Origin of the sequence: Nocardia wallacei (assembly GCF_029869545.1) — a bacterium.
In the GTDB taxonomy this organism is placed as follows: domain Bacteria; phylum Actinomycetota; class Actinomycetes; order Mycobacteriales; family Mycobacteriaceae; genus Nocardia; species Nocardia wallacei_A.
The window spans coordinates 1-55,881 of sequence record NZ_JARWQD010000116.1 but is presented as its reverse complement, the minus strand read 5'-3'; the positions used below and the strand labels follow the sequence as shown (position 1 = coordinate 55,881).

Annotated in this window: 59 protein-coding genes and 4 pseudogenes; 29 read left to right on the top strand and 34 right to left on the bottom strand. The window is 64.0% G+C overall.

Going from position 1 to position 55,881, the window contains the following annotated elements:
• Window positions 1-97: 97 nt before the first annotated feature.
• The 6 genes from QH290_RS08865 to QH290_RS08840 form a co-directional block, all read right to left on the bottom strand.
• Window positions 98-517 carry a YbaB/EbfC family nucleoid-associated protein gene (locus QH290_RS08865; RefSeq protein WP_280382505.1) on the bottom strand — a complete coding sequence of 140 codons (420 nt, stop codon included), beginning with the start codon at window positions 515-517 and terminating at the stop codon, window positions 98-100.
• Window positions 518-519: 2 nt separating this feature from the next.
• The gene (locus QH290_RS08860) at window positions 520-1,926 is read right to left on the bottom strand and encodes a hypothetical protein (RefSeq protein ID WP_280382504.1); all 1,407 of its coding nucleotides are present in this window, start codon (window positions 1,924-1,926) and stop codon (window positions 520-522) included.
• Window positions 1,923-3,173: an MFS transporter gene (locus QH290_RS08855; protein ID WP_280382503.1), complete on the bottom strand. Its 1,251-nt coding sequence runs from the start codon at window positions 3,171-3,173 to the stop codon at window positions 1,923-1,925. Before QH290_RS08855 ends, QH290_RS08860 begins: the two co-directional genes overlap by 4 nt.
• Window positions 3,170-4,408, bottom strand: a complete 1,239-nt coding sequence (locus tag QH290_RS08850; RefSeq protein WP_280382502.1) for an FxsB family cyclophane-forming radical SAM/SPASM peptide maturase — start codon at window positions 4,406-4,408, stop codon at window positions 3,170-3,172. Before QH290_RS08850 ends, QH290_RS08855 begins: the two co-directional genes overlap by 4 nt.
• A gap of 72 nt (window positions 4,409-4,480) precedes the next feature.
• A complete protein-coding gene (locus tag QH290_RS08845) occupies window positions 4,481-4,711 on the bottom strand; it encodes a hypothetical protein (protein ID WP_280382501.1) in 231 nt (76 codons plus the stop codon).
• A 267-nt stretch (window positions 4,712-4,978) separates the two neighbouring features.
• Complete coding sequence (locus tag QH290_RS08840; RefSeq protein ID WP_280382500.1) at window positions 4,979-7,687, bottom strand: helix-turn-helix transcriptional regulator; 2,709 nt, start codon at window positions 7,685-7,687, stop codon at window positions 4,979-4,981.
• 557 nt (window positions 7,688-8,244) lie between these two features.
• Between QH290_RS08840 and QH290_RS08835 the strand changes: the two genes are divergently transcribed.
• The 9 genes and pseudogenes from QH290_RS08835 to QH290_RS08795 all read left to right on the top strand — a co-directional run bounded on the left by QH290_RS08835 (window position 8,245) and on the right by QH290_RS08795 (window position 11,784).
• The gene (locus QH290_RS08835) at window positions 8,245-8,640 is read left to right on the top strand and encodes a VOC family protein (protein ID WP_280382499.1); all 396 of its coding nucleotides are present in this window, start codon (window positions 8,245-8,247) and stop codon (window positions 8,638-8,640) included.
• A gap of 50 nt (window positions 8,641-8,690) precedes the next feature.
• Entirely contained in the window at window positions 8,691-8,939 is a 249-nt protein-coding gene (locus tag QH290_RS08830) for a hypothetical protein (protein WP_280382498.1), read from the top strand.
• A 13-nt stretch (window positions 8,940-8,952) separates the two neighbouring features.
• Entirely contained in the window at window positions 8,953-9,237 is a 285-nt protein-coding gene (locus tag QH290_RS08825; protein ID WP_280382497.1) for a hypothetical protein, read from the top strand.
• Between the two features lie 7 nt (window positions 9,238-9,244).
• Window positions 9,245-9,331, top strand: a pseudogene (locus QH290_RS08820) (ATP-binding protein); the annotation flags it as partial.
• 96 nt (window positions 9,332-9,427) lie between these two features.
• Window positions 9,428-9,550: pseudogene (locus QH290_RS08815) on the top strand (transposase); the annotation flags it as partial.
• A gap of 821 nt (window positions 9,551-10,371) precedes the next feature.
• Window positions 10,372-10,656 (top strand): annotated as a pseudogene (locus tag QH290_RS08810) (RHS repeat-associated core domain-containing protein); the annotation flags it as partial.
• A gap of 12 nt (window positions 10,657-10,668) precedes the next feature.
• A complete protein-coding gene (locus QH290_RS08805) occupies window positions 10,669-11,037 on the top strand; it encodes a hypothetical protein (protein WP_280382496.1) in 369 nt (122 codons plus the stop codon).
• Window positions 11,028-11,399 carry a hypothetical protein gene (locus QH290_RS08800; protein ID WP_280382495.1) on the top strand — a complete coding sequence of 124 codons (372 nt, stop codon included), beginning with the start codon at window positions 11,028-11,030 and terminating at the stop codon, window positions 11,397-11,399. Before QH290_RS08805 ends, QH290_RS08800 begins: the two co-directional genes overlap by 10 nt.
• Before the next feature lies 1 nt (window position 11,400).
• Window positions 11,401-11,784, top strand: a complete 384-nt coding sequence (locus tag QH290_RS08795) for an ADP-ribosylation/crystallin J1 (RefSeq protein ID WP_280382494.1) — start codon at window positions 11,401-11,403, stop codon at window positions 11,782-11,784.
• Between the two features lie 95 nt (window positions 11,785-11,879).
• Here QH290_RS08795 and QH290_RS08790 read toward each other — a convergent pair whose 3' ends face one another.
• From QH290_RS08790 to QH290_RS08775, 4 genes are all read right to left on the bottom strand, one after another.
• The gene (locus QH290_RS08790) at window positions 11,880-12,716 is read right to left on the bottom strand and encodes a hypothetical protein (RefSeq protein WP_280382493.1); all 837 of its coding nucleotides are present in this window, start codon (window positions 12,714-12,716) and stop codon (window positions 11,880-11,882) included.
• A complete protein-coding gene (locus QH290_RS08785) occupies window positions 12,716-16,933 on the bottom strand; it encodes an AAA domain-containing protein (protein WP_280382492.1) in 4,218 nt (1,405 codons plus the stop codon). Before QH290_RS08785 ends, QH290_RS08790 begins: the two co-directional genes overlap by 1 nt.
• Window positions 16,930-17,193, bottom strand: coding sequence for a hypothetical protein (locus tag QH290_RS08780; RefSeq protein WP_280382491.1), 264 nt, complete (start codon window positions 17,191-17,193; stop codon window positions 16,930-16,932). The genes QH290_RS08785 and QH290_RS08780 overlap by 4 nt, the downstream gene beginning before the upstream one ends.
• Window positions 17,194-18,357: 1,164 nt before the next feature.
• The gene (locus QH290_RS08775) at window positions 18,358-18,945 is read right to left on the bottom strand and encodes a hypothetical protein (RefSeq protein ID WP_280382490.1); all 588 of its coding nucleotides are present in this window, start codon (window positions 18,943-18,945) and stop codon (window positions 18,358-18,360) included.
• Between the two features lie 304 nt (window positions 18,946-19,249).
• Between QH290_RS08775 and QH290_RS38045 the strand changes: the two genes are divergently transcribed.
• The 3 genes from QH290_RS38045 (at window position 19,250) to QH290_RS08765 (ending at window position 20,882) form a co-directional block, all read left to right on the top strand.
• Complete coding sequence (locus QH290_RS38045) at window positions 19,250-19,462, top strand: transposase family protein (protein WP_425301569.1); 213 nt, start codon at window positions 19,250-19,252, stop codon at window positions 19,460-19,462.
• Window positions 19,463-19,984: 522 nt separating this feature from the next.
• The gene (locus tag QH290_RS08770) at window positions 19,985-20,440 is read left to right on the top strand and encodes a MarR family winged helix-turn-helix transcriptional regulator (RefSeq protein ID WP_280263250.1); all 456 of its coding nucleotides are present in this window, start codon (window positions 19,985-19,987) and stop codon (window positions 20,438-20,440) included.
• Window positions 20,433-20,882, top strand: a complete 450-nt coding sequence (locus tag QH290_RS08765) for a hypothetical protein (protein ID WP_280263248.1) — start codon at window positions 20,433-20,435, stop codon at window positions 20,880-20,882. Before QH290_RS08770 ends, QH290_RS08765 begins: the two co-directional genes overlap by 8 nt.
• 624 nt (window positions 20,883-21,506) lie before the next feature.
• On the opposite strand, the gene QH290_RS08760 is transcribed toward QH290_RS08765, so the two are convergent.
• Window positions 21,507-22,529 (bottom strand): helix-turn-helix domain-containing protein, encoded by a 1,023-nt coding sequence (locus QH290_RS08760; protein WP_280263246.1) that lies wholly within the window; start codon window positions 22,527-22,529, stop codon window positions 21,507-21,509.
• Between the two features lie 120 nt (window positions 22,530-22,649).
• Between QH290_RS08760 and QH290_RS08755 the strand changes: the two genes are divergently transcribed.
• From QH290_RS08755 to QH290_RS08735, 5 genes are all read left to right on the top strand, one after another.
• Window positions 22,650-22,970 carry a 2Fe-2S iron-sulfur cluster-binding protein gene (locus QH290_RS08755; protein WP_280263244.1) on the top strand — a complete coding sequence of 107 codons (321 nt, stop codon included), beginning with the start codon at window positions 22,650-22,652 and terminating at the stop codon, window positions 22,968-22,970.
• 25 nt (window positions 22,971-22,995) lie between these two features.
• Complete coding sequence (locus QH290_RS08750; RefSeq protein ID WP_280255456.1) at window positions 22,996-24,384, top strand: cytochrome P450; 1,389 nt, start codon at window positions 22,996-22,998, stop codon at window positions 24,382-24,384.
• Window positions 24,381-25,583, top strand: coding sequence for an NAD(P)/FAD-dependent oxidoreductase (locus tag QH290_RS08745; protein ID WP_280255457.1), 1,203 nt, complete (start codon window positions 24,381-24,383; stop codon window positions 25,581-25,583). Before QH290_RS08750 ends, QH290_RS08745 begins: the two co-directional genes overlap by 4 nt.
• 66 nt (window positions 25,584-25,649) lie before the next feature.
• A complete protein-coding gene (locus QH290_RS08740) occupies window positions 25,650-27,110 on the top strand; it encodes a cytochrome P450 (protein ID WP_280263242.1) in 1,461 nt (486 codons plus the stop codon).
• The gene (locus QH290_RS08735) at window positions 27,107-27,835 is read left to right on the top strand and encodes a transglutaminase-like domain-containing protein (protein ID WP_280255463.1); all 729 of its coding nucleotides are present in this window, start codon (window positions 27,107-27,109) and stop codon (window positions 27,833-27,835) included. Before QH290_RS08740 ends, QH290_RS08735 begins: the two co-directional genes overlap by 4 nt.
• A gap of 53 nt (window positions 27,836-27,888) precedes the next feature.
• Here the strand turns inward: QH290_RS08735 and QH290_RS08730 are convergent, their stop codons facing one another.
• On the bottom strand, window positions 27,889-28,338 hold the full coding sequence (locus QH290_RS08730) for a universal stress protein (protein ID WP_280382489.1): 450 nt from the start codon (window positions 28,336-28,338) through the stop codon (window positions 27,889-27,891).
• The gene (locus QH290_RS08725; protein ID WP_280382488.1) at window positions 28,335-29,918 is read right to left on the bottom strand and encodes an MFS transporter; all 1,584 of its coding nucleotides are present in this window, start codon (window positions 29,916-29,918) and stop codon (window positions 28,335-28,337) included. The genes QH290_RS08730 and QH290_RS08725 overlap by 4 nt, the downstream gene beginning before the upstream one ends.
• A 127-nt stretch (window positions 29,919-30,045) precedes the next feature.
• Here QH290_RS08725 and QH290_RS08720 point away from each other — a divergent pair, with 127 nt between their 5' ends.
• Both QH290_RS08720 and QH290_RS08715 read left to right on the top strand, forming a co-directional pair.
• Entirely contained in the window at window positions 30,046-30,741 is a 696-nt protein-coding gene (locus QH290_RS08720) for a TetR/AcrR family transcriptional regulator (protein ID WP_280265186.1), read from the top strand.
• 176 nt (window positions 30,742-30,917) lie between these two features.
• The gene (locus tag QH290_RS08715) at window positions 30,918-31,715 is read left to right on the top strand and encodes an SAM-dependent methyltransferase (protein WP_280265185.1); all 798 of its coding nucleotides are present in this window, start codon (window positions 30,918-30,920) and stop codon (window positions 31,713-31,715) included.
• A gap of 183 nt (window positions 31,716-31,898) precedes the next feature.
• Here QH290_RS08715 and QH290_RS08710 read toward each other — a convergent pair whose 3' ends face one another.
• The 6 genes from QH290_RS08710 to QH290_RS08685 form a co-directional block, all read right to left on the bottom strand.
• A complete protein-coding gene (locus tag QH290_RS08710; protein WP_280265184.1) occupies window positions 31,899-32,264 on the bottom strand; it encodes a DUF6968 family protein in 366 nt (121 codons plus the stop codon).
• 22 nt (window positions 32,265-32,286) lie between these two features.
• A complete protein-coding gene (locus QH290_RS08705) occupies window positions 32,287-32,496 on the bottom strand; it encodes a hypothetical protein (protein WP_280265183.1) in 210 nt (69 codons plus the stop codon).
• A 273-nt stretch (window positions 32,497-32,769) separates the two neighbouring features.
• The gene (locus QH290_RS08700) at window positions 32,770-33,021 is read right to left on the bottom strand and encodes a hypothetical protein (protein WP_280265182.1); all 252 of its coding nucleotides are present in this window, start codon (window positions 33,019-33,021) and stop codon (window positions 32,770-32,772) included.
• Window positions 32,996-33,397 carry a hypothetical protein gene (locus tag QH290_RS08695; RefSeq protein ID WP_280265181.1) on the bottom strand — a complete coding sequence of 134 codons (402 nt, stop codon included), beginning with the start codon at window positions 33,395-33,397 and terminating at the stop codon, window positions 32,996-32,998. Before QH290_RS08695 ends, QH290_RS08700 begins: the two co-directional genes overlap by 26 nt.
• A complete protein-coding gene (locus tag QH290_RS08690; protein WP_280265180.1) occupies window positions 33,394-33,657 on the bottom strand; it encodes a hypothetical protein in 264 nt (87 codons plus the stop codon). Before QH290_RS08690 ends, QH290_RS08695 begins: the two co-directional genes overlap by 4 nt.
• Window positions 33,654-34,016 carry a hypothetical protein gene (locus QH290_RS08685; RefSeq protein WP_280265179.1) on the bottom strand — a complete coding sequence of 121 codons (363 nt, stop codon included), beginning with the start codon at window positions 34,014-34,016 and terminating at the stop codon, window positions 33,654-33,656. Before QH290_RS08685 ends, QH290_RS08690 begins: the two co-directional genes overlap by 4 nt.
• A 220-nt stretch (window positions 34,017-34,236) precedes the next feature.
• Here QH290_RS08685 and QH290_RS08680 point away from each other — a divergent pair, with 220 nt between their 5' ends.
• Window positions 34,237-35,475: a helix-turn-helix transcriptional regulator gene (locus QH290_RS08680; RefSeq protein WP_280265178.1), complete on the top strand. Its 1,239-nt coding sequence runs from the start codon at window positions 34,237-34,239 to the stop codon at window positions 35,473-35,475.
• Here QH290_RS08680 and cutA read toward each other — a convergent pair.
• The 3 genes from cutA to QH290_RS08670 form a co-directional block, all read right to left on the bottom strand.
• Window positions 35,456-35,788, bottom strand: coding sequence for a divalent-cation tolerance protein CutA (cutA, locus tag QH290_RS38040; protein WP_425301642.1), 333 nt, complete (start codon window positions 35,786-35,788; stop codon window positions 35,456-35,458). The genes QH290_RS08680 and cutA overlap by 20 nt on opposite strands.
• A 392-nt stretch (window positions 35,789-36,180) precedes the next feature.
• Window positions 36,181-36,576 (bottom strand): hypothetical protein, encoded by a 396-nt coding sequence (locus tag QH290_RS08675; protein ID WP_280265177.1) that lies wholly within the window; start codon window positions 36,574-36,576, stop codon window positions 36,181-36,183.
• 248 nt (window positions 36,577-36,824) lie between these two features.
• Window positions 36,825-37,406 carry a TetR/AcrR family transcriptional regulator gene (locus tag QH290_RS08670; RefSeq protein ID WP_280265176.1) on the bottom strand — a complete coding sequence of 194 codons (582 nt, stop codon included), beginning with the start codon at window positions 37,404-37,406 and terminating at the stop codon, window positions 36,825-36,827.
• A 74-nt stretch (window positions 37,407-37,480) separates the two neighbouring features.
• Here QH290_RS08670 and QH290_RS08665 point away from each other — a divergent pair, with 74 nt between their 5' ends.
• On the top strand, window positions 37,481-37,696 hold the full coding sequence (locus QH290_RS08665) for a hypothetical protein (RefSeq protein WP_280265175.1): 216 nt from the start codon (window positions 37,481-37,483) through the stop codon (window positions 37,694-37,696).
• 132 nt (window positions 37,697-37,828) lie between these two features.
• Window positions 37,829-37,991, top strand: a pseudogene (locus tag QH290_RS08660) (IS256 family transposase); the annotation flags it as partial.
• 19 nt (window positions 37,992-38,010) lie between these two features.
• Here the strand turns inward: QH290_RS08660 and QH290_RS08655 are convergent.
• From QH290_RS08655 to QH290_RS08600, 12 genes are all read right to left on the bottom strand, one after another.
• Window positions 38,011-39,003 carry a lytic transglycosylase domain-containing protein gene (locus QH290_RS08655; protein WP_280265174.1) on the bottom strand — a complete coding sequence of 331 codons (993 nt, stop codon included), beginning with the start codon at window positions 39,001-39,003 and terminating at the stop codon, window positions 38,011-38,013.
• Between the two features lie 115 nt (window positions 39,004-39,118).
• Complete coding sequence (locus QH290_RS08650) at window positions 39,119-40,144, bottom strand: ABC transporter ATP-binding protein (protein WP_280265173.1); 1,026 nt, start codon at window positions 40,142-40,144, stop codon at window positions 39,119-39,121.
• 59 nt (window positions 40,145-40,203) lie between these two features.
• The gene (locus QH290_RS08645; RefSeq protein WP_280265172.1) at window positions 40,204-40,659 is read right to left on the bottom strand and encodes a hypothetical protein; all 456 of its coding nucleotides are present in this window, start codon (window positions 40,657-40,659) and stop codon (window positions 40,204-40,206) included.
• A gap of 65 nt (window positions 40,660-40,724) precedes the next feature.
• Complete coding sequence (locus QH290_RS08640; protein ID WP_280265171.1) at window positions 40,725-41,360, bottom strand: hypothetical protein; 636 nt, start codon at window positions 41,358-41,360, stop codon at window positions 40,725-40,727.
• A complete protein-coding gene (locus QH290_RS08635) occupies window positions 41,336-42,754 on the bottom strand; it encodes an MCE family protein (RefSeq protein ID WP_280265170.1) in 1,419 nt (472 codons plus the stop codon). The genes QH290_RS08640 and QH290_RS08635 overlap by 25 nt, the downstream gene beginning before the upstream one ends.
• Window positions 42,751-43,905 carry an MCE family protein gene (locus QH290_RS08630; protein WP_280265169.1) on the bottom strand — a complete coding sequence of 385 codons (1,155 nt, stop codon included), beginning with the start codon at window positions 43,903-43,905 and terminating at the stop codon, window positions 42,751-42,753. Before QH290_RS08630 ends, QH290_RS08635 begins: the two co-directional genes overlap by 4 nt.
• Window positions 43,902-45,011, bottom strand: a complete 1,110-nt coding sequence (locus tag QH290_RS08625; RefSeq protein WP_280265168.1) for an MCE family protein — start codon at window positions 45,009-45,011, stop codon at window positions 43,902-43,904. The genes QH290_RS08630 and QH290_RS08625 overlap by 4 nt, the downstream gene beginning before the upstream one ends.
• The gene (locus tag QH290_RS08620) at window positions 45,008-46,009 is read right to left on the bottom strand and encodes an MCE family protein (protein WP_280265167.1); all 1,002 of its coding nucleotides are present in this window, start codon (window positions 46,007-46,009) and stop codon (window positions 45,008-45,010) included. The genes QH290_RS08625 and QH290_RS08620 overlap by 4 nt, the downstream gene beginning before the upstream one ends.
• Window positions 46,010-47,014, bottom strand: coding sequence for an MCE family protein (locus QH290_RS08615; RefSeq protein WP_280265166.1), 1,005 nt, complete (start codon window positions 47,012-47,014; stop codon window positions 46,010-46,012). It abuts the gene before it with no gap.
• Window positions 47,011-48,282 carry an MCE family protein gene (locus tag QH290_RS08610; protein ID WP_280382487.1) on the bottom strand — a complete coding sequence of 424 codons (1,272 nt, stop codon included), beginning with the start codon at window positions 48,280-48,282 and terminating at the stop codon, window positions 47,011-47,013. Before QH290_RS08610 ends, QH290_RS08615 begins: the two co-directional genes overlap by 4 nt.
• Before the next feature lie 11 nt (window positions 48,283-48,293).
• Window positions 48,294-49,115, bottom strand: coding sequence for an MlaE family ABC transporter permease (locus QH290_RS08605; protein ID WP_280261203.1), 822 nt, complete (start codon window positions 49,113-49,115; stop codon window positions 48,294-48,296).
• A gap of 67 nt (window positions 49,116-49,182) precedes the next feature.
• A complete protein-coding gene (locus QH290_RS08600; RefSeq protein ID WP_280261201.1) occupies window positions 49,183-49,914 on the bottom strand; it encodes an MlaE family ABC transporter permease in 732 nt (243 codons plus the stop codon).
• Between the two features lie 524 nt (window positions 49,915-50,438).
• On the opposite strand from QH290_RS08600, the gene QH290_RS08595 reads away from it, so the two are divergent.
• The 7 genes from QH290_RS08595 to QH290_RS08565 all read left to right on the top strand — a co-directional run.
• Complete coding sequence (locus tag QH290_RS08595) at window positions 50,439-51,110, top strand: response regulator (RefSeq protein WP_280261199.1); 672 nt, start codon at window positions 50,439-50,441, stop codon at window positions 51,108-51,110.
• Window positions 51,111-51,248: 138 nt separating this feature from the next.
• Entirely contained in the window at window positions 51,249-52,748 is a 1,500-nt protein-coding gene (locus tag QH290_RS08590) for an aldehyde dehydrogenase family protein (RefSeq protein ID WP_280267277.1), read from the top strand.
• A gap of 108 nt (window positions 52,749-52,856) precedes the next feature.
• A complete protein-coding gene (gene mftA, locus QH290_RS08585; RefSeq protein WP_280267278.1) occupies window positions 52,857-52,967 on the top strand; it encodes a mycofactocin precursor MftA in 111 nt (36 codons plus the stop codon).
• Window positions 52,957-53,247 carry a mycofactocin biosynthesis chaperone MftB gene (gene mftB, locus QH290_RS08580; RefSeq protein ID WP_280267279.1) on the top strand — a complete coding sequence of 97 codons (291 nt, stop codon included), beginning with the start codon at window positions 52,957-52,959 and terminating at the stop codon, window positions 53,245-53,247. Before mftA ends, mftB begins: the two co-directional genes overlap by 11 nt.
• A gap of 16 nt (window positions 53,248-53,263) precedes the next feature.
• Window positions 53,264-54,466 carry a mycofactocin radical SAM maturase gene (gene mftC, locus QH290_RS08575; protein WP_280267280.1) on the top strand — a complete coding sequence of 401 codons (1,203 nt, stop codon included), beginning with the start codon at window positions 53,264-53,266 and terminating at the stop codon, window positions 54,464-54,466.
• 30 nt (window positions 54,467-54,496) lie between these two features.
• A complete protein-coding gene (gene mftD, locus QH290_RS08570) occupies window positions 54,497-55,669 on the top strand; it encodes a pre-mycofactocin synthase MftD (RefSeq protein ID WP_280267281.1) in 1,173 nt (390 codons plus the stop codon).
• Window positions 55,669-55,881: SDR family NAD(P)-dependent oxidoreductase (locus QH290_RS08565; protein ID WP_280382486.1), on the top strand; the 213-nt coding region annotated here is incomplete at its 3' end. The genes mftD and QH290_RS08565, both read left to right, overlap by 1 nt.

Sequence of the window (55,881 nt, the reverse complement as noted above, 5' to 3'; positions counted from 1 at the left end):
TACGGCTGCTCCCACTCGGGTGGAATCGATCTAGGCAGTGTTGTAGGGTTTCGCGTTGTTGAGCAGCAGTGCTGGCCGACGCGACCCGTGCCTGCTGCTACTGAACGCGATTCAGGAAGCCGAGCGCGGCCCGCAAACTGGGCGTGTCATCCGTCAGATCCGCCAGCTCGGGCATTGCCTCGATGCCAGCGACGATCGGCGCCATGATTTCCCGAGTCCGTTCCCGTGCTCGACGGACCGCTTGCTGTGACGCCTCCACCACAGATTCGGCGAGTTGCCTCGGACTGGCGCCATATGCATCCGGTGTCAGTTCGACATCGATGACGACCCCGATCGCATCGACCGTCACCTTGACGCGTGAATCGGCCGAGACCCCGGTGCATCGCGTCGCGGATAGCTGTTCCTGCGCCTCGGTCAAGTGCGTTTGCTGTTCGGCAAGCGCATCTAACATGTGGTCGATCTGGTTGCGCATTCCGTGGTTGGCTGCGCACAGACCTTCGCGTTCCCAGCGGTCCATGGCTAATCTCCTCCTGTTCCAACCGTTTTAATAACCGAGCGATGACGTTCGGCGAATCGTCGCTCGAAGTCGGCGATATAGATCGGTGGAGCCACCGACGTCGACGAGAGCTCCAGCACGCCGTCGTCCGCGACGTAGAAGATGGCCCTACCCACCATCGGTTCCGAATCGGGTGCAGGGGCGTGCACCATCCAGCCGATATTCAGGCGCACGGCGGTCAGTTGCGACAGTGGGTAACCGGTGGTGTCCATGCGGTGCGCGACGACGTAGTCGCGTACTCGCGAGATCGCTTCCGCAGCAGGAATCTGCCGCGGGGCAACCGTCAATAATCCGGCCAACAGGCACTGGTGAAGTGCGCCCTCGATGTCGGCATCGGGGACCCGACGGAAGACTGCTTCCAATCGGTCCCGGGTGACCGTTCCCGCTTCGGCGGCGGCAATCAGGTCTGCTGCTTCGTCCATGTCGCCGTCAGGCACCAGTCCCATGATGATCTCGACCACGGTGACGGAGGTCCACATTCCGGGCACAGCTGTCGCGCAGTCCTCCGCTGTGGGCGACTGCCCGCGGTACCAGTGTCCGGCTTCCCACCAATAGCAGAAAGTGAGCAGGCCCGTCGCGGCCCGGGGATTCAGGACCGAGTCAGCCACCCAATTCGGTGCTCCCGCATAGAGATTAGGCATCGGCTGGCCGCCGTTGTAGACCGCGTCGAGAGTCGACGCGTTCCATACCCCGCCGGAGAGCACAGCTCGGCTGCCCGGAAGCAGATGCAGGGTCGCCCCCCCGTGGCCGGAGCCCTCGAAGACCGCGGTGGCCGGCATCATCCGCGGGCCCCAGTCGGATCGAGCCGCTACGAAGGCCGCAGCGATTGTTGCCCAGCGCGCCCACATCGCCGGTAGTTCCGGAAACTCGTTGTCCGCCAACGTCGCCCACACCTGACCCGCTCGGTCGGCACATGCTTGCTCGGCTGCTCGCTGAGGTGTGCGTAGCTGCCGATCGGCATGGCCGACGTAGGCGCCCAGCCAGACCGGAAGCTGTGGGCGAGGGAATGTCGCAAGATCGGCTCGATACTGGTCGGGCTCGAACAGCTGCCCCGGTGGGAACGGGTAGTTGCCGTAATCGTATTCGATGCTGATCGCGCCGGACTCATCCAGTTCCACCAGCATTCTCCACCACAGGCCGGAATTCTGTCGGTACGACGTTGTTCGAATCTGCCGAATCACGGATAAGACCGACTCGGGTGCATTCATCGAGATTGTGTTTGCGCCAAGCGAGTACACGATGTGACCGGCTTCCCGCGACACCGTCATCGCGAACTCTGCGTGGGCGCGGTCCCAACCTGCTGGGGCGTGTGCGGCCAGCGCCCGACCGATCGCATCTTCGGCGGAGTTTGTGCCTGCTGGGTCTGTCACCGAATCCTCCTGGCCTCGGCGACGGGTGCGAGTCGCTGTCCGCGCTCGAGTCGGTTCGGTGATCGGCCCGTCGAGCTGCCGGTTACGGCGAGAGCGAGCATGCCGCCGATCAGGAGCCAGCCGGTGACCGTGGTGCCGAACGCCTCCAGCAGATACCCTGCGACGATCGCGCCAAGTGCAACGGCGCCGTCGGTGACTACCGAGACCATGCCCACTACCCGTCCCAACACCGTCTCGGGCATCGCATCCACTCGGAACAGGGTCAGCGCGACGTTGACAACTGTGCCGATGGCCCCCACTCCGAACCAGGCAGCACCGACGATGAGCATCGATGAACTCAGCGCGATGGCGGCCACGAACACCGTCCAGGCCCACAGTGCCCAGCGGTAGACGCGTTGTGCGCTGAAGCGGGCAGTCAGCCAGGCCGCACCGAACGATCCGGCGATTCCCCCGACCCCGGCGGCTCCCAAGACTGTGCCGGCTACCCATACCGGCCTGCCGGAGCTCTCGATTTCAACGATGATCAGCAGAATGACCACTTGTATGACCACATTCGACGCGCCGCTGATCAGCGTCGAACTGCGAAGGAAGGGCTCGGCCCACAGGGTGCGTATGCCCGCGCCCAACGACTCGCGTCGTTCGTCAGCGTTCGAGGACGGATGGTGCTCGACAGGTAATGCTCGAATCGAGAACAGCGTGGCAAGGCAGAACAGGTAGGAGGTGGCGTTGGCGACAAACGGTAGCCATCGCGCGAGCCCGAAGGCAGCCGCGCCGGTCGCCCGCCCCACCACCAATGCGATGGGTTGTTCGGCTTCGAAGAACGAGTACGCGGCCGGACGTTGCTCCACAGCCACGACGTCACGGATCAAAGCCAGCTCGCTGAGGCCGAAAACCACATAGGCGGCACCCTCGACGAAGGCCGAAATGCCCAGGAGCAGACCAGGATTCGGTAGCTCGAGCACGACGACCAGACCGGCTAGGCAAGTTGCGAGTAGGCCCATCGTCTGGCAGCCGATCAGTACTAGCCGTCGATCCCATCTATCGGCGGCGACGCCGGCTGGGATCTGAAATATCAGAGCGGGCAGGGAGATCAAGAATCCGACCCAACCCGCCAGTGCGACGGAGCCGGTGACCGACAGGGCAAGCAGCGGATAGGCGATGCGGACGCCGTGGAAGCCGACCAGTGACAACGTATTGCCGGACCAGAGCAGTAAGAAATTTCTGTTCCGGAGGACAGGTCGGCTCATCTGCCGACCGCAGCACGGAGACCGGACTCGATCCGAGACTCGATATGCCTGATCAACTTCTCGAGGTCCGCGCAGTAGACCGACGGATTGCGGAAGCCACTGCCCTCCCGATATCGGTGCGCGTAGTGTCCTGCGCCGCAAACATTGTGGATAGGACAGCTGCGGCAAGTAGGTCCGAGAGCCTCAACCCCGATTTGCCGTGCGACGACCGCCGGCTCCCACAGCGCATCATCGAGTGGATTACTGCCGGATCTCGTCGGTATTCTCGCCGCGCCTGCGAAGGCCGATTTCAGGGCGTCGACCTGCTCGAGGGTGCCGTCGGTCTCGACCACGGCTAGCCGGATCGGGCCGAGGCCCACCGATTCCGACGCTCCGGTACCGCCGAGCAGCAGCTCGATCACCTCATCGAACAGTCGGATGCGAGTTTCCACCTCGGGTGCGTCGTACCAGCGGTCGAAGACCGCGATCAGCCAGTCGGCGTACGGTGTCGCGGTGTGCTCAGGAGTCCTCGATGGCGGCGGACTCGTCCAGTTCCCATGGGGCAGAAGCAGGTCCAGGGCCGGCGGCTGGAAGTCGACGAGCGCGTCGTAGGTCTCGATCGGATCGTTTGCGATATCGATGGTGCACAACAGACCCGAGTAGAGGTGCCGGTGTTCGGCACGGGTCAGTAACCGCAACCCCGCGCTCACGTCAGCGTAGCTTCCGGCGCCGCGGCGGTACTTGCGGTGTCTGTCGTGACCGCGTTCGTCACCGTCGATACTGACACCGACCTGCACGCTGTTTCGGGCACATATTTCGAGGAATTCCTCATCTATCAGCACACCGTTGGTCTGAACGCCGAGCTGGACACGTGTCGTCGGTTCCAAGATCTCGCGTGCTCGTCCGGCGAAGTACTCGAATATTGGATGGCCGACTAGTAGTGGTTCACCGCCATGGAGTACGAGATTCACTACCGGAAGTGAAAAACGTTCGGCATGCTCGCGAATGATCCGGCAGGAATAGTCGAATATTTGCTTGGACATAGTCTTTGGCTGGTTCCGCCAATTCTGGTCCGCCATCTCGTAGACATAGCAGTAGTCGCAGGCGAGGTTGCAGCGGCTGTGGATCTTCAAGATGAATTGCGTGAAAGGGAGGGGCTTCCAGCCCGATTGGCGCAGTGTGTCGATATCCAGACCTCTCGACGGCCATCCGCCGGTAACCAGGGGGTCATCTGCAGAATCTGTCACCGATGTCATGTTCGCTCCATGCCGTTTCTGGCTTGCGATGCCCTGGCGCGCTCCTCGCGCGCCAGGGCATTCAAGGGAAGATCAGACCGTCGGTTCGATGAAGGAGTTGAAGTTCCCCTTCTTGTCGATGAAGGAGTTGAAGTTCCCCTTGTTCTCGATGAAGGAGTTGAAGTTCCCTCGCTTGAGCCCTTCGGACGGGAGCACATGAGCCCGCAGCACCGGGGGCACTGTCTGAGCGTCGGTCAGACGTTCAGCGAGCGCGATGAGGCCGGCCCCGGCGGTGGTCTCTCGCGGTGTGATGTCGGTAGGCATAGTTCTTCCTCTCTAGAAAATGCTTGAAGCAAGCCGCGGCCCGTCTGCACAATGCGGTGGGTCTCATCACGCTCGTCATCGATGCGTGGGATCGGATACGGACTGCTCATGTTGGAACCAGGGCTGCGGCCATGGGAATTCGCGTCGTGATCGACGGATCCATGGCCGAAAAGGCCCTGATCGAGACGTTACGGGCACTCGATTGTCCGCGGTATCGGTCGTGTGCCCGGTAGTCGTACTGTCCGTATCGGAAGGGTGACCGTCAGGCTAGGGCGCCGGCGGCGCATCGAGATCGAGCGATGCCTGGGCCAGCGCGCGTCGACTGCTGATGCCGAGCTTGGGAAAGGCCCGATACAGGTGATGCGCGACAGTTTTCGGGCTAAGCATTAGTTGGGCGCCGATCTCTTTGTTGGTAGCGCCTGTCGCGGCGAGCCGTACGACCTGCATCTCTTGCGGTGTCAGAAGTTTCGCTGCGGCCGATCCGGCCAGTGTGTCTGTCACCTCACCCGCGGCCCGCAATTCCGCGCGAGCCCGCTCGGCCCAGGGTCTGGCGCCGAGGCGCTCGAAGGTCCGGTTCGCTTCCACGAGCATTACGCGTGCCTTCGCCTTCGAACGTTCACGTCGCAGGAACTCGCCATATAGCAGCCCGGTTCGGGCGTGGTCGTACCAGCGTCGTTCTTCGGTGTGCCGGGCCATCGCACAGGTGAACGACGTTTCGTCGTGTTCGAGCAGCCCGCGGCAGCGCAGCAGATGCGCCTCGATCCAAGGCGCGGAATTCGCGGCATACCAGTCTTCGATCGTCGCCATCGCCTCGGCCGCTCTCGCCGGATCACCACCCCGCATCGCGGCTTCGACGCGATCACTCGACAGTTGGACCCAGCATCCGAGCGCGTCATCCTGGTCCCTCGCAGCCATGTCGAAATGGCTCATCGCTGCTTCGTAGCGACCGTGCCCCAGATCGAGCAAGCCCAATGCCCAGCGTGCGTGTGCGGCGTTCGTACTATCGAAATTCCATGTCGACCAGTCGAGTTTGCTTGTGGCGAGTTGCGTGCAATGGTCTTGTTGTCCGTCGATCGCCGCGAGGATCGCCATCTGGGCTTCGATGCGGTCGATGAGGTCGGTCTGGCCGATCTCTCGCGCGAGCCGCAGACTGTCTGTCAGTGCGGCGTCCGCCTCACGGAAGCGGCCCAGCAGCATTTCGACGGCGCCCAAGGCGCCGTTGTACAGCGGCAGCCTTCCGATCATCCCTCGGCCACGGCACGTCGCGTTCAGCTCGGTCAGAATGGCGTGGGCATCATCGATGTCGCCTGCGCTGATCGCTTGGGCAGCCAGGGTGAACTGGATCGACAGATCGTCTGCACAATATGCTCTGCCATGACGAATATTCTTGCGGGCCAGGCGAACCAGCTCGGCCCGGCCTCCCTGTTGCGAGCGAAGCGCAATCTGGCCGTCCACAATATCGAGCAACCCACAGCGCTCGGCATCCAAGCCGAGGTTAGCGACAGCGGCGCGTGCTCTAGACAGCAGGGAGGGCTCTTTGCCCAGCCACACTGCACTGGCTGCGTGCAGCAGCATTCGGGCGGCAGCGACGGGGTCCGTCGACGACAACCGGGCAGCGGCGTCGGTGTATTGATCATAGGCGGCACGTGCGGGCCCTCGGACGGACAGGATCCGGCCTTGTGCAGCTGCCAATTGCGCGAGCTCGGCTGACGACATATCCACAGAGCCCGCAATCTCGTCAGCGAGCGTGCTGGCACGTTGTGTCTCGCCGGCTTCAACCATTGACTCCAAAGCCAGCAGCAGCCGTCGACGTCGATCACCGGGCTGCGGAGAGAGGCGGGCAGCCCGTTCAGCTGCCACGCCAGCGCGAGGGTACTGCATCCTGTGTGCGACACCTTCCAGGGCCGCTGCGGCACTCTCGTCCGTGGTGGTCGCCGCCGCAGCGAGATGCCATGCTCGCTCTTCAGGACGGTCGCTGGTCGCGGCTGCGATAGCAGCATGCACTGCGAGGCGCAAGCTGAACGGGGCGATTCGATAGGCCGCTGCCCGCTCGAGCGGATGCCGGAAGGCGATCCGGTATCCCGATATGATCACGATGCCGGACCGTTCGGCGGCATCGAGCGCTGCGGCTGTCAGTCCGAGTTCGATGAGGACGCGGACCACCACGATCAGGCTCTCGGTGCTGTCGGCAGCCACGACCAGTAGCGCCATCCGGGTGACTTCCGGCAACACGGCGATTTCACGCTGGTACTCGATTTGGAGTCGGTCAGGTAGGACGAGCGGTTCGATCACCGGTAGTTCACCGTTGACGGTGGGCAACTCGAGCAGTGCCTGCGGGTTGCCTGCCGCGGTTACGAGTACGCGTTCGCGAAGATCCGATGGCAACTGGGGTAGGCGCGTGGTCAGCAGCGTCCGGGAATCGTCCATATCGAGAGGAGTCAGCGATATCGTCGGCATGCTGTGCACGGGGTAGGAGTCCACACGTCCAGCGAGTAGTACGGCGACTCGGTGGCGGCCGAGCCTGCGTACGGCGAACGATAATGCATCGAACGACTGCTGATCCCACCAGTGAACGTCGTCGACCAGGCACAGTACCGGCGTGAGTGCCGAAAGCTCAGTCAACAGCGACAGTGTGGCGAGACCAACCTGGTGGCAGTTTTCGCTCGAACCGGTTCGGAGCCCGTCGAGAGCGGTGGTCAGGGCCTTTTGCCGCGCCTCCGGCAATCGGGGCGCCACGTCCGGTACAGAGGTGAGCAGTTGGTGTAGCCCTGCGAAAGAAAGCGTCGCTTCCGGCTCGACACCCTTGCAGGACAAGGTGGTCCAATCACCCTCGATCATGCCTAGGCTGAGGTCCAGCAGGGCGGTTTTACCAAGGCCGGGACCGCCGATGATGAACAGGGTGGCGCCTCGGCCTGCTTGGACTTCGTCCAGCAGCTTACTTATACGCCTTCGCGTTTCGTCCCGGCCGTACAGCATGGTTGCTCAAATCAACTGTCCTGGCACGCCTCCACCTCGGCGCGGCGCCAGTGGTGTGGGCGGTGCAATCGACTTGGTGAAAGGTGATCCGTCCGTTGGCAGCCATCACGGGACAACAGGTCCGACAGGCCATCGGTTGGTCATTCAACATACTCTATGCTATACAGCATAGAGCGCGTGGCGCGCCTCGGTGGGGAGCTGGCGGGATAGCGAAACTGTAAGTGGCGCGCCTGTTCCTAGGAGGATTCACATGTTGATCGCGTTGTCGGCGTTGGACTTTCACGTCGTGTCGTTGTCCGGCGGCGGAGGTGGAGGTCGTAGTGCCGACGTACCCGGTGGGGGCTCCGACAGACCCGCACGGGCGTCGTGCCGCTGAGCTCCGTCGTACAGATCCTCACCCACGCGGCACGGAGGCCAATCTCCGATGGAGATGCCCCCGGCAGGGGGTCGCCGATTTCCGGCCTGCATAGATCACGAGCGGCGGGATACCGCTCGATTAGCCGCACGTGCGGCCGGTCGGGCGGCTTGTTCGGCGTGGATAGTAAGTAGATTCGAAAATGCCTCTAGGACATCTCGGCGTCAACGTGACCGATCTCGCCGCCGCCCGTGAATACTACGACAGGCTCATGCCGTTGCTGGCGTACGAGCCGTTGATGGCCGATGGCACTCAGTTCGCCTACCGGCCGAGAGGCGGAAAGGTCGGCACCTATTTGTTTTTCTACCCGGCTTCCGAGCCCGGCTACTCTCGCACTCGCGTCGGGCTGCAGCACCTCGCCTTCATACTGCCTACCCGTGCTGATGTCGATAACGTGCATGCCCGCGTGAGCGCGCATGGCGACGAAATAATCCATGTGCCCCAGGAGTTTCCGCAGTATCCGCCGCCCTACTACGCCACCTTCTGGAATGGGTACGACGGCGTCATGCTCGAGGCGGTCTGTCACAAAGACCTATAAGGCAGGTTCAGCCCCGCTGATGGGCGCGTCCACTGGGCGGCGTCGGCCGCGTGGTCCGCGACGCCGGGCACATGATCGCGCTGGAACGGTCGGTGCTCGCGGCGTTCGACACCGCCAAACCCTGCACCCACAAGGCCCGGCGCCCGATCACCGACGCCGCCCTCGCCGAGGCCGCACAACTCCGCGGTCACGCGCCATCATCCGATCCCGCCCAGGAGGTGGTGATCGACCTGGCCGTCTATGCGGACGCCGCCGTACGGCTTTCCGTTGCCCCACAACCAGATTCGACCGAAGCGTGAAGGAAGCCACCCGTTGAACAAGTCTGTCCCGCAGATGAGCGAGGCACGCCGCTATCAGCAGCTGCGCGCTCACCTGTCCTACCTCAAGCTCAGCGACGCCGCCGAGCACCTGCCACGCATCCCGACGCCGCACGCGCCGAGAACCTATCGCTCACCGCCGACCCTGGAACGGCTGCTCGAACTCGAAGTCAACGCCACCGAAGCCCGCCGGCTGGCGTCACGGCTACGGTTCTCCTGCCTGCCAGAACCCTGGGTCGCTCAACGACTTCGACTTCGCCGCCCAGCCCGGTGTCGATGAGAAACTCATCCGCGACCTGGCCAGCCTGCGGTTCCTCGCCGACGCCGCGAACGTGTTGTTCGTCGAACCGCCCGGCGTCGGCAAGACGATGCTCGCCGTCGCGCTCGCCCGCGGCGCGGCCGAGGCCGGGCAGCGCGTCTACTTCACCACCGCCGGTGGCAAGCACGAGACGCCACCCCGGGACCGCGAAACGACCAACGTGCGCAACGGAATTCGACCGAAGACGGTGTCGACCGAGTCGAGTGGGCACGTGCAGATCGAGGTGCCTCGCGACCGCGACAGCCGCTTCGAGCCCCAGATCGTCAGAAAGCGGTGTGAGAGTGGACATGGCTCGTGAAGCTCCGAAACCCATGGGGCGATCTGCGCGGGGGACGCCGGGAAGCGGAGGACGATTTGGACAGCCAACGGCCACGCAAGCGTCCGACCTCGGGCGTGCGATCGCGCGCCGCATCGCCGCACAGGCGGTGCGCCACCGGCTCGAGATCGCCAAGGCCAACGGCGACAGACCTGTATCTGTTCCGTCGCCACCGCGATGCCCGGAGGCGGGTAGCCGAGCGTCGCGACGCGGCCATCGCCGCCTCGATACGAGACAGCCGTGGCGAAAGCGAAAGACACCGACGAGAAGGTGGTGGCCATCGGTGTATGTAAGAACTGTTTTCGCACGTCCAGTGCTCGGCGATCCGGCGCGACGCGAACGTCCGGCGGTTCGGCGAGGCGATGCGGCGGATGTTGAGTAAAGCTCGTGCCGGTCTGACCGGATTGGCCCGTGCTGATCCCTCCGACTTGCGCTGCGCGTCCGCCTGATTGGCGTACACGAGCGTAGCCGCGCTACGAGCGGCTACGGCCGCCGCTGCATAAGCGGTGGCTCGCCAGTGCAAAGTTGAAGGGAAGGTAATGGCTGAACCATCAGACCCACCTCGGCACGCTCGGGGTGGTGCCAGTCGATGGCAGGAGCTGACACAGTGGTTCCGTACCGCCGTGACGATCGCTGATCTCGCGGTTCGGACCCTGCCGAAGCTGCGGGAGAACCCCGCCAGCTCGGCAAAGTCAGCTCTCACCGAGCTGGCGGAGTGGCTGCTGCACGTGATCCGGAGCCTGACAAGCTAGACCGGCACCCGCACCGTCCGAGCGGTCATCACCGACGTCGTCGGAACTCCCAGCGAACTCGTCGACCCAGCCACCGCACACGTCACGGCAACCGCGACGGTTCACCTTTGGGGATCCACCACCTGGCACGGAGAGCCAGGAACTGCACTGCGACTGCCAGGCCAGCTCCACGATCCCGAAACCGGCCTGCACCACAGCCTGTACCGCATGTACGATCCGGCCACCGGACGATTCCTCACCCGGGACCCGATCGGCCTCGCACCCGCAGACAACCCACACAGCTACCCGCTCAACCCGACTGCCTGGACCGATCCCCTCGGGCTGATGCCCCGCGACGTCCACGACACGAACTCGACCACCCCGAGAGTCGAATCCCCCGGCACGACCCTGTACCGGAACGTCGACGCCAACGAATTCAACTCCATCGCCGAAACCGGGGAATTCACCAACGGCCCCGGAAACATGGAAGGAAAATGGTTCGCACACGAAGGCGAACACGCAGAACGCTGGGGCGAAGTCCTCAACGGAGGCGACGGCCTCACCGTCCAAACAACCATCCCCCAATGGCTGTTCGACCGCCTGCACCACCACCCCGGCGGCAAACTCGAAGGAATCGGACCCGCCTCCTACGCGGACACAGAACTCATGCGGCTGATCAACCTCTACGGGAACGGGATCAACCTATGGCTATAAACAAGATCGAGAACCCCGAAGCAACCGCTTGCCTGCGATGGGTATCACCCGAACAAGGAGGCCGACAGACAGGCCCACCCACAGCGCCGGTCTATACGACAACGGCAGTCTTCCGGCTCGGCGGCGAAGAAGAAACCCAACCGGGATGGCCCGCGCAATCCAACCAGGCCATCAGCATCCTCATCGAGCGCACCGGAGAAGACTGCGATGACGGCGAACTCGTGACGATAGGATTCCTGGCCCCCGACCTCGCCCGCCCATACCTCCACAGCGGAGCCGAAATCCTGGTCTTGGAAGGGCCGAAGGTCGTCGCCGTCATGCTCGTGCGCGAGGTCGCCGATTCCGCTTCCGAGGCGAAATAGAATGACCAGCGGCGATCGCGAACCGACGACCCAGCTCTGGAGGCCCACTGGCCCCGGGGAGCTGGAGTTGGTCGCGGCTTCCGGCTGGCGCGAGTGGCCACCGCGGTTGTCATCGCAGCCGATCTTCTATCCAGTCCTCAACGAGGAATACGCCATCATGATCGCGCGGGATTGGAACGTCCCAGCCTCCGGCGTCGGATTCGTAACGCGTTTCAACGTCGAAACCGCGTTCCTCGACCGATACAAAATCCACCAGGTCGGCGGTCGGAGCATTCTGGAATACTGGATACCGGCCGAGGACCTGCCCGAGTTCAACGCCCACATCGTCGGAAAGATCGAGGTAGTCCACCGCTTTACTGGAGATATGAAACCTTCTAAGCAGTAGGTGTCATTTCCAGTTTATCGTGGCAAGGGCAAAGCACCGGATGCATAGATAGTCTGCCGAGCTGCGAGTATCGATGGATATTTGATAATTCTTGGTTAGCTACTTCTCGCTGCTTCGTCGGTCGGGTTCACGGACGCCAGGTCGTTTAGTGCTGCGACTGCGACATTCCAGGCTATTCGCGCACTATCACCGTCGGGCTGATAAGAATCGACCCACTGTCGCCTGGGGTGGACGAGGTTTCGATGGCGTCTCAGCACGTGAGCGTAGTCGACGACATCGCGAGCGATCCAGGAACGGTCACGTGCGAGGTCGATGAGTCCTTCCAGCTTGTCACCGACAGATTCTCCCAACTGAGTCCGCGCCACGTCATACAGCACGCCTTCCAGCAGACTTCCGAGCATGATGGTCGCCGCCATGTGAGCTCCGGCCTCCAGGCAGAGCTGAGCATCTTCCAATCGGGATAGAAGTTGCGCGCCAAATTTTTCATCCTTCACTATATCGGCCAAGTCCGCTGTCAACACGATCCGCGTCGTCTCATCAAGTCGTCTGCCAGCCGATTCCAGGGTCGTAAGGGTCGGCTTATGGCCGTCGTAACCCACCTGTATGCCCTCGATCACGAGGAGTTCGTTCAGCTCACGAACTGTTTCTCGTCGGGCTTTCGGCTCGTCGAGGTATTCGCGGGGGTCGGCAAGTCTCAGGAGCAGGCTTCGGATCGCCGTCGGATCGCGGCGTCGCGCGTAGAGGTTGTCCTCGACCCAACCGCGCCGAGCGTCGTCGACCTCTCCGACCCAGGACCATCCCGCTGCGCGGAAAAACTGCTCCAGCTCCGCCCCGCTGCGGTACATGGGCCCATCGTCGCCACAGATCAGAGTGGCGATCCGATCAAGCACCCGATCGTCGAGTTCGATGTTGACGCTATCTTCTGTATCCACTACGCCACATCCACTTCTTCATCAGATTGGTCGTCTTCGGGCAAATCGATAGGGTTCCATATATCAATATTTTCGGATGACGTCGGTGTCGGTTCGATCTTACGCTCGGCCAGCCTATTCCAAAGGGGTTCCATTGCTCGTTCTGGATCGTATTCGAATTCGCTTTCACGTATTCGCATGACTTCCCAGCCCATTCTCGCAAGTTCGCGGTCGCGACGTGCATCCGAGGACTCGCGGCCTAGTGTATTGTGCCAGTAGTATCCGTCACATTCGACCGCCAGCCGGCCCCCCTCGCCAACGATGACCAGGTCGAGTCTTCTGGTTCCGACCTTGTGTTGGGGAACTACATGAAAACCGCGCTTCTTTATTGATCGGAATACGCGCTGCTCGAGCAAGGAATCGAATGGTTCGCATGGCTTGGTTTCGCTGACCGTCTCGAGATCAGGGGACTTGCCATAGATCGACGGCGGATTTGTCATGTATGCCAAGAGTGACGCCCGGAGATCGCTCTCTTTGAGCTGCCCGAGCCCTACTGAGGTGAAAAGCCACATCTGGTCGCGGGCGCGGCTTGCGGCGACGTTGAATGCTTGGCGGGCGCTCGTGGCTCGCTGAGCCATCGGATGATCTTTCGCGACGACCATCGATAGGAAAATGACGTCGCGCTCGTCGCCTTGAAAGTCCGGTGCGGTTCCGACGCGAATCTTGTGATGTTCACGCTGCTCCGGTGTAACCGTATTCTTAATTTCATCCTCAAGTTCTCGTATCTGTCGCCGACCCTGTAGGACAACGATGCCGATCGTTTTATCCGAATACCGGGCGTCGTTCAGGCAATCGACAAGTTGCTCCACAATCCTCTTTGCCTCCACAGGATTGCGGATCTGCTGTTCCCTGCCTTCTGTGAAGGCGTCGTCCACCGCTACGACGCGGAGAGGCTCGAGGTCGTCTACGGTATGTTCTCGCAAAGAGATCAACCCAGGGATTCCATTTTGTCCATAGAATTGAGTCGACGACCAGTTGATGATTTGAGGCATACTACGGAAATGCTCTCGGAGTGCGACGACAGCATCCTTCCCGGAGCGCGCGGATAGCAGGCCGAACAGATTCGCCTTCGATGTGAAGTTCAATCGAATATCGGATGGTACATCACCAAGGTGTTCATCCAGTCGCTGAAATACAGGTTCCAGCTTGCCCATCCGGGTTGCGCCCGGCGTGCATTGCTTGTCGTCTCCAACCACGATCAGGCGCGGGGCCATCCAGAGCAGGAACAGGTGCTCCAATCCGACCTGACTTGCTTCATCGACAATAACGACGTCAAAAGAGTTCTTTTCAGGGGGAAGGTTTTCCAATAGGTTTGGCAACGGCACGACCCAGGCGGGTACTGCCTCCTTGGCGATGGCCATTGCTTCACGGGCCGCTCGGCGGAACTCGCGTGTCTTCCTTCCCTTGCCAGCGCCTACTTGAAACATGTGCTGCTGGTAGGTGCGCAGGCCCCGCGCGTGGGTGTCCGTCATCTGATTCAGGCACGCACGCTTGGCCTCGACCCCTGCAAGCTGCTCGGTAATCCGGCGAATCGTGTCCTCGACGTTGTCGAATTCGGCGGTCAAGCGGTTCTCTTCGTCGAGTGTGCGGTGGTGCTCGATGAATCGCCGCGCCGTGGACCAAGCCCACGCATCAGGCAGTGACGCGAGCCGATCGTCCCAGACCTGATCGTGCGCGGTTGTGCGCAAGAGTTCGAGCAGGCGCGGGTGAGCGAGTTCCAGTGCTTGCCCAAGCTGTCGGCTATGTAGCTCCTGGTCGCGCTCGAAACGAGCGTTTTCGATGAGCTGCAGGCGGTCCGTATAGGCGTCGAGGTCTCGCTCGATGACGGCCTCTCGCAGCAGCACCAGCTCGGGGCAAGCGTCCGATCGCGACGCCCACTCATCGATCGTCGCGACAAGACGGTCGACGCCGAATCTGGCCTTCTCCAGGTCGATTCGCCGTAGCGCCACGTGAGTGCTCGCCAGCGTCCTGGCAAGTGCGGCAGGTGTGGAAAGGTCGACTACCACGCCAGCTGTTTGCAGGACTCTGGCGGCGTCGCGGGCGATGCCGGAAATGGCGGCGGCAGCGTCGAGGGTTTTCGCGTGATCCTCGAGCTCCGCCAGCATCGGCAGCAGAGGTCCTACTTCCAGGTGAACGTCGGCGCCGGCCCACTGTGCGATGAGATGGGCGGCCCTGGTTTCGATCTCGAGCCGAGTAAGCGCCACGTCGAGTTCCTCGGTGGTCGATGGCCGCTGATCGTCGACTTTAATCGCGTTCAGGAAGGGTGTAGCGCGTCGCTGGGCTTCAGCAGGAAGGATCTTGCGGAGCTTCTTGCCGCCGTTCAGATGGCGGTGTAGCTCCCAACCCGCTTTCAGCCAGCCGCGGGCCGTGGCGAGCGACGTCGGTGTAATGGGCTCGAGTTCAATCTGATGTCGCGCGATGGGCTTGTGCACCTCCCGCAGTTGCTGCGGTTCCTCCCGCAGGCTCAGCAACTGGTCCCAGATAGCCAGCCGTCTTCCTGTCATCAGGTCCGTCGTTGCGCGGTGTGCCCAGTTCGGCGCCTCGGAAGGCGTTCCGTCGGGGGTATATCCGAGTTGCCGCAGGACCGGCTGGAGGCTGTCGGTCAACAGATGCAGTGAGCGCAAGGACTCTTCGTCCGCGCGGGCCAGTGTGTGAGCCAGCTCGTCGGCGGACGTCGGGATGTCCGCCTCGGCGTCGCGCTCTGCGTGCACCAATCGGGCGATGTCACCACCGGACGGCAGCTGATCCCGGTCAGGGATGAGCTGTGAACCGCGCGCTCGCCGCTCGGGGGTCTCCGTTAGCAATAGTCGGCGGAGTTGCACGAATTCGGCCGTCGACAATGGTGGGACCTTCGGCGCTTCGTCGGTCACGTCGGGCATCCACCCGTAGTGCGGTTCGTTGCGTCGCACCGTTCGGACGATCTCGGCGAGTGTCCCGTAGTATGGGGTGCCCGAGTCGCCGGGCACCACCGGGTCGTGGTAGACGTTCTCGGCGTCGCGAAGTGCCAGGATTCTGCGGTTCAACTCAGCGCTCTTGCTGCGCAACTGTACTCGCTGTTCGGCGAGGATCTCGGCCTGGTCGGCAAGGGCTTTGCTGCTTTTGGACGCGACTTCGCCCGAGAGCGTGTCCAAGCCCGACTGGAGTTCTGCTGCAGCATTGCGGCTTCCACCGGCCAGGAGAACACACAGCTTCCGCAGCTCCTCCGGGATCTGGTCCCGCAGCACCTTGAGCGCCTGCTCCTTCTGGCTGGTCACCAGCACACGCTGGCCTCGTGCCAGCAACGTGCTGATGAGGTTGGCGATCGTGTGTGTCTTGCCTGTGCCGGGTGGCCCCTGGACGACGACAGCAGTCTCGGTGCGGAGCAAGTCCATCACTCGCTCTTGTTCTCTGTTCGTCTTCTTCGGGAACAGCGGATCGTGTCCGAGTATGTCTCCGGTGACCGCGCCTTGCTCGGCTAGCCAGCGGTCACGGTGGGATTTCTCGGTTTCGATGACGAGTTGGGCGAGCGCCACCGGCACTTGCGCACCTGGCTTCTTCAACTCGTCGGCGATGTATCGATATGCCTCGGCAAGGAGGACCTTGCTGCGGGGCCGTAACCACATCGCCGGAGCCGCGCAGACCTGAACCGTCGGTGTGGGCTCGTCACCCAAGTCGTTCCTCAGCGGAACTGCCTGCATGGGCTGGTCCAGCGCGGCGGCCAGCCACGTCTCCACGTCAGCCATGATGTCGGTGTCCAGCAAGGATGTGTCGGAGTCCAGCACGGCGGCCTTGATTGCTGCGCTGCGCTGTGGGTAGTAGCCCTCTTGTCCTTCGAGCAGCTCCCGGTCCTCGAGCCGGCGCTTACCACCGCCGCGGCGGACAACTACTTCCGCGGTCTCCCGATCGAGAGTTGGAACTAACGGCTCGCTGATCAGGTGGCGACGGAGCTGCGTACCATCGGGTGTCTTCCAGGACAGCAAGCCAGCAACGAGGACGAACTCATATTCGTCGTCCTGCTGCTCGAGGAGCTTGGCCGCCAGTTCGAGATCCTCGTACAGCTTGCGCGTCTCGCGCGACTGGCGTTCCGCTGCAGCCCATTTCGCCCACGCTGCTTGCCACTTCTTGAAGACTGCGACGTGGCCGGTGCCGCCCTGCAGCGCGGGCTCGTGACCACCGTGTTCGTTTTCGGTCCAGATCACGGAATCAGCGAGCTCTTCAGGCAACGCTGGCTCGACGAGACGGGTCGGGGGCCGAGCCTCAGTAGCACCCCATCCGGTTGGTCGGCCACCTTGACGCTCTCCGGGAGGTCGTCCAGCCACACCAGGACCTTCGGACCGGTTCGATGGTCGGAAACGACGTCCCGAATCGGTGAACGCGCTGCGTTCTCAGTGATTTCCGCCAGAAACTGAACCAAGTTCGTTGTCAACCGCAGAGCTTCAGCATCATCGATCTCAGCCATGATCCCCACCAACCTCCATCCCTAGGCAACAGACCAGGGTGCACGATGAGTCCAAGTCCGACAACCGATTCGACGAAACGGCAACGATGCCGAGTGGTCAGTTTTGGTGACGAGCAACGAAGCAGTTGCTCGGCCAGATCGTCCAATCAGGAGGTCTGCCTTCGCTGGTGTCCTTGAGCAGAGTGGCTATATCTTTCAGGGCAGCAAGGTGTTTCGCGCTGCGGCGCAAATTCAGGCAGCGGTTTCGCCCGAACGGGCCGGTGCCCGCTGGGATACTTCTGGCATGGGGTATGAGGCCGTGCGGGGGACCGGACGTCGGGGGCGCAAGCCGGGCGGGCACTCGGTGCGTGGGTACACCCGGTTCCGCGACCGCCGAGCGCCGCGTCCGGGACGCTATCGGTCCCCGTATTTCCACGGCTACCGGAGCACCAACCCCATGCCGATCCTGTGGGCGCTCGCGGTGGTCTTCGGTGGTGTGGTCCTGCTGCTGGTCGTGCTGGCCCTCACTCACATGGAGTCACCCGACAGGCCAGCGTCTCCCGCTGCGCCCTCGACTGTTGCGCCCGCGCCCGTACGGTCGGCGCCAGTCACTCCTCCGCCGCCGTGCTACCCGCTTCAGCCGTGCTGACCGCATGGCTGGTACGAGCCCAGTGATCGTCGCGTCACAGGAGATGCGCGCGGCAGCGAATCCGGCATGGCGGGAACCGCAGTGGGTAAATGGGTTGTGCGGGGCAGTCGTAGTGCGCAGCGATGCGCACACCACGACGCTCAGGATCCGCAGCCGCTACAGGCTGAAATCAGTGTCAGGTAGAGGCGAATGCGGCGTCGTGGTAGATGCGCTCTCGTGCTGCTGGGTCGTTCGCGTGCGCAGTACGTCTTCGGCGGTGCGTTGCTCCTCTGTGAGTGATGCCCGTCGTCGCTGCTCTTGTCGTGCAGCTAGCAATTGTCGTTCGAACCGCGCTTTTTCGATCATCTCGTTCAGCTGGTCGTCAGTCAGCCACCGGACTGGGTCGGCACTTCGATCGGCGATTGTCTGATCGGCTGATGTCGGTTGCGGGGTCCGCTGAAGAGTGGTGGCGTGGAACAGCTCGGTCTTAGTTTCCTGGAGACGTCGGCGGGCGTGCGTGCGTTGGTCGTAGAGCCGGAACGTGGCGTTCAGGTGAGCTAGCTGCACGTCGGTGTCGTCGACGAGTTGGTCAGGGCCTCCGGCGAATTCGACCAGTGCTTTGCGTGCAGCCTCGGCCTCCAGCTGACTTCCGCGGCTGCGCTTGCCGAGCTGGTTGCGGCGAGTTCGGCCAGGTGCAGGCCGAGCCGGTCACCGACGTTGTCGGGGCCGGTCCGCAGCTCGGCGAGCGCATCTGCGTATTCGGCGCGAACCGTAGGGGTGGCACGGTTCAAGAGGCTTTCGAGTTCGGCGAGGTGCGAGTCGCGTCCTTGTTTGTGGTCGAGCTCGTCGCGTCGGGTGCGGTCTGTGGCGGCCTGCACTTCAGCGTCGACGAGGCGTTCCATGGCGTCGAACCAGGCGATTCGGTAGGGCCGTTGCTGGTCGGAGCGGGTGCGCAGTTTCCAGCACGTACGGATCGTCCTGATGTGGTTTAGCGGGTCGGATTCGTCGATCTCAGTCTGTATTTCGTCGATCCGCCGCTGTCGGTCTTCTGCGGCACTGGGATTGTGACTGCGGTAATACTTCTGGTGCGCCATCAGGGACAAGCGCACATTTTCGGTACCTCTGGACACTGAAGAAGTGTCCATGTGAGTGAGGCTAGCCCTCAGCCTCTGGCTTCGTCAAATACGGCTCGACCTCGAAGGACTTCGTATACACCACCCACAGCTGCGTGCTCTGTGGGATGCTCGGCTGCCATCGCCATGTTCGTTCCGAGCTGTCGAGTCCGGTGAGATTCTGGATCTGGCACGGTTTGCGTGATTGACCCGTTCGAAATTCGCTCGGGCGCTTGATAGTTGAAGATGTCGCGGGTGCTCTGATCTTGGACCGGCGGCTGACCGGTTCCCGCATCTTGCTTGGTTGTCGATCGAGCGCGTTTATGCATCCGACCGGGTGTTATCCATCCTGGCCAGTACTCGCGGCGAGCCGGTTGCCTGTCCCGGATGCGGGGTGACGGCGCAGCGGGCGCACAGCCGGTTTGAACGGCGACTGTCCGACGCCGCCGTTGCCTGTCGCGAGGTGCTGATCCGGCTGCGGATACGCCGGTTGTTCTGTGACAACACACCGGGCACCTGTTCTGCGAAAGTCTTCTCACGCAATCGCTGATGATGAAGCAACTTCGCGGCCGTGAGCTGGAGCGATGGATAACAGCCGTCGAGACGGACGACCTGCCAGCATTGCACTCGTTCGTCCGGGGATTGCGCCGAGACTCCGACGCAGTCACCGGCCGGATTCACGATGCCATGGAACAGCGGCCCGGTCGACGGGCACGTTAACTTGTAGGACGATCACGCGGCAGACGTTCGGCAGAGCCAAACCGGACCTACTTCCGCAAGCGAAGCCTGTTGAGCGACTGAGCAAACCGATCGCCGAATCACGAAACTAGTGTCAGATTCTGAATCCTGACCCCTTTCCGGCTGATGGCCGGCCCCGGAACGAATCGGGGAGGCTCGGCATCGATCGCACAGCAGTGGCTCTCGGCTGCCTACTCACACGCGCGTAGGTCAACGTCACAACGAAGATCCAACGGGGGTAGTCGCCAACTGTTGTCCGCGGCTGTTAGATCCACCCTCACCTATTGTATGGCTTGCCATGTATTGTGTATGGCAAGCCATACAAGGAGTCTGCATGAAACGGGAAGAATCGCTCGGCTATCAGATCAACCACCTCGCCCGCCTGCTCGAGCAGGCACTCCGGGTGCGAATCGCCCCGATGGGGGTAGTGCCCGGCCAGTTCGCCCAACTGCTCGCATTGTATGAACGAGACGAGGTGACGCAGAACGAATTGCGCGAACAGGTCCGCATCGATCAGTCGACCATGGCACACACCCTCAACCGGATGCAGCGTGACGGACTGATCGTACGTAGGCCCGACCCCACTGACGGCCGGAAAGCCCTCATCGCACTCACCGCGCACGCCCACAGTCTGGAGGTAGATCTCGTCCGGGCCGCCGACGACGTGAATGCCGCAGCCTCACAGGAGATCTCGGATCAGGAAATGGCACAGTACCTGGAGCTGACCGCACGATTGATCGCGAACCTCGAAGCCCACCGCACCGCACCGACCGGAGGCAGCGATGGCTAAACGTATTCATCCGGTCACCGCGACGATTGCCCTCTTCACAACCTTCACGTTCTGGATCTCCACCGTCACAACGGAATTGACCGGATCCCTGCACCTGATCACCGTGGTCAAACAAGCGATCCCCTGGGGCTTCCTGCTTCTGGTCCCCGCCCTCGTCACCACCGGCGCAACCGGATTCGCGATGGCAGGACCGACAACCGATGCACGGATCCTCACCAAGAAGCGACGTATGCCGATCATCGGCGCTATCGGGCTCCTCGTCCTCGTCCCGTCGGCGCTGTACCTCGACCAGCTCGCGACACGAGCGGAGTTCGGCGGCACGTTCTACCTCGTACAAGCCATCGAACTGTGCGCCGGCGCCGTTAATATCACGCTACTGGCACTCAACTTCCGGGACGGACTCAGACTCCGCCGCCGCGCCGGACCACGACGCGCTACGTGAGCGACTGATCTGTCACTGACCGGGCTGTCCGAGGCTGGGCGCGGAGATGCGGCTCGACCGACCGAACGGCGGTAGTAGCCGATTTCAGGATGTTGTCAGCATCCGGGACACCGCGCCATCGCGGCGGCAACGACAGCCCGCACGACTACTGCATCAGCATCACTGATCACCAGATCACCCAAGTACGGCAAAACTTCCGAACAAGATCACCCGAACACGCCCGCCGGGATTACCAGCCATGTCCAGGATCCCGACATCGACACGCCTCAGGATGCATTACGCGCTCGATCGACAACTGGGCAAGATGCGGGAACAAGACAACCACCAATCCAAGATCAGAGCACCCGCGACATCTTCAGCTATCAAGCGCCCGAGCAATTTCGAATGGGTCAATTACGCAAATCGTGCCAGATGCAACCTCGAACGCACTTGACCCGAGCAGCGAATCTGGCGCACCGTAACCCTCTGGTTGTTTGCCGATGCCCCATAGGCGATCGCGGTTGTCCAGCTGTCACCTGATCCTGTATTAGTCTCGGGCCGCCGTCGCCGAGCAGTTGCAGCCCGGGACTGACAACCTCAGCCCGAGCGCTACTCCGTGTTAGGAGCTACAGCGTTGTTGTTTTCTCACAAGCCCGACGAGCCGGGCGAACTCAGCCGAAATTCGCTCGGAGAACGGCCGGTCCATCGCTTGAAGGCGTGTGAGAAGTTGGTGAGGTCGCTGTATCCGAGATCCGTGGCGATCTCACTCACCGACACTGATCGGTCGAGTAGCCGCAGCATCGCGCGCTCGCGCAGGAACGACTGGCACAACTCGCGAAAGGTGGTCCCCTCCTCGGCGAGGCGCCGCTTGAGCGTGCTGGTGGATATCGACAGCTCGTGTGCGACCGACTGGCTGCTTCTGTGTCCGGGATCCTTCTCCAGCAACCGTCTCACCTTCTCCGAGAACGAGGTGGGTCCGCTGCGTTGGTCGAGAGTTCGTTGCAGATCGACGATGGCGAGTCGATACGCGACGGGATCGGAGAACCGGCAGACCTCGTTGAGAGTGTCGGCAGGGATATGGAGGAATGACATCGGAGCGTCGAAGAACAGGCGCCCGGCCAGCGTGTCCTCGTGATCGGCCGGGAAGGCCGGCGCTGGCCAACTCAGATGGAGTGTGACGGTCTGTACCTCTCCGGCGAGCATGTCAAGCAGTCGCAGTAGTGCCGACCCGCCGTAGGTGACCACGAGGCAGTCCAGGGCCGGATCACGTGTGTGTCCGGTAAGTCCGACGGTGAGGCCGTGCTCACCTGGATGGAACTGTGGGCTGAGTGCTGTCGAAATCAACGGCAGAAAGGTGAGCAGTTCCACGATCTCGGCTACCGAACCTGCGCTGACCAGCGGAAAACTCAACGGGCCGAAGGACGTCAACTGGGCCTGTTCAGCGAACGCGAGGCCGAGCAGGGTTGCCTGGTCGACATCCAGTTCGGGGTAGACCTCCCGGAACCACCGCACCGGGACCTGGACGTCACGCTGGACCAGCGTCGCCTCGTCGGTTCCTTCGCGAGCCATGATGCCGCGAAGCCGTGCGACGGCGCCCGGGTCGAGCGCGTGGCTCTCGAGCAACTGCACGAACACGACCGGAGGCACACCCTCGTCACTGAGGTTCACCATCGCCTCACTGAGCCAAACTCACAAGTTTCTGACTTCGTTGAACATAGTCCAAGCGCTCATTTTCGACAAGACTTTTACCAAGTGTTCACATTGAGGACTACGTATCAGGAGCTGGCTATGGCAGTTGTCACCTTTGTCTCCCACGACGGCGAGAAGCATGAGGTGCCTCTTGAGGAAGGTCAGTCGCTGATGCAGGTCGCAACCAACAATGGGGTGCCCGGCATCGACGGCGACTGCGGAGGCGAGGCCGCGTGCGGCACCTGCCATGTGATCGTCGATCCGCAATGGTCCGAGCAGGTGGGGCTCTCCGGCGCAGCCGAGGAGGAGATGCTCGCGATGAACCCCGAGCGCCAGCCGACCTCCCGGCTGTCCTGCCAGATGGTGGCCTCGGCGGCGTGGGACGGCTTGATCGTCCAAACGCCTGAGTTTCAGATGTGACGACGAGAGAGACAGGTAAGCCGTGATGAAGATTCCTGGAGCAATCACCGCCAAGGTTCAGTCGACTATTCCGATGGGGCTGCAGATCCAAGGCGCACATCTGTACGACAGGACCCGGCGATGGGTGACCGGAACGAACGGGTCGAGGCTCTTCGTCGAGAAGCCCATCCCGCCGGTCGAGGACGTCGAGCTCGCCGACATCGACCTCAGCAATCCCTTCCTGTATCGCCAGGGGCGTTGGCAGTCCTACTTCGAGCGCCTGCGAAACGAGGCCCCGGTCCACTATCAGCCGAAGAGTCCGTTCGGTCCATTCTGGTCCGTCACGCGGCACGCCGACATTGTGGCCGTGGACAAGAACCACGAGGTCTTCTCCGCCGAGCCGCTCATCGTCATTGGGACCCCGCCTCGTTTCCTCGATATCGAGATGTTCATCGCGATGGACCCGCCCCGCCACGACGCGCAGCGGGCCGCGGTCCAAGGGGTGGTCGCACCGAAGAATCTGCGTGAGATGGAGGGCCTGATTCGTTCGCGCGTCCAGGAGGTGCTGGACAACCTGCCGGTGGATCAGCCGTTCGACTGGGTGCAGAACGTTTCGATCGAGTTGACCGCTCGGATGCTTGCGACCCTCTTGGACTTCCCGTACGACCAGCGGCGCAAGCTCGTCTACTGGTCAGATCTCGCGACGTCGCTGGAGCAAGCCAACGGCGGCCCCTCGGACAATGACGAGATATTCCGCGGCATGCGCGACATGGCGCAAGGTCTCAGCGCGCTATGGCACGACAAGGCGGCCCGGACAGCTGCCGGGGAGGAGCCCGGCTTCGATCTGATCACGATGCTGCAGAGCAACGAGGACACCAAGGATCTGATCGACCGCCCGATGGAGTTCTTGGGCAACCTCGTGTTGCTGATCGTCGGAGGCAATGACACGACCCGGAACTCGATGAGCGGCGGTGTACTTGCATTGAACCGCTTCCCTGACCAGTTCGACAAGCTGAAGGCGAACCCCGGTCTGATCCCCAACATGGTCTCGGAGATCATCCGGTGGCAAACCCCGCTGGCCTATATGCGCCGGATCGCCAAGGCAGACACCATGCTGAACGGCCAGTTCATCCGCAAGGGCGACAAGGTGGTGATGTGGTATGCCTCGGGCAATCGCGACGAGCGCGTGTTCGAACGGCCCGACGAGTTCGTCATCGACCGGTCCAACGCCCGCAACCACATCGCCTTCGGCTTCGGTGTCCACCGCTGTATGGGCAACCGGCTGGCCGAGCTGCAGCTACGGATCCTCTGGGAGGAGTTGCTGCCTCGTTTCGAGAACATCGAGGTGGTCGGAGAGCCAGAGTACGTGCAGTCCAACTTCGTGCGGGGAATCAGCAAGATGATGGTCCGCCTCACTCCGAAAGCCGGCGCATGAGCTTGCAGCGAGCCCTCATCGTCGGGTCCGGGCATGCCGGGGCCCAACTGGCGGCCAGTCTGCGCCAGGAAGGGTGGACCGGCGAGATCGTCCTGATTGGAGAGGAGTCGGCGCTGCCCTACCAGCGCCCGCCGCTGTCGAAGGCCTACCTGGCCGGGAAGACCACACTCGATGAACTCGCGATCCGTAGCGCCGAATTCTACGCCAAGCAACGAATCCAACCCCTGCATGCGACGGTGGAGGCGATAGACCGCTCGGCTGGTCACCTCGCACTGAGCACCGGCGACGCGCTGCCCTACGACAAGCTCGCGCTGTGCACTGGAGCCCGCCCTCGTCGGCTTTCCGCCCCGGGAGCCGACCTGGCCGGAGTCTACTACCTACGCACCGCCGCGGACGTCGAGATGATCCGAGAGGCCACCAGCGCCGGGCATCGGGCCGTGATCGTCGGCGGCGGCTATATCGGACTGGAGACGGCCGCCTCGTTGCGTGCACTGGGTCTGGAGGTCACAGTGCTCGAGGCGACCGAGCGTGTCCTCCAACGGGTCACCGCCCCACAGGTATCGGCGTTCTTCGACCGCATCCACCGGGAGAATGGCGTCAACATCCGGACGGGCGCGCTGGTCGCGGCTCTGTCCGGCGACAGCCGGGTCCGCGAAGTGGTCCTGGTCGGCGGCCAATCAATTCCCGCCGACCTCGTCATTGTCGGCATCGGCGTTGAGCCGAACACCGAGCTCGCCGCCGCCGCGGGTCTGGTCGTGGACAACGGCGTCGTGATCGACGACCAGACCAGGACGAGCGACGCCGACATCGTGGCCGCTGGGGACTGCGCCAGCCACAACATGGCCCGTTACGGTCGTCGCATACGCCTGGAGTCCGTGCCGAGCGCAGGCGAACAGGCCAAGGTTGCCGCCGCGACCGTCTGCGGGAAACCCAAAAAGATAGCGGCGCTTCCGTGGTTCTGGTCAGATCAATACAACCTCAAGCTCCAGATCGCCGGGCTCAACACCGGGTACGACGAAGTCGTCCTCAGCGGCGACCCGACCCGGGACCGCGACTTCACCTGCTTCTACCTCCGTGCGGGCGAGCTCATAGCCGCCGACTGCATCAACCGTCCCCGCGACTTCATGTTCAGCAAGCGGGTCATCACGCAGCAGCTCCCCATCGACCGGGCCGAACTGGTGCTCTCCGGCTCGGCTTGAGGTGACGGATCCTCGGGGTGGTACGACCACAGCGAGTGCGGGCCCGCATTTCGGAAAGGAACGTCAGTGACGAATGTCATCCAGCTCCCGCTGGCAAAGGGTCGTGAGCGGCTCTCGTCGGTCCTCTTGGCGCCGCTGCCGAACCGGGTCGACGCAGCCCTGCTGGGGGCCAGTGACCAGTGGCCGGTCCGCGAGCTCGCCTCGCCCCCGGCGGGGTCCGACCTCGAGCCGGTCCGAGGGACCGCGGGCCTGCCACTGCTCGGTCATACCCTGGACTACATCCGGTTCGGCTCCGACTTCACTCGGGCCAGGTACCGGCGGCTCGGACCTGTCTCGTGGATGGGCGCCTTCGGCACGAAAATAGTGGTGATCGCCGGCCCGGATGCCACACAGGAGGCGCTGACGACCAGGGCGAAGTCATTCTCCCAGGACGGGTGGACCTATCTCATCGATGCCTTCTTTCACCGGGGCCTGATGCTGATGAGCTTCGATGAGCACAGGATGCATCGGCGGATCATGCAGGAGGCATTCACCCGCGACCGGCTCGCCGGCTACGTCGACCAACTCGGCCCGACGCTGGAGGCCAGTGTCCTCGGGTGGACAGCTGGCCGTTCCACGCGCATCTACCCACTGCTGAAGGCCCTGACCCTGGACGTCGCAACGAAGGTCTTCATGGCAGATCGGGGAGGTAGCGAGGACACTGAGGCCATCAACAACGCCTTCGTGGCCACCGTGCGTGCGGCCAGTTCGATCATCCGTTTCCCGCTGCCAGGGACTCGGTGGCGAGCCGGAGTCCGTGGGCGCGCGCTCCTGGAGGACTACTTCACCCGGCACCTGCCAGCGGCTCGAAGCGGTCACGGAGACGACCTGTTTGCTGGGTTGTGCCATGCCCGTACCGCCGAGGGTGAGGCGTTCACAGATGAGGACGTCGTCAACCACATGATCTTCTTGATGATGGCGGCCCACGACACCTCGACCATCACCACCACCGCAGCTGTCTACTTCCTCGCCAAGCACCCGGTCTGGCAGGAACGGGCTCGGGCCGAGTCCGACCAGCTGGGTGGACGCCGCCCGGACATAGGCGACCTGGAGTCGCTGACGACGCTGGACCTGGTGATCAAGGAGACGCTGCGGCTGGTGGCACCCGTGCCGATCGTGATGCGCAAGACGGTCGAGGACGTGGAGATTGCCGGACACCACATCCCGGCGGACACCCTGGTGGCCGTGGCTCCGGCGGTGAACCACTTCGACGAGTCGTGCTGGACCGACCCCGACACCTTCGATCCTGACCGCTTCAGCGAGCCGCGGCGTGAGGACCAGAATCACCGCCTCGGGTGGATCCCCTTCGGAGGAGGGGTGCACAAGTGCATCGGCCTGCACTTCGGCACCCTTGAGGTCAAGGCGATCCTGCACTATATGCTGAGCACCTATACCTGGACGGTCCCCGACCAGTATGAGGCCCGATGGGACAACACCTCGCTCCCCATTCCTGTCGACGGATTGCCTATCACACTGGAGCGCAGATGAATCAGGCACCGATGACGTTCTTGGGGGCGACCGACTTCCTGGATATCGAGCACGAGTCCGTCCGGGCGTTCACCGCCGCCGCGATTGGTGACGCGAGCACCGACCGGGACAAGGCGAAGCGCCTCTTCGCCGCCGTACGCGACCAGGTCTGGTACGACCCCTACACGGTGTCGGACGATCCTGCCCACTATCGAGCGAGCTTCGTCCTCGAGGCAGGGCGTGCCTATTGCGTGCCGAAGGCGGTGCTCTTGACCGCAGTGTGCCGTGCGGCAGGGATCCCGGCGGTGCTGGGCTTCGCTGACGTCCGCAATCATTTGCAGACCGAATCGTTGCGAGCGCTCATGGGTGGCACCGACCTGTTCGTCTATCACGGTTACAGCCTCCTCTATGTCGGCGGCCGGTGGTTGAAGGCGACGCCCGCGTTCAACAGCGAGTTGTGCGCGCGTTTCGGTGTGCCGCCGGTGGATTTCGACGGCGATCGCGATGCACTCCTGCACGCCTACACCGCCGACGGATCCCAGCATATGGAGTACGTCCGCGAGCGCGGCGTCTTCGACGACCTGCCCTTGAACGCGATCCTGATCGACCTTCGCCACACCTATGGGCCGCTGATCTTCGAGCGCCCCCACGTGATGATCGCTGACGCTTTCACCGACACACCCACCAGCCGCGCCCAGCCCGACGGGATCTCCCGCGGGTCCCACCCACCCATGGAGGCCCGGTGAGTCTGGTGCCCCGGATATGTGCTCGGTCATGGGCGCTTTCGGCGGGTGTGTGTCTACCGGGTGGTGGCGATGAGGATGTCGCAGTGGGTTTTGCGGGCGAGTTGGATCGGTGGGGTGGGTAGTAGCCGGGCCAGCAGTGGTGAGCGGTGGGGGTTGGCGGTGACGATGAGGTCGGCGGCGGTGGTGGTGGCCAGGTGTAGCAGTGCGGGGAGGGTGGGTTCGGGCAGGATGTGGGTCTCGATGTCAGTGGCGCCGTGGGCGAGGGCGTGCTGGTGGGCGGTGCGCAGGATGGCGTCGGTGGGGGTGGTGCCGCACAGCCGGTAGGTGTCGGGTCCGAGCCGGTCGAGGTCGACTCCGAGTGCGCGTTGGTCGATGGGGTGGTGGGCGCCGATGATCAGGAGTCGGGCGTGGGTGGCGTGGGCGAGTTCTGCCGCGTGATCGACCACGCGGTAGGAGTGGTCGGATCCGTCGGTGTCGACGATGATCGTGCGGTAGGCCGTCATGACGGGCGTCTTTCGCGAGGAGGGGAGGTGTTTGCGGGGGAGGGGGTCGACGTGTGCGGGCGTGGTGTGCGGCCGGGGGCGAGGATTGCCAGCACTATCGCTCCGGCGGTGGTGAGGGCGGCCAGTGCGAGCGCGGCCTGGCCGCTGCCGTGCACGAACGCGGTCTTGGCGAACTCGGCCAGCGGCCGGGCTACCGGTCCGGCCTGGTCGGCGACCTCCAGGGCGGCGGCCGGGGAATCGGCGACCGGCCCGCGGGCGGGCTCGGGCAGCCGGGGCAGGGCGGGCGCGATGTGGTGGGTATAGCCGGCGGCGAGCACGCTGCCCGCCACGGCGATCCCGATCGCGGCGCCGATCTCGCGGGCGGCGTCGTTGACCGCGGCGGCGACCCCGTGTTTGGCCTCGGGGGTGTCGGCGACGATGGCATAGGTCGCCGGGGCGGTGCACAACCCCAGGCCCGCGCTCATGATCAGCAGCGGCCACAGCAGATCGAGGTAGTGCGCGGCGACGGTCAACCGGCTCACCTCCACCAGCCCGGCGGCGATGGTGAGCAGGCCGGTCACGGTCATCACCCGCAACCCGACCCGGCTCGACAGCCACGGCGCGAACACCGAGATCACCACCAGCGGCACCGCCATCGGTGCCAGCCCCAGCGCCGAGGCCAGCGGGCCATAACCGAGGATCAGCTGCAGGTACTGCACCAGCAGCAGGAACACGCCGAAGGTCACCAGGAACTGGATGGTCACCGACAGCGACCCGGCACCGAAACCACGGCGGGCGAACAACCGCACGTCCAGCAGCGGCGCGGCCGACCGCAACTCGACGACCACGAACACCACGCTCGCGGTCGCACCGACCCCAGCCGTGATGGCGACGAGCGGGTCGGCCCAGCCGCGTGCGGGGACCTCGATCGCGGCGAACACGATCGCCGCGACCGCCACCGCGACGGCCACTGCGCCGATCCAGTCCACCGGCGGATGCTCCCGCTGGCGGGATTCGGCGATGGTGCACGCCAGCATCGCCAGCACCGTCCCGGCCACGGTCAACCCGACGAACACCGAGGGCCACGACCATCGTTCGAGCAGCACCCCGGCACCGAGGATCCCCAGGACGCCCCCGGATCCGGCGACCCCGGCCCATATCCCCACCGCCCGGCCGCGAAGAGCGGGCGTGAACCCCGCGGTCAGGATCGACAACGTCGAGGGCATCACCAGCGCCGCGCCCGCCCCGGCCAGTGCCCGCCCCGCGATCAGCCACAACGGCTCGTCCAGCAACAGCGGCAGCGCCGAGGCGGCGGCGAACACCGCCAGCCCCGCCACCAGCACCACGCGGCGCCCGTAGCGGTCACCGACGGCTCCGGCGGGAAGCACCAAACACGCCAGCACCAGTGTGTAGCCGTCGACGATCCAGGTCAGCTGGGCTTGCGTCGCCCCGGTCGCGACAGCGATCTGCGGCAACGCCGAATACAACGCCGCCATCGCCGCGACGACCAGCGCCACCGCCAGGCACGACACCGTCAGCATCCACCACTCGGCCCTGGTCCACCGGGCAATCTCGACAGTGTCCGTCCCGGGTGCGTTCACCGGCACCTCCCGACTTTGAAGACCAGCGGTCTCTGTGCGAGACCATTCGTATCATAGCGGCCTGGGTGTGGGATAGAGTTCACGTATACCCACAGCTGAGCGACACGACCCGGAGGAACACGCGTTCATGACCGACCCGGACCCGGCGGCGACCGACCCGCTCACCACAGCCGACGAGCAGGCCGATCCGCGGCTGGCACGTTCACGCAACCGGCTGCTCGACGCGGCCACCCACCTGCTGTCCACCGGCGGTGTCGAGGCGGTCACCGTCGAGGCGGTCACCCGCGTGTCGAAGGTCGCGCGCGCTACCCTCTACCGGCACTTCGGCAGCACCACCCATCTGCTCGCGGCGACCTTCGAACGGCTGCTTCCCCACGTCGACGCCCCCACCGGCACCGCACCGGTACGCGAGCAGCTCATCGCGCTGCTCACCACCCAGGCCGACCTCATCGAACAGGCCCCGGTGCAGATGACCACCCTGGCCTGGCTGGCGTTGGGGTCCATCGGCGACGACCACACCGACCCCGACCGCCGCCACACCGACCCGGCCGCGGTCACCTCGCTGCGCGCCCGCGTCATCGAGCAGTACCGCCACCCGTTCGACCAGGTCCTCACCAGCCCCGACGCTCGCGCCATGCTCGGCGAACTCGACACCACCTTCGCGATCATCCAACTCCTCGGCCCGGTCGTGTTCGCCCGCCTCACCGGACTACGCGCCATCGACCACGACGACTGTGTCCGGCTCGTCGATAACTTCCTCACCACTCACCGAACAGGTACGGGCTGTGAACGCGCGGGAGGGGCTGTAAATGGGACTGTCTGATAATCAGACACTCCCTTACAACCCTGGCTGCGTAGCGGGTCGGCTCCCTGCCCGAACCGCCCTCCCCTCGGCGGGTGAATCTTGTACTGTCACAACCCAGACCGGGGTGAACCTGTCGAGGTGACCCTGCTCTGCCCGGGTGTCACTGTTTTCACTATCGCTGAGGAGTCCCGCTCATGTCCGATGATCGCGCCCCCGTGATCCGTACCGATATTCCGCACTCGGCGCGGATCTGGAACTACTGGATGGGTGGCAAGGACAACTACGAGATCGACCGGGCAGTCGGAGATGCCAGCATCGAGATTTACCCCGATATCACGTTCATGGCCCAGCAGTCGCGCCAGTTCCTGATCCGGGCCGTGCAATACGTCGCCGCGGAATGCGGAGTCCGTCAGTTTCTCGATATCGGCACCGGCCTGCCGACCATGCAGAACACCCACGAGGTCGCCCAGTCCGTCGCACCGGACGCGAAGATCGTCTACGTCGACAACGATCCGCTGGTGTTGGTTCACGCGGAGGCTCTGCTCACCAACACCACCGATGAGGGTGTAACCACCTACATCGATGCCGACTTCAACGAACCCGAGGCGATCATCGCCGCCGCTACCAACATCCTGAACTTCTCGCAGCCCGTCGCGGTAATGTTCATGGGCGTGCTCGGCCACGTGCAAACCTACGAGCACGCCCGCCGAGTCGTAGATACCGTCATGGACGCGGTGCCCTCCGGCAGCTTCTTGATCCTCTACGACGGCACCACCGACGACCAAGGCTACGTGGATCTGTGCGCGGAATACACCAAAAGCGGTGGGGTGCCCTATCACCCCCGCACCCGCGAACAAGTGAAGCGATATTTCGACGGCCTCGAGATGGTGGAGCCCGGGTTCGTCTCGATCACTCAGTGGCGTTCCAATGCCACCGAGGTCGGTAGCGTCCGCGAGATCGGCGCCTACTGCGCCGTGGCCAGAAAGCAGTGATCACATCACCGGCGCACGGTGCTGCGCAGGCGATTTGGCGCCATCCGGCGGCACACTGAATACCTGCTGGTCACGGGGCTGATTGCATCCGACCGGCTAGCCATCCCGCTGAGCGGATGATGCCAACGCGACGAGAAAAGCCCGCCAGCGGCCATGCTGGCGGGCTCATTTCGTGTCAGGCTGTCAGTCGGGTGGTGGTGGCAGCAGGGCTTCGATTTCGGCTCGGTCGTCGCTGGACAGTGGCGGGCTGGGGCTCTTGGGCAACCGAAGGTCCGTGTCGCCGTCCAGGGTGATCGGTGGGATGTTGCGCGGGTCCGACAGGACGGATTCTGCGCCCCAGAGCGCGTACACCAGTGCTTCGGCGGAATCGCTGCCGAGTCCGAATCCGTCGTAGGGTTCCGGGCCTCGGCCGAGTCCTGTGATCCGCCAGACGCAACGCCAGCAGTCGTTGCCGTTGTCGTAGAACGGCCGGTCGACCTCGACCGTGACGGGCACGCCGTCGCGGGCGTCGTAGTGACGTGTCGCGATCGGGTCGGGAGTGGTGGTCATAGTGGCAATCCTAGGGTCGTGGTCAGCAGTCGCAGGAATTGCGCAGGCAATCCTGATACCAGTCGAATGCCTTGTTCCGGCATATCCGGACGTCGGTGGATGTGGAGAACCGTTCCGCGCACGCGTTGTACAAGGTCTGATATTGGCTCTCGCAATAGGATTTCGGGTACGCTGCGGCCGTTCCGGCAGCGGCGGCGATCAGGGCGATCGACAGCACTAGTACGCGAATCATTCTGTGTAACATGGGTTTTCCCCTCTGTGTTTCGAACCGCCCGCAGCGAGTGCGGGACGCTCTCAATTAGGGCGGCCCCGTCCGGTGTCGTACTGTTCCGGATTCCGCGCGGCGTGTTCGAGCACCTTCATGGCCTGCCGTGTCGCCGGGCATTCGAATAGCGTGCAGAACCAATGACTTTTCGCGATTGCGCACGCGCCCGGGAATGACAGCGGCCCAACGATCGGATCGTGACCGACCTCGGCGCGGCGCTGGAAATGTAGTGTTCTACCATCACGTCTCCCGGGGCAGCCGCAGGCCCGCCGTGGTTTCGATGCTCATCCACAAGTACTTGTGCTCGGGCCATCGTGTACGGCAACGGTCCAGCGGAACCGAATCAGCGCCGAGTCTCACCGCGAGGCCACCGAGGACCTGAAACGACAGCACGCGGACCTCACCGGACTTGATGAACCACACGGCGCGTGCACTGTCGAGTTCGGTGGTGCGATGGCGTGGCCGCTCACTGGTCGGCCGATGACGTGGCATATCGCTCAATCCCACTGCGGGGCAACCTCTTTCGTGTGCGTGGCTGGATGACGCCTGCCTCAACAAGAACTCGGTGCGCCTCTCGTTTCCGGGCGCAGTCGCTTGGGGTGCAGTCGAGGTGCTGCCGCATCACCGTGCGCGCCTCACCCACGGTGAACGGGCGGCCCGGCGCAGCGTGGGTATAGGGCACGACGGCGATCGTGGGGGGATCGTCCGGCCACTGCTGCTGTTTCGGGTGCTCGGTGACCCGTAAGTGCTTGGCGGTCTGCACGATCGGCGGGTTGTCGCGCGGCTCCTTGAGGTCGGGCCAGACGACCAGCCAGATCACCGCGCCGCAGACCACGACGGCCACGACTGCCAAGACGGCTCCGCTCATGATTGCCGCCGTGTCGGATCGAGCAGGTTCACCCCGGGGTCGGGCACCACCCGGTACCCGATGAACGGGCAGGTACCGGGCACGAGCCCGTTGTGCGGGCTGATCCGGCCGTACTCATCGAGCGGGACCAGTCCGGCGGGCGGGCACAGCCGGGACGGGCACGCGACCGCTGCCAGCTTCCCGGAGCTGCTGTCGACCGCTGCCGCACCGCACGCCGAGGCGTACATCCAAGGCCCATCCAGGGGCGTCGCGGTGCTCATGTCGTATCCGCGCGGGCCGCCTGCGCCAGTTCTGCGGTGAGCCCGGCCCGCTCGAGGATCTTCTCGCCCTCGACCGTGATGAGCTGCGCTCGCTCGCGAATCGGCCGCTCGAGACCGTCGATATGTTCCAGATCGGGCACGATGACCGCGTCGGCCTTGGTGCGGTTCAACGCGTTCTCGATCGTGATGAGTGGCCACTCGCGGGACGGGTCCAACACGACGACCACTTCGTCGACGGCGTATCCGAGTAGCACGCCGATCTCGGTCATCTGCTGTTCGTCGCGGTTGCGGTCACCGGTCAGGTCCGGCCGGATGCAACGTATCGCGAGCCGACCCGGTGAGATGGTTCCTGATTCCATTGGTGTGTGCCTCCCGTGGAAGTTGGAAGGCACCCAGCGCCGAGGTTGCCCGTTCGCCGACCGTGGATGTACACGCCGGAGGTCGACAGCCCGGCAGCCCCCAATTGGGAGGAAGGGGCCGAACTCTCAGCGCCGGGGCCTGATTCAAGCGTTCCGGTTGTGTGGTCCGCGCAACAGCGCAAAACTATGGGCAAACAACCGCTATCAACCGGCAGGGGCAGTGGGGACGAACGAACAGTTCAAGTCGCTGAGGCTGGCTCGGGGGTGGACGCAGGCCGAGCTGGCCGAGCTGGTCTGCATTCAGGTCGAGACCGAGACTGGACGGCGTCCGGCTGTGGATGCCCAGGCGATCAGCCGGATCGAATGTGGTGAAATCTCTTGGCCGCGGACTGCAACGCGGCGCGTGCTAATGGCATTGTTGGATGTCCGATCACCGGATGATCTCGGTCTGTATCCGAGGCGGACCCAGCGCGATGCCGAAAGGGATGAAGCCACGAAACGCAGAGCCTTCCTAGCCCTCGCTGGCATCGGTGTTGCCGCACTGCCGCAGCCGCCGCGCGGGGTGGGCACGACTGATGTCGAGCAGATGCGCCAGAAGTTCGCACGGCTGGTGAGCGTCGACAGCTACCTCGGCGGTGCCGATACGTTCCGCATGTACTTCGCCGAACTTGCCCATACCGAGCAGATTCTCAGCCGATCGAGCTGTAGCTCAGCCGTGCGGCGTGATCTCACCGAGCTTGCCGCAGAGCAGGCGCAGCAGTCCGGATGGGCTGCGTTCGATGCCGGATTCAAGTCCACCGCCGTCGACCTTTTCGAGTACAGCCGCCGTGCAGCCGACGAATCAGCAAGCCGCGAGCTGGCGGCAAACGCGTTCGTGCATATCGCCTATGCCAGCGGTACTGGGGAATCGGTAGAGGCGGCCGATTCCGCCTGCGCCGCAATCGGATCCAGAGCACAACCAAAAGCGAGAGCGCTACTGGAATCACGGCGGGCGTGGTCCCTGGCAACGTCGGGTGACCGCGACGGTGCCGCCCGCTCCCTGGACGCAGCGCGGGATGCGCTGGAAGAGAAGTCCGAAGCCGACGCGCCTTGGTGTGGATGGGTAGACCACGCCGAGCTTGACATCATGACCGGACGCGTCTGGTCGGTGCTGCATCAGCCGGACAAGGCTATCAAGCCACTCGAGAATGCCCTCGCTGCGTACCCCGATTACTGGGCACGGGACAAGGCCCTCTACCTGACGTGGCTCGCTGACGCATATCTCGATGCTGGAGCCGACACGGCCGCTCTGTCGACCGTAGAGCGGGCCTTCGGACTCGCGGGCACCGTTGCTTCCGCTCGGCCACTTGCTCGAGTCCGTGAGGTTGCGCAACGCTGCGCTGTAACGGGCATCGCTGGTGCCGCCGACCTGGCGCGGCGCACGGCGTCGGTGCGTGCGCCTATCCCTGCCCGGCTGTAGTGCGCTCGACCCATTCCGCATAGGTGTCCAAGCACCACGCGACCGGCGTCGCGGTCACTTCCGGACTGTCCCACGGGTGAAGCTCCGAGACCCGTGCCGCGAGCCGATCACGGACCGCAGCTGAGGTGCGGAGCGAGACCCGCCATTCGGAGCCCTCGCCGAGTTCGCCAAGGTGCCAGAACACAGAGATCGCAGGCCCGGCGATCTCCGCTCCCGCTGCGAGCCGCTCAGCCACCACCGCTTTTGCGATGACTCGCGCAGAGTCCTCGGTCGGAGTTGTCGAGGTAACCGTCCACACTCTCGCCGTCGTCATGGTCGCTACCCTAACGTCGAACGACACCCGCACCAGACGGCCGCGATCAAGAGCGTCGACGCGATTCTCATCGGGGTCGCCAGCTAGTCGAGGGACCACCGCGTTGCCAATCCTGGGACCACTATGGACGGCGCAGAAGCAGAACTGGTTCTCGTACGTTCACCGGTTGACTGGACTTGGTCGGACACTCGGAATGTGGCATGTGTCCGGGCGTTGGCCGGTGCGGTGCGGTTTACTGCGAAGTTCGACGGGCCACGACTGTGCGGTGGCTGATGCGCCAGTCGTGTGGTTCGCGTCGGAGGGTGTCGTCGTATACCGGCGGCGCTGGTCCATCTGCAAATATTTGCCGTGACCACATCGGACAGCCGCAACTCGCCGATGGCGCATGGGGTTTAGGAAATTCGTGCAGCAAATTCGCTGGCCCGACGATACAGTTCACTCCGAACTCTGGTAAATCCATCGTTGATCCGGCGAGAATTTTGGGCTGGGGTGGGGAACTTGTGGCCGCAGTGAATAGTCAGTAGTGCGTATAGAGCAGGCTGTTCCGCTATTAGCTCCGCCTCAGCATCGGCGACGGGACGCCCGTCGCTGGCTGCCTGATCTATTTTAGCCTCGAGGTGAATTCGCCAGCGGTATTGTAGCGCAAGCAAAAGTCCATCAACACCCCCGAACAGCCATTTCATGTTGGGTATGCCATCGAAAATCAAGGGGTCGGCAGGGTTTATCGCCGCCCTGTCGAGAACGATGTGAATCACCTCGGTACGAGCGTGCAGATCTTCCCACGACATAGGCTACGCTTTCCCTGGTTGCCATCGTATGAATTCATGGTTTACCATCGCACAATCAATATTTCACGGAAACCCTAACCGCAGGACGTGAACCTCGAGTTAAAGTGCCGTAACCAGGCTGCTTCCAGGCCGCACCTTGCCAGATCGGGGCCGAAATTGTCGGCTGTCAGGGCGTGGAGGGACCACCCTGTAGCCGAGTGCGCGGTGGCCCGATCTGCGTGTGTGGCATCGGGCGTAGCGGTGCCTGCTCACTCGTTGTTGGCGTGGCGCAGGAGTCCGGTGGCGACGAGCGCTATTAGTGTGTCGGCGCGCTGGGCCGGGGCTGGCAGGGAGTCGGTGGCGAGGGCTATGCCGTGGGCGAGTTGGAGGAGGTCGTCGACGGCGATGGTCGGTGCGACGGAGCCTTCCTGCTGCGCGCGGGTGAGGAGTTGCCGTGCCGATTCGGTGATCATGGTGTGAGGCGAGAACTCCGGGGCGGGCTCGTACCCGGTCAGCGCCGGGCCGAGTCCCCGGACGGTGGCGGCGTGGGCCACGACCGCCCGCAGCCAGTTCGTCAGGGCCGCGCCCGCATTCGGCTCCGTCAGCAGCTCGTCCGCGCGGGCGCACAGGGCTCGGACACGGTCGTGGAGCACGACTTCCAGTAGCTCGGCCCGGGTCGGGAAATGACGATGCACTGTGGCCGATCCGACCCCGGCCCGCCGCGCGATCTGTTCGAGGGACGCCTCCGCGCCGGACTCCGCGATCACCGCGCTCGCCGCCGCCACCAGTCGGTCGTGGTTGCGTCGGGCGTCGGCCCTCTTTCTGCCGGATGAGCTGGGAGCTTCCCTCATCAGCCGGTACCTCCTTGCTAAATGGGGTAGGCCTTCCCCCCCACCGGGCGGCATACACGCGGGCGGGTTTGGCGATGCCCCTCTCGATCAACCGCGCGGCGGCCTCGTGCCGCCACCGCGAACCCTTCGTCTCCCACGCCCGCCGCAACTCGCCCGGCGTGGACCCGATATCCGCCAGCACCGCCAATGCTTGGGCGCTGTGCAGCGAATCCTGCTCGCTGCGGAGCGCTTTCAGCGTATGTTTCAGTCCGGTGATGGTGCGTTCGATCACCCGCAAGTCGTCTTTGTGAGGTATCAGGACATCTTCACCCTTCTGTGCGCAAGACATACCCACCCGCTCCTGGGAGGATCGGAAGAGACCGTGCACCAGCACTGGAGTGGATACAAATCCCGAACAAACAGTCGCATCCCAGCGGGTCGGGGGAGAGGATAACTCCCGCGACGGAACCCGGGCGTGGACGGTGTTGGCCAAGATCGGGCCGGTCGAGATCGAGGTGCCCCACGACACCGATTCGCCGCTCGAACCGCAGACCGTGAAGAAGCGGCAGTTGTCGGCTGACCGGGATGAACGAGATCGTATTGTCGACCGTGTAGCTGGCCCCGGTCAGGCCACCCCCAGCGGTCGGTGCTGACCGTCGGATGGCGGTGGACACAGGATGCCGCAGGGGATCGGCGGCAGCCCTGGAATGACGATCATCGGCTCTTGCTGGACTGGAAGGCCGCGTTCCAATTCCATCTCAGGTTGTGGTTGGGCCTGCTGCTCCGGTTCCGGAACAGGGTCGGCTGTAACGGGATTCGGCTGGCCCGGGTCGGGCCGTGGCGACAGGTTCGGCGCTGGGACCTCCGAGGGAGGTATCACGTCCCCGCCTCCTCCGTACGACGCTGACCAGCGCAGCACATCCGAGGCGTAAGACATCGAGTTGTTGTATCGCAGAACGGCCTGCAATCGCTGGTCCGGATCGCCCAGGTCCGCACCGCCCGCGCACAGATATCGGCCCGCGGCCAGGGCCGCGTCGAACATGTTGTTCGGATCGGCGACGGCGTCACCATCACCGTCCGCGCCCGAGTACGCCCACGTGCTCGGCAGGAATTGCATCGGGCCTACAGCACGGACGAACCCGCCCCGACCGTCGGCGATCACCTCGTTGCCGGGCAGCGTTCCATCGAGCGCCGGTCCGAGGATGGGGGTCACCGTCGTGCCATGAGCGTCGACATTACCGCCGCTCGCATGCCCAGACTCGATGCGCCCGATGCCCGCCAGCAGACTCCAAGACAATTCGCAATCCGGCTGGGAGCGAGCGAGAATAAGCTCGGCATTGCGGTAGGCGGCCAGCACGATCTGTGGGATCCCCTGGACGCTGGGTTGGCTCGTCTCGACCGCTGTTCCGGCGGCGACCGTCGTGATCGGCCGCGAGATCGGCTCTGCGGTATCGGCGACCGGTGCCGAGCGCAGGCGGATTGGTGGAGGCGTCTCCGCTGGAACAAGTCCCACGGTCGGACCTGAATCCGTCTGCATACCCGCGGCGACCGGCTCTGTCGTTGCTAGCGATGCGGGTCTATGCGGATGGAAGATTGCTGACGACGTGGACATGAACATTCCGACGATGCTCAGTGTAGCGAGGGCGACGCGATGGAAAGCCACTGCCGGTCACCCCAGTCCATCCTTGTACACGCGGCGTGATGGGTCGGAGCCAAGACGCGGGCACACTGATTCAATCGGCATTGCCCGCTCCTTCCAACACGACGGTCGGCGGATCCGAATCTCTATGGAGGTCCGCCAGGATCGCCTCCTGCGCAACCGGTGGGAGGGTGTGCATGATCTGACGAACCCGCTCGCGTCGGCGGTGGACCGCTTGGCGAACCGGGGAACCCGGGGTCGCCTGCATTTGCGGAATGATGCCCTCGACCTCTTCCGCGCCACCGTGGTGGTGACCAGCATCGAACATCGCCTGTTCGCGCGCCATCTGGGCTTCGTCCTTTTCTTCGGACATTCCGATAGGGCCCTGCATGCGTCCGTTGAGGAACTGCTTGACAACGGGCTCGTCCGAGGTCAACAGCACCTCACGGGGACCGAACATGACTAGGTTGCGGCGGAACAGCATGCCGATGTTGTCGGGCACGGTGCGGGCCAGGTTGATGTTGTGGGTCACGATGAGGATCGTGGCGTCGATCTGCGCGTTGATGTCGATCAACATCTGCGACAGATACGACGTGCGAACGGGATCAAGACCGGAGTCGGGCTCGTCGACGAGGATGATCTGCGGGTCCAGCACGAGGGCCCGGGCCAGGCCCGCACGCTTGCGCATGCCGCCGGAGATCTCGCCCGGGAGCTTGCCTTCCGCACCGAGCAGACCGGTCAGCTCGAGCTTCTCCATGACAATGTTCTTGATCTCGGACTCGGTCTTCTTCGTGTGCTCGCGCAGCGGGAAGGCCACGTTGTCGAACAGATTCATCGAGCCGAACAGCGCGCCGTCCTGGAACAGCACTCCGAACAGTTTTCGGATCTCGTACAGCTCCTTGTTGGAGCAGGCGGTGATGTCGGTGCCGTCGATGAAGATCGAGCCGTGCTCCGGGCGCAGCAGTCCGATCAGAGCCTTCAGGAAGACGGACTTGCCGGTACCCGAGGGCCCGAGCAGAGCGCTGACTTCCCCCGACGGCAGGGTCAACGAGACATTCTGCCAAATTCGCTGCGAACCAAAGGATTTCGTCAAGTTGGAGACGGAGACTTCGACGCCCATAGCAGGCACCTCTTTTCACGATTGCATGTCGAATAGGTCGGCGCGGCGCTGATCTGCGATCAGACCGGCTTGATCTCGGTGATCAACCAGTCGTCGCCGAAGCGGGACACGGTTACCTGCACGCGACTACCGTCGAGCTTCGTGGCCGGACTATCGGTGCTCGTCGTCGATTGGTTGACGAACAAAAGCAGGTGCGCGTCATTGCTGGTCGCGCTGACGATTGCGCTGTCGACCACCTGCGCCTTGGTGACGACCTGCCGATTCTTGGCCGAGGGGGCGATCACCCTCTGACTGACATCGTCGAACTGGGCGCGGAAGTCGCCTCCCAGCAGTTTCAGCGCGTCGGTGAAATGCGCGTCGACGGTGTTGTGGTCGTACGAGAGTATCGTGGGGACCGACTGAACAGCGAAGTCGCGGGCCTCTTGCGCGGTCGTGTCGACACCTCGCGCCCTTGCATCGCCGATGGCCGTCACCGTCGCGGTGGTCACCACGCCGACGGCCAGGACAACCGCCACAACGAGAAACCAGGTGTTGTGCGCTACTCGTGTCACCGCGGCCGCACCGGGGATTCGCGCGGCCCTCATGCGACGAACTCCACGTTCGAAAGCAGCCATTTCCCACCGATATGGTCCAGAGTCATTCTCATCCGATACACGCGGATCTCCCCTTGTGGTGCCTCGTTGTTCTTGACGGTGGACGTGACCGCGGCCAGGACGGTGGCCGCGGAATCGGAGGCCGTGACGATGCCTGCCGATGCCACCTGGCCGGTCGACTCGACTCCTCCCTGGGTCAGAAGTTCGCCGAAACCATCGGCCGCGCCGGCGAATTGCTCATGGAACGCACCTGTCGTCCCGGCTTCGACGCGGGCAAGGTCGTCCTTAGCACTTGCGTGGCGAAGGGTGACGAGGTTGACCGCCATGGCGGATGCGGTGGAGAGCACTTCCTTGTCACGCTGATCGGCCGCCCGAGCATCTCGCCAGGCCAGCCCGGATAACACTGTCATCACGGTCCCGGCAATGACAACCACCAATGCCACGGCCAGCACGGCGGTGCGGGCACGCCGCCGGGCGGGCCGCTCGACAGTCACGGGTTCGGTTGCGTCGGGGTCGCCGACCGTGTCGGTCGCGTCCTCGATCTCGGTGTCGTGGACGGCGCCGCCGTCGTCCGGATCATCGGTGACCGCTTCTTCGGTCACCTCATCAGCAGAGACTGCCATGTCAAATCCTCCTTGTCAGCGTGGGCGGGCCGGATCGAGTACAGAGAGCCGTCGGGAGCACGAAATGTGCCGGTGCCTGGGTCGTAGGGGACGGCCCTATCAGCCGCGGACGTTCCGGTATCCGCCGGTGGCGCCGGATCGCCAGGCGACGAGTTGTCCGGCACCGGCTGCGGCGAATAGGGCGCGCCCGGCCGCGACAGCATCTGCGGCCACGTTGAGGGCAGCCCGCCGGGGCAGTTGGCGATTTCGGCCGTACGGACCGAGGGATCGGTGGCACACGGCAAGTTCCGGGCACCGCGAACCACCCGCGCATCCGACTGTGTCAATTTGCAGTATGAATTGGCCTCTGGCTCGGCTGGCGACAGATCGCTGGGATCGCGCCGCGTCGCGGTATAGCCCTCCGTGCACGGCAGCGGATTTGCGGTGTCGCCGAGTTTGATGTCGAGGGGTATCTGTCCGTAGGTCATGTCCGCGCCTTGGAAACCCTGCGCGCTGTAGTTGATCGATGCGGACAGCACCGGGTAGACGACCAATAGGTGCCGCAGACCCGCGACGTTGACGCGGAGCACCTCGCCGACGCTCTGCAGGTTCGCCAACAGCAATGGCACGGGGGATTGGAGATCTGTCAACGTGTCACCAACCGTGTCGAAGAACCCGGGACCGGCGTCGAGGGCGGTTCGAAGCTGCGCATCGCTCATTGCCAGCTGCTGAGTGAATGAAGCCAAATTGTGTGCGAAACTCGAAATTTCGGTGTGGGATCCGTTGACCGCGGCCAACACCGGTTCGGCATCGTCGATCAGACGCTGGGTCGGGCCGATATCGGCCTGTGCCAAGGCGATCAGCGGCCGTGCCGAGTCGATGAGCCGGCCCAGTTCGGGTCCGGCGCCGTCGAACGCGGCGGACAGCTCGTCGACGGTCGTCTTCAGATGGTCCTTGGGCAATGTCTGTAGCAGCGTGTCGACGTTCTTGACGACTTCGGCGGTCGGCACCGGCACTGTGGTGCGCGCGGCCTGAATCACATCGCCGTCAGCGAGGTAGGGTCCGCCGTCCGTGGCCGGGACGAGGTCGATGTACTGCTCGCCGACCGCCGAAACGCTGCGCACATGCGCCCCGGTATCGCGCGGTACCTTCCGGTTCGAGTGCAACTGCAGCGTCGCGGCGACCTTGTCCGGGCGGACATCCAGATGCGTGACCGTGCCGATGTCGACACCACGGTAGGTGACCAGCGAATTCACATAGAGTCCGCCGGCGGTCTCGAGCTCAGCGGTCACGGTGTACATACCGATGCCGGTGTAGCGCTGTAGGCCCATGTAGTTGTACACACTGTTGGAGACGGCCAAGACAGCCAAGATGGCGAAGATGATGAGTTGCGCCCGAACGAGTTTCGATTTCATCGAGCTCCTCCTTGCAGCTGGGTGAGGACCTCTTCGAGGGTCGGGATGTGCGGCCCGGCGGGCGCGGGAACCGACGGCGCCAGCAGCGGATCGGTGGCCTGCCGGGCAGGGTTGAGCCGGATGAGCTGGTCGACCGGGATGCTGCCGAGCACTTTGCCGCCGATCGTCGCCGGGCTGACGTCGAGGGTCAGGAACAGATTCATGTAATCCCCGCGCAAGGCCCGTTCGGTTGTCATGACCGGGAACGGGACCGTCGCGGCGATTTTTAGGGCCTCCGGGATCTTGTCGCCAGCTTGAGCCAGCTGAGTCAGTGCGGGCTGTAAGGCGGCGATGTTCGCGTGCAGGTCGGCGCTGCCGGCATTGAGGACGCGGGTGGCGACGGAGCCGAAGTCGCCGACACGGTTCAGCATCGTGGTCAGTTGCTGCTGCTGGTCGTTGACCACGGCGATGGCGGGCGCCAGTGAGTCGATGCCGTCTTCGATGGTGCCCGTTTGGGCGGCGAGTTCGCTGCCGAGTCGGTCGAGCCCGTCGATGGCGGCGACGATATCGGCCTTCTGCTGGTCCAACCCGGACACGAAGGCCTGGAGGTTGTCGATCAGCGAGCGTAGTGACGTCTGGCGGCCGTCGAGCACGCGGTTGAGTTCGGTGGTGACGGTCTGAATCTGTTGCAGCCCACTGCCATTGAGGACGAGAGAAAGCGCCGAGAGCACTTCTTCGGTCGAAGGGTACTGACTGGTCCTGGCGAGCGGAATAACGTCGCCAGCCTTCAGGGTGCCGGTCGGTTGCTGCCCGGGTGGCACGGACAGCTCGAGGTATTGCGATCCCAGAACACTGGTCTGGGCAAGCCTGGCAGTGACGTTGGCGGGTAGGTGGGCATCGGCGTCGATGTCGAGCCTCAGCGACGCGGTCCAACCTCGGCTGGTAATCCGGGCGATATTGCCGATCACCGCGTTCTCGGCCTTCACCGGCGAGTTCCCGACGAGATTCTGGGCATCGGCGAGCTCGACGGTGACCTCGTAGGTTCGTCCGCTGATGTTGTTGCCAGGCAACGAGATCGAGTTGACACCATCGAATCGGCAGCCAGCGACGGTCACCGATATGGTCGCCGTCAGCACGGCCGCACCAGCCAGGGAGCGAGCTGTTTTCCTCATCGCGGCGCCTTTCCGGTCGCGGCATCGGCGAGCGAGCGCGTGAAAGCGTCACCGGCGCGGCGGCATTCGTCCGCCGGGGCGTTCGCGGTGGTCAACAGCGCACATATCAGCGATTTCGGATCCGGGGGGAAGTCCGCGATCGCGATCGCAGCGGTCACCGAATTCGACTGGGCGTCATAGATGTTGTACAAGTCCGACAGCCCGGTGGGCGCGGTGTGCAGGATCGACGCCAGGGCGTCCTGACGATCGACGAGCAGGCCGGTGATCGTGTTGAGCTTGTTCACATCGGTCTTCAGCGCGGCACGGTTCTGCTGGATGAATCCGGTGACCTCCTGGAACGTGGTGTCCATGCTGGTCAGCAAGGCATCCAGCTCGGTGCGATTGTCGTTGAGCGTCCCGGACAGCGCCGCCAGTTGGCCACTGAACCCCCTGATCCGCTGATCGTTGGTCGCCAGCGCGGTAGTGAACGTCTGCAAATTGCGTACGGTGGCGAACAGATCGGTACCGCCCTGATCCAGGGTGTGCACCGCATCGGCGAGGTTGATCAGCGACTCGTGCAGGGTGCGGCCGTTACCGTCGAGGGCGCCGGCGGTCGCGGTCAGGAACTGGTTGAGCGAACCGTCCGGGTTCTGCGGCGTTGCGCCGAGATCCTGAGTGAGTTTGACGATCTGCTTCTTGACCTCGTCGAATTCGACCGGGACCGCGGTCCGCTCCAGCGGGATGGTCGCACCGTCTGCGAGGGTAGGACCGCCCTGGTACGCCGGTGCTAGTTGGACGTAGCGCCCCGTGACCAGGGTCGGTGCGACGATCGCCGCCTTGGCATCGGCGGGCACCGGATGGCTGTTGTCGTAGGTGAATCGGACGCGAACCTTGTCGCCTTCGGGTTCGATCTCGTCGACCGACCCGACCTGCACGCCGAGGATCATCACACGATCTCCGATGTACAGGCCGGTGGTGTTGCGGAAGTACGCCGTCGCGTGGTTGACGCTCGAGCGGTTGACTGCAGTGACCGTCGCGAGGGTTACGACCGCAGCGGCTACGAGCGCGCCGAGCACCAGGGCTGGGCGGCCGATGCGGGTGCCGAACACGGATCGAATCGAGTTCATCGTGGACCTCCTACGGCGCCAGGAAGCTGCCCGGCGAGGTTGGCCGGCAAGATGTTCTGCAGCATGGCGCCGAAGTACGGCCCGCTGCCGACGACCTCGCCTATCTGTTTGGCGTAGCTTTCGAGCCCGGTCAGCGCGGCGTTGATCTGATCGGAGTTGTTGTTGAGGGTGTCGATCAATGTCTCCAACTGCGTCAGGGTGGGCCCCAGAGTTTCTTGGTTGTCACGTTTGAGTGCGGTGAGTTCATCGGCGATCACCCGAGCCTTTACGAGAATCCGCGCGATGGCCGCTGACCGGCTGTTCAAGGCCGCGAACAGGCTCTGTCCCTGGTCGAGCAGGGCCGACACCTGGGTGCTTCGGTCGGCGAGCACCCCACTCACCCCGTTGGCGTGGGTGAGTAGGTCGCGCAACGCCTGGTCACGACTTGCCACGGTGCGCGACAACCGGCTCAATCCGCTGAGCTGAGTCTGCAGATCCGGCGGCAGGTTCTCCTCAACCGCTGAGAGCTGGTCGAGCGCAGCCGACAAGTCGACCGTGTCGGTGCGTGTCACGGTATCGCCTGTCTCTTCCAGGGAGCGGGTGATGTCGTACCCGGACGAGGTCCGTTCGCGGGGGATGGTGTCACCTGGATGCAGGGTGGCTTGATCGTTTCCCGGTGCAAGTTCGACATACCGGTGTCCGAGCAGGGTGTTCACCTTGATGGTGGCCGTCGCGCCGGCGGTGAGGCGAACCTTGCCAGGCTCGGCGTCGAATTCGACATCGACCTTGTCGCCGTCCAGGGTGATCGTGCGAACCTTGCCGACCGGCACCCCCGCGATCTGCACGTCCGAACCGGTCAGCAGGCCGCTGGCGTCACCGAATTGCGCATGATAAGTCGAGCTGTGTACCAGGCCGCGCAAGGCTTCGTAGTTGAATACGGCTGCCAGCAGCGCGACCAAGACCAGGGTTCCGACGATGCCCAGACGAAGCGGGTCGCGCTCGAGGAACGGTTTCTTCATCTATTTGCACCTTTCAGCCGGGGCCGTGAACATCGGCGTGACATCTCCCGGTCCACCGCCGTAGCGCACCGCGAGACCACAGACGAAGAAGTTCACGAAGCTGCCGTAGCCCCCGGCGCGCCCGCCCAGCCGATAGATCTCCGGCAATTTGGTGAGTATGAGATTGAGGGTGTCGGTCTGGGCGTTCAGCTTGCTCGCCAGGTCGCCGACCGCGCGGATATCCGCGCCCAGCGGCTCCCGGTTGTCGTTCAACACGTCAGCGAGCGATCTGGCCCCGGTATCGATCCGATCGAGCGAACTGGTGAGCTGCTGCTGATCGGCGGTCAGGCCGCGTATCAGTTGCTGGAGTTGATCCAGCAGCTTGGACAAGTTGTCCCGGTGCCCGTCGACCGCTTTGACCGTCGTGTCGAGATTGGTGATGACCGCCCCGATGGCGGCGTCTCGATCGGCGAGGGTGTTGGTCAGCGAACCGATGTTGGCGACCAGTTCGCCGATCGCGGATTCACGGCCATTGAGGACCTGGATCAGCGAGGCGGTGAGCCGGTTGGTCTGGTCGGGGTCCAGCCCGCGCAACAGTGGCCGAAAACCGTTGACGACACGGTCGAGGTCGAGCGCGGAAGTCGTGCGTGTCGCGGGAATCGGACCGCGCAGCGGAGCCGGATCAGGCCGACCTTGTGCCAGCTCGAGGTAGCGGTCACCGATCAGGTTCTGGTATCGGATGCGCGCCTCGGTGCTGGCGGTGAGGGTGTGGTCGATATCGACGGTGAAGTCGACCAGCGCAGTGCCATCGGCTTGCAGGTGCGCCGCATCGACCTTGCCGACCGGCACACCCCCGATCCGCACATCCTCACCATTTCCGAGTCCGGAAGCGTTGGCGAAGACCGCTTGGTAGCTGCGGGAGGGCTGGGAGCGGAAGTTGCCGACGACCGCAGCCACGCCGAATCCGGCGATGGCGGTCACGACAACGAAGATCAGAAGCTTCGCCACTGGTGCAGTGATTTTCATCGGCCGACTCCCGGGAAGAACTGGGCAAAGGGATTTCCGATCAGATCGCCCGGGCCGCGCACCGGACCGTAGGCATGACTGCCGTCGTTGAAATCGGTGTGGCCCAGCGGGTTCGTCCAGTCATAACACTGCGCGGGACCGTCGGCGGCAACGACCGGCAGGTCCTTGGGAGCGGTGTAGGGCGGGTCACCCATCAGCAGCGTCCCCAGAATGTTGAGGCCCGGCATATCGCTGCCACCCACGGCACGTTCGAGGTAGCCGTTGGTCTGTGCCAGGCTCGTGACGAAACAGGGCAGGCTCGGCGCGCGCTCGGCGAGCAGTCCCGTGGTGGGCGCGAGACTGCGCATCGACTCGACCAGCGGCGTACCGGCGGCGTTCGTGAACGAATGGCCGGTGTTGCCGAATCTGGTGAAGCTGAGGATGAATCCGGTGAGGGCCGTCTGCTTCTCGGTGATCGTGTTCCCGGTCGTGGTCAGGTTGTCGAGGGTGCGCATCAGGTCCGGCGTCGCGGGGGGGGCGGCCGCCCCGGGGGGGGGGGGGGGGGCCCCCAACCCCCGCCAAAGTTGGGGGGGGGGGGGGGGAAGGGGGGGGGGGGGGTGGGGGTGGGGGCGCCGGCGGGCGGGCGCCGCGCCCGCGCCCACGTCCGAGGTCGTGGCCGCGGCCGACAGATCCCGCTGCAATGTGGGCAGGCTGCCGTTGAACTGCGCGAGGTAGGTGTCGAGGTTGACCAGTGTGTCGCCGAGTTGGTCTCCGCGTCCGTGCAGCGCCGTCGATACCGCGTTGAGAGCGCCGTTCACCTTGTCGGGTTCGACTGAGCGCAGCACGTTCACCAGCCCTTCGAGTAGATCGTTCATCTCGGTAGGAATCGAGCTGGTGGTGAAGGTGAAACCGGGCGTGATGTGGGTGCTCGCCGGTGTAGTCGGCTGGGTGAGCGCTACGAACTTGCGGCCGAACAGGGTGGTCAGATCGATGCTCGCGGCGGTGTTGGTGGGTATCGACGGGGCGCGCGCCGAGTCGATGTCCAGAGTGATCACGGCTTTGCCGTCCATTGCGCGCACCGTACGGACCCGCCCGACAACCACGTCCCGCATCTTGACGTCGGATCCGGACTCGAGCATCAGCCCCGATCGATCCGACACCAGCGTGACGGTCACCGACGAATTGAACATGCCCCTGTTGACCCCGATCGCGGCCGCGGCCGCGCCGAGCAGGATCACGGCTCCCAGCAGGCCGAGCAGGACGTAGGTGGTCCGGGATCGTTCGATCATGTGGACGTTCATCAGCCCGACACCCGCACTGTCCCGGACGGAACTCCGTAAACTGCGATGCCGACCGCCAGGTCGATCACCATGACCGCGACGAGTGAAGTTCGTACCGCACGGCCGACGGCGGCGCCGACACCGGCGGGACCGCCGGAGGCGTGGTAGCCGTGGTAACAGTGCACGCACATAACCACGACCGCCATGACCAGCACCTTGATCATCGACCAGATAACGTCAGCGGGCCGTAGGAAGACATGGAAGTAGTGGTCGAAGGTGCCGGCTGCCTCGCCGATCATGAACACGGTCACCAGCCGGGTTACGAGGTAACCTACGAACAACCCAATGCTGTAGAGGGGAACGACCGCGATCACACCGGCGATCACTCGGCTGGTGACCAGAAACGGCAGCGAGGGGATGGCCATTGTCTCCAGCGCATCGATCTCCTCGCTGACCCGCATGGCACCCAGCTGGGCAGTGAACCCGGCGCCGACAGTGGCGGTCAACGCAATACCGGCAATCGCCGGCAGGACCTCGCGGGTGTTGAAGAACGCGGAGATGAATCCCGCCAGGGCACTGAGGCCCACATGTGCCAGCGACGTCGAACCTTGTACTCCGACTTCGTAACCCACCGAGCTGGAGAGCATGGCGACGACCGCGACGGTGCCCCCGATGACTGCGAGCGCGCCGGATCCCATGCTCACCTCGGCCAGCAGCCGCAGTACCTCCGATCGGTAGCGGTTGAGCGTGCGAGGCACCGCCGTGACGGCGTGCTGGTAGAACGACAACTGGCGGCCCATCTGCTCCAGCTCGCCGACTGGCGCGGTCGCGATCACGACCATGCGTCGCCCTAATCTCCTGTTTGTCACTGCAATCGTCCTGTCGTTGGTCGAGTCGATGTCCGCGATGTCAGTCCAGGGCAATCGTGGTGATCACCGAGTTCGCGAGAAAGAGCAGCAGGAAGCTGTAGACGACGGTCTGGTTCACTGCGGCGCCGACGCCCTTGGGGCCGCCGCGCGCGCTGAGGCCCAGATGGCAGGCGACCAGGCCTGCGAGCATGCCGAAGACCGCGGCCTTGACCTCACTGACGAGAAAGTCACCGAGCTTGGTGATGATCGACAGAGCCGTCACGTACTGGCCTGGCGAAGCGCCCTGGAGATACACCGTCGCGACGTAGCCGCCGATGAGACCGACCGCGGAGACCAGCCCGTTGAGAAATACCGCGATCACGATCGAAGCGAGTACCCGCGGGGCGCACAGCCGCTGGATCGGATCGATGCCGAGCACCTTCATCGCATCGATCTCTTCGCGGATGGTCCGGGACCCCAGGTCGGCGCAGATGGCCGTCGACCCCGCACCCGCCACGACAAGTACGGTGACGATGGGCCCGATCTCGCGGACGATTGCCACGCCCGCGCCCGCGCCCGACAGATCGACGGCGCCGACCTCACCCAGCAGGATGTTGATCTGGTAGACGAACATCATGCAGAACGGGATCGCCATCAGCAACGCTGGCATGATCGACACCGAGGCGATGAACCAGGCTTGCTTGACGAATTCGTCGGTGTGAAAGGGCCGCTTGGGGATTGCTCGCAGGGTCGCCAGCGCCGTGGCGTAGAAACCGCCGACCGCTCTCGGCACGACGGCCAGGCTCGTCCTCCATGCCCCGGACGTTCGATCGGGCCCGATCGGCTGATCGCCCGGCGGGGATTCATGCGGAAGCACACCGGCGTCGGCCCGTGGCCCGGAGTTATTGGTTCTCTGCATTATGTGACCCTCGTGACTCGTCTAGTCCGCATTTCCCTCTGCGGGTGGCGGGTAGATGCCGAGCGAATCCAGTTCGACCCGGAACCTCGGCAAGCCGGCTGGTGAGCCGGACCGGCCCGGTCCGGCCGAATTCGCTGAAACCCCCAGCGGGCGGTCGTGCCGTATCCTCGGCACAGGGGCGAACGGTCCGAACCTGCGCCGGTGCTCGTGCTCCGAGTCCGGCCGCTGGCATCCACTGGTAGACGATGGCTTGCGGACGTGATGTGAACCACGTCCACGCGGGCCAACGTATGTCCCTTTCGGGCCTTGGGCTGGTAGGGCGGGAACTAGATAGCCGTGCCGACTGGAAGCGACGAAAACGGAATTAGGATTAAGAAATACCGATTAGTATCGGCGGTGTGGAAGTCGCGCTAAAAATCGTGATCATCGATGATCACGACCTGTTCACCGAAGGTTTGACGCTGCTGTTGAGCCACCGATTCTCCGACCTGTTCACGGTGGTCGGTACGACATCCCACCCGGAAGAGGCCCCCAGTCTGATCGCTCGATGTCAGCCCGACATCGCCATTGTCGATCTCAACATGCCCCCGTTGGGCGGTCCGGCGGTGATCCGTTACATCAAAGCGCGTCGACCCGAGATCAAGGTGCTTGCGCTTTCCGGAGCCAACGATGTCGAGTTAGCTGAGAGCGCACTGCACGCCGGCGCTGACGGATACCTCTCGAAGACCTCTCGACCCGACGATCTGCTGTCGCCGCTGCGCATCCTGGCGGCTGGGCTGCGTGTCGTGGACCCGGAACTACTCGATCACCTGCTGCGCAGCAGCCGCAAGCCTCCCCAGGAGCTGCTGGATCGGTTGACCTCCCAGGATCTGAACCTGTGGCAGCTACTCGCTACCGGAATGGAAACAATCGACATCGCGCAGCGGATGCTGGTGTCCGAGCGTACTGCCAAACGCATGATCGCTGCCCTGCTGAACAAGATCGGCGCTGGCAACCGGATCGCTGCCGCCGCCATGGCGGGCAGTTTGGGCGTGCTCAACGACGGCGACGGGCCTACGGTCGTCGGCTGATCGCCAGGAGGGTGGGAGCGGCCGACCGGAGGTCGGCCTGCACGGGCCAACGTTGGCCCCCGAGCGAATCGTCCGGTCAGCTACTTATCGGGCAGTCTTCGGAGTGACAGCCGTCACGGCCCGAAAGGCTTTTCCTAGATGACACTCACCGTTCCCGAGATCTCACCGAGCATACGGACATTCCTGAAGCGAGCTACCCGCAGCATCATCATCGACGGCGATGGGTGGTTCGCGTCGCTCGGCGGCGAAATCGAAACGAGGGATCCGGCAACCAATCAGCGACTGACCGCGATCGCCTCGGGTACAAGCGTCGACGTCGACGCCGCCGTGAGATCGGCTAACGAGGCACTCCCGGTGTGGCAGGGACTCACCGCCGCGGCGCGCGGGCGCATGCTCGCCACGCTGGGACAGCTGATCGAGGACAACGCCGAAGAACTCGCGATCATCGAGACACTCGACAACGGCAAGCCGATCAATGAGTCGCAGTACCTCGATATCCACCTGACGTCGAGTTGCTGGACCTACTATGCCGGGTGGACTACGAAACTGACCGGTCAGACCATCCCGGTTTCGCCACCGATCGGTGACGCCTTCGTGTACACCCGGCGTGAACCACTGGGAGTCGTCGGTGCGATCGTGCCATGGAACTTCCCCCTCCTGATCGCCTCGTGGAAGCTCGCGCCGGCTCTCGCAGCTGGTAACACGGTCGTGCTGAAACCCTCCGAAGTCACATCGCTGACCGCGATTCGCCTGGCCGAGTTGGCGCTGGACGCCGGCTTCCCCCCGGGAGTGCTGAACGTTGTGACCGGCTACGGCGCGGAAGCAGGTCAATCACTCATCGATCACCCGGGCGTCGCCAAGATCAGCTTCACCGGGTCCACCGAAACAGGCCGACAGATTGTCGTAGCGTCGGCCGCGCATCTGAAGAAGCTCACCCTGGAATTGGGAGGCAAGTCCGCGAACATCGTGTTCCCGGACGCAGATTTGAGCGCGGCGGCAATGGGCGCCGTGACGGCTATCTACACCAATCAGGGCCAGGTATGTTGCGCCGGCTCGCGGCTTTTCGTTCACGAGGATATCCACGACGAAGTCGTCTCACAGATAGAAGCGTTCGCGCGAGAAATTCACCTCGGTCACGGTCTGGATGAAACCACCGACATGGGTCCATTGGTGTCGGCGACACAACTCGCGAGAGTCGAAGGCTACGTCGAGTCCGGGTTGTCCGAAGGTGCGACACTCGTTTGCGGAGGTTCGCGCCCTGGCGGCGAAGTCTACGCCGGTCATTTCCTGAAGCCCACCATGTTCACCAACGTGCGCGACGAGATGAGAATTGCGCGGGAGGAGATCTTCGGGCCGGTCCTTTCCGTGTCGACCTTCCGGGACGAACACGAGGTCGTCGCGCGTGCCAACAAATCACACTTCGGTCTGGCCGCGGGGGTGTGGACCAGCGACCTCAAACGGGCTCATCGGGTCGCCCACCGTCTGGAGGCCGGAACCGTATGGCAGAACATGTACAACATGCTCGACGCCGCGGCACCTTTCGGGGGCTACAAGCAGTCGGGCTACGGCAGGGACCTCGGCGAGGAAGCACTGCTCGGCTATACGCAGACCAAGTCGGTCTGGGTGGGCCTCGACTGAACTCCGTTGTCTCACTCGCACGTCAAGGCCTCAGAACCTGGTCGAGTACACAACGTCATCGACGCACCATCACACCATTCATCCCCGCAAATTCGAGGAGAGCATCCCATGAGTGAAACAGCAAGCAACCAGGCAGCAGTCGCCACTGATGACATCGTGGTCGAGGAAGACCTGCTCGTCGAAATGGTCTCGATCGACGGTATGTGCGGTGTCTACTGAGCCCGTCGCGTTCGATCCGGCCCTGCCGTACGCACTGGCAGGGTCGGTGGCTCTGCGACCCGAACCGTTCGGCGCACTGGTCTACGACTACTCCACCCGTCGGCTGTCGTTCTTGAAGACTCCGCAGTTGGTGACCGTCGTGCGTGAACTCGAACATCACCCTGACGCGCGCAGTGCGCTCACCGCGGCCGGCATTCCCGCTACCGAGGTGGGCCAATACCTGGGCGCCCTGGCTGGACTGTGCGAGTCCGGCACGATCCGGCCGCGCCGTGTGCGTTAGGTGAACAAGGAGACCCATGAAACTGGTGCAGCATTTCGAACACGGCCTCACCTCCCCGATCTGCCTTACCTGGGAGCTCACCTACGCTTGCAACCTGGCGTGTACCCACTGTCTGTCCTCCTCGGGCCGCCGCGATCCGCGCGAGCTGAGCACGGCCGAGGCCAAGACGGTTATCGACGATCTGCAGCGGATGCAGGTCTTCTACATCAATATCGGCGGCGGTGAACCGACGGTGCGCTCGGACTTCTGGGAGCTCCTCGATTACGCGGTCGATCACGGTATCGGCGTGAAGTTCTCCACCAACGGGGTACGGCTCACCCCCGAGCGCGCCAACAAGCTGGCTGCCTCCGACTACGTGGATGTGCAGATATCCATCGACGGCGCGACCGCCGAGATCAATGACGCGGTGCGCGGGACAGGCTCGTTCGCCACCGCGTATCGGGCGATGGAGAACCTCGCCGAGGCGGGTATGGAGAACTTCAAGATCTCAGTGGTGATGACTCGCCACAATGTCGGACAGCTCGATGAATTCAAGGCTCTCGCAGATCATTTCGGCGCACAGCTGCGGATCACCCGGCTTCGGCCGTCCGGTCGCGGCGCCGACGTGTGGCAGGATCTGCACCCGACAACCGACCAGCAGCTGACGATCTACGATTGGCTGATAGCCAATGGCGAGAACGTGTTGACCGGTGACTCGTTCTTCCACCTCAACGCACTCGGCTCCACACCGCTGCCCGGCTTGAACCTGTGTGGCGCAGGCCGGGTGGTGTGCCTGATCGACCCGGTCGGCGACGTCTACGCCTGCCCCTTCGCGATTCACGACGAGTTTCTCGCAGGTAGTGTCCGCGACCAGGGTGGCTTTGAAACCGTCTGGCGCGCATCGGAACTCTTCACCCGGCTACGGGAACCGCAGACCGGAGGCGCGTGCACCTCGTGTGCGGCCTACGACTCCTGTCGCGGTGGCTGCATGGCCGCGAAATTCTTCACCGGACTGCCCCTCGACGGCCCGGATCCCGAATGTGTGCGCGGCAATGCCGAACTCGCGCTGGCCGGGGTGGGCGGCAACCGGCCACAACCCGACAAGGACCACTCCCGCCGCAGCCGCAGGCGAACCGCGGTGACGTTGGGCATGCCCTCGATACGGGGTGTGCCGTCGACATCGCCGACCGCCGCGCCCGATCGCGCATGCGATACCAGTCCGCTGGCCGGACTTCGGTAAAGCGCATATCAGATAAGGATCTTCATTCAGATGGCAAACACGCGAACCTGGTTCGAATCCGTCGCCGAGGCGCAACGGCGCGCGAAGAAGCGGGTACCCAAGTCGGTGTATCTGGCCTTGCTGGCGGGGTCGGAGGGCGGGGTCTCGCTCGCGGACAACACCGCGGCGTTCGCCGAACTCGGCTTTCGCCCGCACATCGCCGACCTGCCCGCGACGCGCGACCTGACCACGACCGTTCTGGGGCAGGAGATCTCGATGCCGGTGATCTGCTCGCCGACCGGCGTGCAGGCCGTCGATCCGGACGGTGAGGTCGGTGTCGCCCGGGCCGCAGCTCGCTCGGAAACGGCGCTCGGGTTGTCCTCGTTCGGCTCCAAGCCGATCGAAGAGGTCGTCGCCGCGAACGAGAAGACCTTTTACCAGGTGTATTGGCTGGGAAGCAAAGAGGACATGGTGGCACGGCTGGACCGGGCCCGGGAGGCCGGAGCCAAGGGGCTGATCGTCACCCTCGACTGGGTTTTCGCCACCGCCCGCGATTGGGGTAGCCCCGCCCTGCCCGAACGCATCGACTTGAAGACCGCGCTGACATTCGCGCCTCAGGTGCTCACCCGCCCCGGCTGGCTGTGGCGGTTCGCTCGCTCGGGCAAGCTGCCGGATCTCACGACCCCGAACCTGGTTCCGCGCGGTGCGCAAGGGCCGACGTTCTTCGGCGCCTACGGCGAATGGATGGGCACTCCTCCGGCGACCTGGGATGACCTGGCATGGCTGCGAAGCCAATGGGACGGCCCTTTCCTCATCAAGGGCGTCTCTCACCCCGACGACGCCAAACGCGCCGTCGATGTCGGCGCCACCGCCATCTCGGTGTCGAACCACGGCGGCAACAACCTCGACTCCACTCCCGCCTCGATCCGACTTCTGCCTGGCATAGCGAAAACCGTCGGCGGACAGGTGGAGATACTTCTCGACGGTGGCGTCCGCCGGGGCAGCGATGTGGTCAAGGCGCTTGCGCTGGGCGCCCGGGCCGTCATGATCGGCCGCCCCTACCTGTGGGGCATGGCTGCGGCCGGCGAGCACGGGGTACACAATGTCCTGGAGGTGCTGCGTCAGGGCATCGACTCCACCCTGTACGGGCTCGGCCTCGAGTCGATTCATAGTCTGACCCCCGATGACGTCGTCATGCCGGACGGGTTCACCCGAGGCCTCTGATGGCCAATGCGCCCGTCGCCATCGTCACCGGTGCCGCTCGCGGTATCGGAGCCGCCACCGTGCACAAGCTGGCCGACGCCGGCTGGCGGGTGTTCGCCATCGACGTCTGCGCCGACGACCTCGGGGTCCCCTCCGCGCCCGCTACAACCGAGCAGCTGTACTCGGTTGTCGCGGCACACGACGGAGCTGTTGTCGGTGTCGTGGCCGATGTC

Coding starts and splice junctions, on each gene's coding strand:
- QH290_RS08865 (WP_280382505.1), bottom strand. CDS start 517: ATGGACCGCTGGGAACGCGAAGGTCTGTGCGCAGCCAACCACGGAATG.
- QH290_RS08855 (WP_280382503.1), bottom strand. CDS start 3,173: ATGAGCCGACCTGTCCTCCGGAACAGAAATTTCTTACTGCTCTGGTCC.
- QH290_RS08850 (WP_280382502.1), bottom strand. CDS start 4,408: ATGACATCGGTGACAGATTCTGCAGATGACCCCCTGGTTACCGGCGGA.
- QH290_RS08845 (WP_280382501.1), bottom strand. CDS start 4,711: ATGCCTACCGACATCACACCGCGAGAGACCACCGCCGGGGCCGGCCTC.
- QH290_RS08840 (WP_280382500.1), bottom strand. CDS start 7,687: ATGCTGTACGGCCGGGACGAAACGCGAAGGCGTATAAGTAAGCTGCTG.
- QH290_RS08835 (WP_280382499.1), top strand. CDS start 8,245: ATGCCTCTAGGACATCTCGGCGTCAACGTGACCGATCTCGCCGCCGCC.
- QH290_RS08805 (WP_280382496.1), top strand. CDS start 10,669: ATGCCCCGCGACGTCCACGACACGAACTCGACCACCCCGAGAGTCGAA.
- QH290_RS08800 (WP_280382495.1), top strand. CDS start 11,028: ATGGCTATAAACAAGATCGAGAACCCCGAAGCAACCGCTTGCCTGCGA.
- QH290_RS08795 (WP_280382494.1), top strand. CDS start 11,401: ATGACCAGCGGCGATCGCGAACCGACGACCCAGCTCTGGAGGCCCACT.
- QH290_RS08780 (WP_280382491.1), bottom strand. CDS start 17,193: ATGGCTGAGATCGATGATGCTGAAGCTCTGCGGTTGACAACGAACTTG.
- QH290_RS08775 (WP_280382490.1), bottom strand. CDS start 18,945: ATGGACACTTCTTCAGTGTCCAGAGGTACCGAAAATGTGCGCTTGTCC.
- QH290_RS08770 (WP_280263250.1), top strand. CDS start 19,985: ATGAAACGGGAAGAATCGCTCGGCTATCAGATCAACCACCTCGCCCGC.
- QH290_RS08765 (WP_280263248.1), top strand. CDS start 20,433: ATGGCTAAACGTATTCATCCGGTCACCGCGACGATTGCCCTCTTCACA.
- QH290_RS08755 (WP_280263244.1), top strand. CDS start 22,650: ATGGCAGTTGTCACCTTTGTCTCCCACGACGGCGAGAAGCATGAGGTG.
- QH290_RS08750 (WP_280255456.1), top strand. CDS start 22,996: ATGAAGATTCCTGGAGCAATCACCGCCAAGGTTCAGTCGACTATTCCG.
- QH290_RS08745 (WP_280255457.1), top strand. CDS start 24,381: ATGAGCTTGCAGCGAGCCCTCATCGTCGGGTCCGGGCATGCCGGGGCC.
- QH290_RS08735 (WP_280255463.1), top strand. CDS start 27,107: ATGAATCAGGCACCGATGACGTTCTTGGGGGCGACCGACTTCCTGGAT.
- QH290_RS08730 (WP_280382489.1), bottom strand. CDS start 28,338: ATGACGGCCTACCGCACGATCATCGTCGACACCGACGGATCCGACCAC.
- QH290_RS08720 (WP_280265186.1), top strand. CDS start 30,046: ATGACCGACCCGGACCCGGCGGCGACCGACCCGCTCACCACAGCCGAC.
- QH290_RS08715 (WP_280265185.1), top strand. CDS start 30,918: ATGTCCGATGATCGCGCCCCCGTGATCCGTACCGATATTCCGCACTCG.
- QH290_RS08710 (WP_280265184.1), bottom strand. CDS start 32,264: ATGACCACCACTCCCGACCCGATCGCGACACGTCACTACGACGCCCGC.
- QH290_RS08705 (WP_280265183.1), bottom strand. CDS start 32,496: ATGATTCGCGTACTAGTGCTGTCGATCGCCCTGATCGCCGCCGCTGCC.
- QH290_RS08700 (WP_280265182.1), bottom strand. CDS start 33,021: ATGCCACGTCATCGGCCGACCAGTGAGCGGCCACGCCATCGCACCACC.
- QH290_RS08695 (WP_280265181.1), bottom strand. CDS start 33,397: ATGAGCGGAGCCGTCTTGGCAGTCGTGGCCGTCGTGGTCTGCGGCGCG.
- QH290_RS08690 (WP_280265180.1), bottom strand. CDS start 33,657: ATGAGCACCGCGACGCCCCTGGATGGGCCTTGGATGTACGCCTCGGCG.
- QH290_RS08685 (WP_280265179.1), bottom strand. CDS start 34,016: ATGGAATCAGGAACCATCTCACCGGGTCGGCTCGCGATACGTTGCATC.
- cutA (WP_425301642.1), bottom strand. CDS start 35,788: ATGACGACGGCGAGAGTGTGGACGGTTACCTCGACAACTCCGACCGAG.
- QH290_RS08675 (WP_280265177.1), bottom strand. CDS start 36,576: ATGTCGTGGGAAGATCTGCACGCTCGTACCGAGGTGATTCACATCGTT.
- QH290_RS08670 (WP_280265176.1), bottom strand. CDS start 37,406: ATGAGGGAAGCTCCCAGCTCATCCGGCAGAAAGAGGGCCGACGCCCGA.
- QH290_RS08665 (WP_280265175.1), top strand. CDS start 37,481: ATGCCCCTCTCGATCAACCGCGCGGCGGCCTCGTGCCGCCACCGCGAA.
- QH290_RS08655 (WP_280265174.1), bottom strand. CDS start 39,003: ATGTTCATGTCCACGTCGTCAGCAATCTTCCATCCGCATAGACCCGCA.
- QH290_RS08650 (WP_280265173.1), bottom strand. CDS start 40,144: ATGGGCGTCGAAGTCTCCGTCTCCAACTTGACGAAATCCTTTGGTTCG.
- QH290_RS08640 (WP_280265171.1), bottom strand. CDS start 41,360: ATGGCAGTCTCTGCTGATGAGGTGACCGAAGAAGCGGTCACCGATGAT.
- QH290_RS08635 (WP_280265170.1), bottom strand. CDS start 42,754: ATGAAATCGAAACTCGTTCGGGCGCAACTCATCATCTTCGCCATCTTG.
- QH290_RS08630 (WP_280265169.1), bottom strand. CDS start 43,905: ATGAGGAAAACAGCTCGCTCCCTGGCTGGTGCGGCCGTGCTGACGGCG.
- QH290_RS08625 (WP_280265168.1), bottom strand. CDS start 45,011: ATGAACTCGATTCGATCCGTGTTCGGCACCCGCATCGGCCGCCCAGCC.
- QH290_RS08620 (WP_280265167.1), bottom strand. CDS start 46,009: ATGAAGAAACCGTTCCTCGAGCGCGACCCGCTTCGTCTGGGCATCGTC.
- QH290_RS08615 (WP_280265166.1), bottom strand. CDS start 47,014: ATGAAAATCACTGCACCAGTGGCGAAGCTTCTGATCTTCGTTGTCGTG.
- QH290_RS08610 (WP_280382487.1), bottom strand. CDS start 48,282: ATGATCGAACGATCCCGGACCACCTACGTCCTGCTCGGCCTGCTGGGA.
- QH290_RS08605 (WP_280261203.1), bottom strand. CDS start 49,115: ATGGTCGTGATCGCGACCGCGCCAGTCGGCGAGCTGGAGCAGATGGGC.
- QH290_RS08590 (WP_280267277.1), top strand. CDS start 51,249: ATGACACTCACCGTTCCCGAGATCTCACCGAGCATACGGACATTCCTG.
- mftA (WP_280267278.1), top strand. CDS start 52,857: ATGAGTGAAACAGCAAGCAACCAGGCAGCAGTCGCCACTGATGACATC.
- mftC (WP_280267280.1), top strand. CDS start 53,264: ATGAAACTGGTGCAGCATTTCGAACACGGCCTCACCTCCCCGATCTGC.
- mftD (WP_280267281.1), top strand. CDS start 54,497: ATGGCAAACACGCGAACCTGGTTCGAATCCGTCGCCGAGGCGCAACGG.